The 54,132-nt window shown below is 66.4% G+C and carries 61 protein-coding genes and 3 tRNA genes (2 of these 64 cut by a window edge); 23 read left to right on the top strand and 41 right to left on the bottom strand.

All coding sequences use genetic code 11. From position 1 onward, the window contains the following. Positions 1-97: the 3' portion of a cobalamin-independent methionine synthase II family protein gene (locus ABRP34_RS17435; RefSeq protein WP_353711143.1), read on the top strand. Its footprint begins 1,115 nt before the window's first position; 97 of the gene's 1,212 nt are visible here — the last part of the coding sequence; its start codon lies beyond the left edge, outside the window; it ends in the stop codon at positions 95-97. Between the two features lie 221 nt (positions 98-318). Then, positions 319-951 (top strand): uracil-DNA glycosylase, encoded by a 633-nt coding sequence (locus tag ABRP34_RS17430; protein ID WP_353711142.1) that lies wholly within the window; start codon positions 319-321, stop codon positions 949-951. 144 nt (positions 952-1,095) lie between these two features. On the opposite strand, the gene ABRP34_RS17425 is transcribed toward ABRP34_RS17430, so the two are convergent. The 3 genes from ABRP34_RS17425 to ABRP34_RS17415 form a co-directional block, all read right to left on the bottom strand. Next, entirely contained in the window at positions 1,096-1,518 is a 423-nt protein-coding gene (locus ABRP34_RS17425) for a DUF3151 domain-containing protein (protein ID WP_003798389.1), read from the bottom strand. 2 nt (positions 1,519-1,520) lie between these two features. Next, a complete protein-coding gene (gene fbaA, locus ABRP34_RS17420; RefSeq protein WP_353711141.1) occupies positions 1,521-2,540 on the bottom strand; it encodes a class II fructose-bisphosphate aldolase in 1,020 nt (339 codons plus the stop codon). 147 nt (positions 2,541-2,687) lie between these two features. Next, a complete protein-coding gene (locus tag ABRP34_RS17415) occupies positions 2,688-2,963 on the bottom strand; it encodes a hypothetical protein (protein WP_353711140.1) in 276 nt (91 codons plus the stop codon). Positions 2,964-3,085: 122 nt separating this feature from the next. Between ABRP34_RS17415 and ABRP34_RS17410 the strand changes: the two genes are divergently transcribed. After that, on the top strand, positions 3,086-3,751 hold the full coding sequence (locus tag ABRP34_RS17410) for an Lrp/AsnC family transcriptional regulator (RefSeq protein WP_353711139.1): 666 nt from the start codon (positions 3,086-3,088) through the stop codon (positions 3,749-3,751). 132 nt (positions 3,752-3,883) lie between these two features. Next, on the top strand, positions 3,884-4,588 hold the full coding sequence (locus ABRP34_RS17405) for an IclR family transcriptional regulator (RefSeq protein WP_353711138.1): 705 nt from the start codon (positions 3,884-3,886) through the stop codon (positions 4,586-4,588). A 151-nt stretch (positions 4,589-4,739) separates the two neighbouring features. Here the strand turns inward: ABRP34_RS17405 and ABRP34_RS17400 are convergent, their stop codons facing one another. Next, complete coding sequence (locus tag ABRP34_RS17400) at positions 4,740-6,218, bottom strand: cytosine permease (RefSeq protein ID WP_353711137.1); 1,479 nt, start codon at positions 6,216-6,218, stop codon at positions 4,740-4,742. A gap of 141 nt (positions 6,219-6,359) precedes the next feature. Further along, complete coding sequence (locus tag ABRP34_RS17395; RefSeq protein WP_003802133.1) at positions 6,360-7,031, bottom strand: RNA methyltransferase; 672 nt, start codon at positions 7,029-7,031, stop codon at positions 6,360-6,362. A 52-nt stretch (positions 7,032-7,083) separates the two neighbouring features. On the opposite strand from ABRP34_RS17395, the gene ABRP34_RS17390 reads away from it, so the two are divergent. Continuing rightward, the gene (locus ABRP34_RS17390; RefSeq protein ID WP_003802131.1) at positions 7,084-7,920 is read left to right on the top strand and encodes an HAD-IIA family hydrolase; all 837 of its coding nucleotides are present in this window, start codon (positions 7,084-7,086) and stop codon (positions 7,918-7,920) included. Here the strand turns inward: ABRP34_RS17390 and ABRP34_RS17385 are convergent. The 5 genes from ABRP34_RS17385 to ABRP34_RS17365 form a co-directional block, all read right to left on the bottom strand. Next, positions 7,917-8,966, bottom strand: coding sequence for a thioesterase domain-containing protein (locus ABRP34_RS17385; protein WP_353711136.1), 1,050 nt, complete (start codon positions 8,964-8,966; stop codon positions 7,917-7,919). The two genes, ABRP34_RS17390 and ABRP34_RS17385, sit on opposite strands and share 4 nt — an antisense overlap. An 84-nt stretch (positions 8,967-9,050) precedes the next feature. Next, positions 9,051-9,611: a hypothetical protein gene (locus ABRP34_RS17380; protein WP_353711135.1), complete on the bottom strand. Its 561-nt coding sequence runs from the start codon at positions 9,609-9,611 to the stop codon at positions 9,051-9,053. Positions 9,612-9,703: 92 nt separating this feature from the next. Further along, positions 9,704-10,462: a GAF and ANTAR domain-containing protein gene (locus ABRP34_RS17375; protein WP_353711134.1), complete on the bottom strand. Its 759-nt coding sequence runs from the start codon at positions 10,460-10,462 to the stop codon at positions 9,704-9,706. Positions 10,463-10,547: 85 nt separating this feature from the next. Further along, on the bottom strand, positions 10,548-11,129 hold the full coding sequence (gene pyrE / locus ABRP34_RS17370; RefSeq protein ID WP_353711133.1) for an orotate phosphoribosyltransferase: 582 nt from the start codon (positions 11,127-11,129) through the stop codon (positions 10,548-10,550). Between the two features lie 10 nt (positions 11,130-11,139). After that, complete coding sequence (locus ABRP34_RS17365; RefSeq protein WP_353711132.1) at positions 11,140-12,402, bottom strand: FAD-dependent oxidoreductase; 1,263 nt, start codon at positions 12,400-12,402, stop codon at positions 11,140-11,142. 181 nt (positions 12,403-12,583) lie between these two features. Here ABRP34_RS17365 and nadE point away from each other — a divergent pair, with 181 nt between their 5' ends. Beyond that, positions 12,584-13,438 carry an ammonia-dependent NAD(+) synthetase gene (gene nadE, locus ABRP34_RS17360; protein ID WP_353711131.1) on the top strand — a complete coding sequence of 285 codons (855 nt, stop codon included), beginning with the start codon at positions 12,584-12,586 and terminating at the stop codon, positions 13,436-13,438. Between the two features lie 80 nt (positions 13,439-13,518). On the opposite strand, the gene ABRP34_RS17355 is transcribed toward nadE, so the two are convergent. Together ABRP34_RS17355 and ABRP34_RS17350 are read right to left on the bottom strand one after the other, a co-directional pair. Continuing rightward, entirely contained in the window at positions 13,519-14,433 is a 915-nt protein-coding gene (locus tag ABRP34_RS17355; RefSeq protein ID WP_353711130.1) for an NADP-dependent oxidoreductase, read from the bottom strand. Positions 14,434-14,593: 160 nt separating this feature from the next. Further along, complete coding sequence (locus tag ABRP34_RS17350) at positions 14,594-15,388, bottom strand: IclR family transcriptional regulator (protein WP_353711129.1); 795 nt, start codon at positions 15,386-15,388, stop codon at positions 14,594-14,596. Between the two features lie 177 nt (positions 15,389-15,565). Here ABRP34_RS17350 and ABRP34_RS17345 point away from each other — a divergent pair, with 177 nt between their 5' ends. Then, complete coding sequence (locus tag ABRP34_RS17345) at positions 15,566-16,282, top strand: CoA transferase subunit A (RefSeq protein WP_353711128.1); 717 nt, start codon at positions 15,566-15,568, stop codon at positions 16,280-16,282. A 13-nt stretch (positions 16,283-16,295) separates the two neighbouring features. Next, a complete protein-coding gene (locus tag ABRP34_RS17340) occupies positions 16,296-16,970 on the top strand; it encodes a CoA transferase subunit B (protein WP_353711127.1) in 675 nt (224 codons plus the stop codon). 47 nt (positions 16,971-17,017) lie between these two features. Here ABRP34_RS17340 and ABRP34_RS17335 read toward each other — a convergent pair whose 3' ends face one another. Further along, the gene (locus ABRP34_RS17335) at positions 17,018-17,731 is read right to left on the bottom strand and encodes an ankyrin repeat domain-containing protein (RefSeq protein WP_353713394.1); all 714 of its coding nucleotides are present in this window, start codon (positions 17,729-17,731) and stop codon (positions 17,018-17,020) included. Between the two features lie 67 nt (positions 17,732-17,798). After that, positions 17,799-18,389, bottom strand: coding sequence for a heme-binding protein (locus ABRP34_RS17330; RefSeq protein WP_003799080.1), 591 nt, complete (start codon positions 18,387-18,389; stop codon positions 17,799-17,801). Between the two features lie 198 nt (positions 18,390-18,587). Between ABRP34_RS17330 and ABRP34_RS17325 the strand changes: the two genes are divergently transcribed. The 6 genes from ABRP34_RS17325 (at position 18,588) to ABRP34_RS17300 (ending at position 23,013) form a co-directional block, all read left to right on the top strand. Beyond that, positions 18,588-19,787 carry a histidine kinase gene (locus ABRP34_RS17325; protein ID WP_353711126.1) on the top strand — a complete coding sequence of 400 codons (1,200 nt, stop codon included), beginning with the start codon at positions 18,588-18,590 and terminating at the stop codon, positions 19,785-19,787. Next, entirely contained in the window at positions 19,784-20,410 is a 627-nt protein-coding gene (locus ABRP34_RS17320; protein ID WP_003799082.1) for a response regulator transcription factor, read from the top strand. The genes ABRP34_RS17325 and ABRP34_RS17320 overlap by 4 nt, the downstream gene beginning before the upstream one ends. 84 nt (positions 20,411-20,494) lie before the next feature. Continuing rightward, complete coding sequence (locus ABRP34_RS17315; RefSeq protein ID WP_003799083.1) at positions 20,495-21,550, top strand: zinc-dependent alcohol dehydrogenase family protein; 1,056 nt, start codon at positions 20,495-20,497, stop codon at positions 21,548-21,550. A 33-nt stretch (positions 21,551-21,583) separates the two neighbouring features. Beyond that, positions 21,584-21,943, top strand: coding sequence for a hypothetical protein (locus ABRP34_RS17310; protein WP_353711125.1), 360 nt, complete (start codon positions 21,584-21,586; stop codon positions 21,941-21,943). Positions 21,944-22,127: 184 nt separating this feature from the next. After that, complete coding sequence (locus ABRP34_RS17305; protein WP_003799085.1) at positions 22,128-22,331, top strand: cold-shock protein; 204 nt, start codon at positions 22,128-22,130, stop codon at positions 22,329-22,331. A 94-nt stretch (positions 22,332-22,425) separates the two neighbouring features. After that, complete coding sequence (locus ABRP34_RS17300) at positions 22,426-23,013, top strand: DinB family protein (RefSeq protein WP_353711124.1); 588 nt, start codon at positions 22,426-22,428, stop codon at positions 23,011-23,013. Between the two features lie 38 nt (positions 23,014-23,051). On the opposite strand, the gene ABRP34_RS17295 is transcribed toward ABRP34_RS17300, so the two are convergent. Next, positions 23,052-24,185 (bottom strand): acyl-CoA dehydrogenase family protein, encoded by a 1,134-nt coding sequence (locus ABRP34_RS17295; RefSeq protein WP_353713393.1) that lies wholly within the window; start codon positions 24,183-24,185, stop codon positions 23,052-23,054. A gap of 193 nt (positions 24,186-24,378) precedes the next feature. On the opposite strand from ABRP34_RS17295, the gene ABRP34_RS17290 reads away from it, so the two are divergent. Beyond that, complete coding sequence (locus ABRP34_RS17290) at positions 24,379-26,142, top strand: AMP-binding protein (protein ID WP_353711123.1); 1,764 nt, start codon at positions 24,379-24,381, stop codon at positions 26,140-26,142. 3 nt (positions 26,143-26,145) lie between these two features. Then, the gene (locus tag ABRP34_RS17285; RefSeq protein ID WP_353711122.1) at positions 26,146-26,652 is read left to right on the top strand and encodes a MarR family transcriptional regulator; all 507 of its coding nucleotides are present in this window, start codon (positions 26,146-26,148) and stop codon (positions 26,650-26,652) included. Positions 26,653-26,684: 32 nt separating this feature from the next. Here the strand turns inward: ABRP34_RS17285 and ABRP34_RS17280 are convergent, their stop codons facing one another. Next, positions 26,685-27,371 carry a PAS and ANTAR domain-containing protein gene (locus ABRP34_RS17280; RefSeq protein ID WP_003799090.1) on the bottom strand — a complete coding sequence of 229 codons (687 nt, stop codon included), beginning with the start codon at positions 27,369-27,371 and terminating at the stop codon, positions 26,685-26,687. Between the two features lie 17 nt (positions 27,372-27,388). Next, on the bottom strand, positions 27,389-27,664 hold the full coding sequence (locus ABRP34_RS17275) for a DUF1508 domain-containing protein (protein WP_003799091.1): 276 nt from the start codon (positions 27,662-27,664) through the stop codon (positions 27,389-27,391). Between the two features lie 343 nt (positions 27,665-28,007). Here ABRP34_RS17275 and ABRP34_RS17270 point away from each other — a divergent pair, with 343 nt between their 5' ends. Continuing rightward, complete coding sequence (locus tag ABRP34_RS17270) at positions 28,008-28,406, top strand: metalloregulator ArsR/SmtB family transcription factor (protein ID WP_353711121.1); 399 nt, start codon at positions 28,008-28,010, stop codon at positions 28,404-28,406. 78 nt (positions 28,407-28,484) lie between these two features. Here the strand turns inward: ABRP34_RS17270 and ABRP34_RS17265 are convergent, their stop codons facing one another. The 6 genes from ABRP34_RS17265 to ABRP34_RS17240 all read right to left on the bottom strand — a co-directional run bounded on the left by ABRP34_RS17265 (position 28,485) and on the right by ABRP34_RS17240 (position 34,121). Continuing rightward, positions 28,485-28,748, bottom strand: a complete 264-nt coding sequence (locus ABRP34_RS17265; protein ID WP_003799094.1) for a hypothetical protein — start codon at positions 28,746-28,748, stop codon at positions 28,485-28,487. A 208-nt stretch (positions 28,749-28,956) separates the two neighbouring features. Then, the gene (locus ABRP34_RS17260) at positions 28,957-29,712 is read right to left on the bottom strand and encodes a CPBP family glutamic-type intramembrane protease (protein ID WP_353713392.1); all 756 of its coding nucleotides are present in this window, start codon (positions 29,710-29,712) and stop codon (positions 28,957-28,959) included. A 62-nt stretch (positions 29,713-29,774) separates the two neighbouring features. Beyond that, entirely contained in the window at positions 29,775-30,554 is a 780-nt protein-coding gene (locus ABRP34_RS17255; protein ID WP_003799098.1) for an enoyl-CoA hydratase, read from the bottom strand. Positions 30,555-30,593: 39 nt separating this feature from the next. Continuing rightward, positions 30,594-31,532, bottom strand: a complete 939-nt coding sequence (gene mmsB / locus ABRP34_RS17250; protein ID WP_353711120.1) for a 3-hydroxyisobutyrate dehydrogenase — start codon at positions 31,530-31,532, stop codon at positions 30,594-30,596. After that, a complete protein-coding gene (locus tag ABRP34_RS17245; RefSeq protein WP_353711119.1) occupies positions 31,525-32,622 on the bottom strand; it encodes an enoyl-CoA hydratase/isomerase family protein in 1,098 nt (365 codons plus the stop codon). Before ABRP34_RS17245 ends, mmsB begins: the two co-directional genes overlap by 8 nt. Continuing rightward, on the bottom strand, positions 32,622-34,121 hold the full coding sequence (locus ABRP34_RS17240) for a CoA-acylating methylmalonate-semialdehyde dehydrogenase (RefSeq protein ID WP_003799102.1): 1,500 nt from the start codon (positions 34,119-34,121) through the stop codon (positions 32,622-32,624). The genes ABRP34_RS17245 and ABRP34_RS17240 overlap by 1 nt, the downstream gene beginning before the upstream one ends. Before the next feature lie 247 nt (positions 34,122-34,368). On the opposite strand from ABRP34_RS17240, the gene ABRP34_RS17235 reads away from it, so the two are divergent. Both ABRP34_RS17235 and ABRP34_RS17230 read left to right on the top strand, forming a co-directional pair. Beyond that, the gene (locus ABRP34_RS17235) at positions 34,369-35,175 is read left to right on the top strand and encodes an exodeoxyribonuclease III (RefSeq protein ID WP_003799104.1); all 807 of its coding nucleotides are present in this window, start codon (positions 34,369-34,371) and stop codon (positions 35,173-35,175) included. Positions 35,176-35,208: 33 nt separating this feature from the next. Continuing rightward, positions 35,209-36,108: a hypothetical protein gene (locus ABRP34_RS17230; RefSeq protein WP_353711118.1), complete on the top strand. Its 900-nt coding sequence runs from the start codon at positions 35,209-35,211 to the stop codon at positions 36,106-36,108. 51 nt (positions 36,109-36,159) lie between these two features. On the opposite strand, the gene ABRP34_RS17225 is transcribed toward ABRP34_RS17230, so the two are convergent. From ABRP34_RS17225 to ABRP34_RS17205, 5 genes are all read right to left on the bottom strand, one after another. Next, the gene (locus ABRP34_RS17225) at positions 36,160-37,215 is read right to left on the bottom strand and encodes a LacI family DNA-binding transcriptional regulator (RefSeq protein ID WP_353711117.1); all 1,056 of its coding nucleotides are present in this window, start codon (positions 37,213-37,215) and stop codon (positions 36,160-36,162) included. Positions 37,216-37,295: 80 nt separating this feature from the next. Beyond that, positions 37,296-37,559, bottom strand: coding sequence for a hypothetical protein (locus tag ABRP34_RS17220; protein WP_003799109.1), 264 nt, complete (start codon positions 37,557-37,559; stop codon positions 37,296-37,298). Continuing rightward, positions 37,556-38,455, bottom strand: a complete 900-nt coding sequence (locus tag ABRP34_RS17215; protein WP_003799112.1) for a carbohydrate ABC transporter permease — start codon at positions 38,453-38,455, stop codon at positions 37,556-37,558. The genes ABRP34_RS17220 and ABRP34_RS17215 overlap by 4 nt, the downstream gene beginning before the upstream one ends. Further along, the gene (locus ABRP34_RS17210; protein ID WP_353711116.1) at positions 38,452-39,489 is read right to left on the bottom strand and encodes a sugar ABC transporter permease; all 1,038 of its coding nucleotides are present in this window, start codon (positions 39,487-39,489) and stop codon (positions 38,452-38,454) included. The genes ABRP34_RS17215 and ABRP34_RS17210 overlap by 4 nt, the downstream gene beginning before the upstream one ends. Positions 39,490-39,496: 7 nt before the next feature. Next, positions 39,497-40,783: an ABC transporter substrate-binding protein gene (locus tag ABRP34_RS17205; RefSeq protein WP_353711115.1), complete on the bottom strand. Its 1,287-nt coding sequence runs from the start codon at positions 40,781-40,783 to the stop codon at positions 39,497-39,499. Positions 40,784-40,909: 126 nt separating this feature from the next. Between ABRP34_RS17205 and ABRP34_RS17200 the strand changes: the two genes are divergently transcribed. Beyond that, positions 40,910-42,790: a glycoside hydrolase family 13 protein gene (locus tag ABRP34_RS17200; RefSeq protein WP_353711114.1), complete on the top strand. Its 1,881-nt coding sequence runs from the start codon at positions 40,910-40,912 to the stop codon at positions 42,788-42,790. Between the two features lie 58 nt (positions 42,791-42,848). Here ABRP34_RS17200 and ABRP34_RS17195 read toward each other — a convergent pair whose 3' ends face one another. The 10 genes from ABRP34_RS17195 to ABRP34_RS17150 form a co-directional block, all read right to left on the bottom strand. Next, positions 42,849-43,460, bottom strand: a complete 612-nt coding sequence (locus tag ABRP34_RS17195) for a hypothetical protein (protein WP_353711113.1) — start codon at positions 43,458-43,460, stop codon at positions 42,849-42,851. Further along, the gene (locus ABRP34_RS17190) at positions 43,457-44,020 is read right to left on the bottom strand and encodes a hypothetical protein (protein WP_353713391.1); all 564 of its coding nucleotides are present in this window, start codon (positions 44,018-44,020) and stop codon (positions 43,457-43,459) included. Before ABRP34_RS17190 ends, ABRP34_RS17195 begins: the two co-directional genes overlap by 4 nt. Before the next feature lie 83 nt (positions 44,021-44,103). Further along, positions 44,104-44,487, bottom strand: coding sequence for a hypothetical protein (locus tag ABRP34_RS17185; RefSeq protein WP_353711112.1), 384 nt, complete (start codon positions 44,485-44,487; stop codon positions 44,104-44,106). A 31-nt stretch (positions 44,488-44,518) separates the two neighbouring features. Next, a complete protein-coding gene (locus tag ABRP34_RS17180; RefSeq protein WP_003799126.1) occupies positions 44,519-44,710 on the bottom strand; it encodes a hypothetical protein in 192 nt (63 codons plus the stop codon). After that, positions 44,707-45,162 carry an Asp23/Gls24 family envelope stress response protein gene (locus tag ABRP34_RS17175; protein WP_043417905.1) on the bottom strand — a complete coding sequence of 152 codons (456 nt, stop codon included), beginning with the start codon at positions 45,160-45,162 and terminating at the stop codon, positions 44,707-44,709. The genes ABRP34_RS17180 and ABRP34_RS17175 overlap by 4 nt, the downstream gene beginning before the upstream one ends. A 99-nt stretch (positions 45,163-45,261) precedes the next feature. Beyond that, entirely contained in the window at positions 45,262-45,729 is a 468-nt protein-coding gene (locus ABRP34_RS17170) for a hypothetical protein (protein ID WP_353711111.1), read from the bottom strand. Between the two features lie 241 nt (positions 45,730-45,970). Beyond that, positions 45,971-47,566: a glycoside hydrolase family 68 protein gene (locus ABRP34_RS17165; RefSeq protein ID WP_353711110.1), complete on the bottom strand. Its 1,596-nt coding sequence runs from the start codon at positions 47,564-47,566 to the stop codon at positions 45,971-45,973. A gap of 731 nt (positions 47,567-48,297) precedes the next feature. Beyond that, positions 48,298-48,373, bottom strand: a tRNA-Phe gene (locus ABRP34_RS17160). Between the two features lie 48 nt (positions 48,374-48,421). Then, positions 48,422-48,495 (bottom strand) — tRNA-Asp (locus tag ABRP34_RS17155). Between the two features lie 93 nt (positions 48,496-48,588). Further along, positions 48,589-48,661, bottom strand: a tRNA-Glu gene (locus ABRP34_RS17150). A gap of 241 nt (positions 48,662-48,902) precedes the next feature. On the opposite strand from ABRP34_RS17150, the gene ABRP34_RS17145 reads away from it, so the two are divergent. The 3 genes from ABRP34_RS17145 (at position 48,903) to ABRP34_RS17135 (ending at position 52,024) form a co-directional block, all read left to right on the top strand. Next, positions 48,903-49,871, top strand: a complete 969-nt coding sequence (locus ABRP34_RS17145) for a DMT family transporter (protein WP_353711109.1) — start codon at positions 48,903-48,905, stop codon at positions 49,869-49,871. A 9-nt stretch (positions 49,872-49,880) separates the two neighbouring features. Continuing rightward, positions 49,881-50,309 carry a metallopeptidase family protein gene (locus ABRP34_RS17140; RefSeq protein ID WP_353711108.1) on the top strand — a complete coding sequence of 143 codons (429 nt, stop codon included), beginning with the start codon at positions 49,881-49,883 and terminating at the stop codon, positions 50,307-50,309. 197 nt (positions 50,310-50,506) lie between these two features. Further along, positions 50,507-52,024, top strand: a complete 1,518-nt coding sequence (locus ABRP34_RS17135) for a C40 family peptidase (protein WP_353711107.1) — start codon at positions 50,507-50,509, stop codon at positions 52,022-52,024. 45 nt (positions 52,025-52,069) lie between these two features. Here the strand turns inward: ABRP34_RS17135 and ABRP34_RS17130 are convergent, their stop codons facing one another. The 3 genes from ABRP34_RS17130 to ABRP34_RS17120 all read right to left on the bottom strand — a co-directional run. Continuing rightward, positions 52,070-52,936, bottom strand: coding sequence for an ABC transporter permease (locus ABRP34_RS17130; RefSeq protein WP_353711106.1), 867 nt, complete (start codon positions 52,934-52,936; stop codon positions 52,070-52,072). 40 nt (positions 52,937-52,976) lie between these two features. Then, positions 52,977-53,927 (bottom strand): ABC transporter ATP-binding protein, encoded by a 951-nt coding sequence (locus ABRP34_RS17125; RefSeq protein WP_353713390.1) that lies wholly within the window; start codon positions 53,925-53,927, stop codon positions 52,977-52,979. 137 nt (positions 53,928-54,064) lie between these two features. Next, on the bottom strand, positions 54,065-54,132 hold the final stretch of the coding sequence (locus ABRP34_RS17120; protein WP_353711105.1) for a hypothetical protein. The gene runs 1,114 nt beyond the window's last position; only the last 68 of its 1,182 coding nucleotides appear in the window; the start codon falls outside the window, past its right edge; its stop codon occupies positions 54,065-54,067.

Here is a 54,132-nt window from a genome sequence, read left to right as displayed (position 1 = left end):
CGGCCTCGGCGGCCGCGTCCACCCGCAGATCGCCGTCGCGAAACTCGAGGCCCTCGGGGAGGGCGCACGCCTCGCCACCAAACGGCTCTGGAAGTGATTTAGCCCTCACTTGCTTCCCTGCAGGCCCCCGCCTGCACGGCTCCGCCACAGAGGCGTGCAGGGCCAGGGCTTCACGGTTTCGGACGCCTTGCTAAACTGGGAAGGATCGGTCAAGCACCGGTCCACATCTCATTTCACACCACGCCGCACTCGGCATGCCTGCGGCGTGCCGGCCTGCGGCGCGGCGGCGCGACCCACATGCAGGAGACACAGCACCATATGACAGCCCTGGCTACCGAATCTTTCCACGAACAGCTTCTGAGGCGCCGGTACGAGCCCAACGTAGCCGCTGTCAATGAGCTCTGCGATACGTTGCAGAGCGCCAAGCCGGGCACCCAGGTGCCGTACGTCGACCCCGCGCACGACGTCGACGAATGCCGCATCATCAGCCTCTTCTCCAACATCGGCACGGCATCGCCCACCGGCTTCATCATGCCGGGCGACGACGATGCCGCCACCCGCATGCTGGGCCTCCAGTGGAAGCTGGGCCTGCGGCCGGAATACATCATGCCGTGGAACGTGCACCCGTGGCACACGCCGGGTGAGCCGAACGGCAAGTTCACCCCCGACCAGATCCAGGCCGGCCTCAAGCCGCTGCTGAAGGTCCTGGCCCTGGTGCCCCGCGCCTCGGTCATCGTGGCCCACGGCACCGAGGCCAACCGCCTCGCCGGCCTGCTGCTCAAGACCGAAGTTCCCCTGCTGTGGCGCCGCGGACTGAAGACCTACAAGGTCCGTTCGCTGAGCGGCCGCTCCTTCGCAGGATCCCCCGAGCGGCAGAAGCAGTACCTGGACGAGATGCAGGTCGCCTATGCCGACGCCATGGCCCGCACCGGCCTGCAAAAGTCCAGCTAACAGAGACGCACCGGGTTTCGACAAAGCTCAACCAACGACGGCGGGCGCTCACCTTTTGGTGAGCGCCCGCCGTCGTATACGGGCCGCCGCCGAGGGTTCCCTGACTGAGCGGAGCGAAGCGAGGGAGGCGGTGGGGATGTTGTCTTACTTGCCCTCGATGGCTGCCTTGGCCCCGGGGTCCGAGTCGTTGAGGAACTTCTCGATGCGCTCCGGCTCCTCCGCCTCGTTGATGGCGGCGGAGGCGCGGCCCAGCGAGTAAAGCGCCCGCAGGAAGCCGCGGTTGGGCTCGTGCTCCCACGGAATGGGCCCCACACCCCGCCAGCCGTTGCGACGGAGCGAGTCCAGTCCGCGGTGGTAGCCGACCCGTGCGTAGGCGTAGGAATCAATGGTGCGACCTTCCGCCCATGCCTCCTCGGCCAGGACGGCCCACAACAGCGACGACGTCGGGTGCTTCTCCACGAGGTCCAGCGCCTCAGCGCCGAGCGCGAGGTGCTGGTACACCTCGGTCTCGGCAGGCAGGAGCGTGGGCTCGGGGCCCATCAGGTTCTTGCGGAACTCGTCGGACACGGCTAGAAGGTCTTGCCGGCGGAGCCGAGCTGCTGGGTTGCTTCCACAACGCGTGCGGCGAGGCCGGCCTCGGCGGAGGCGCCCCAGACGCGGGGGTCGTAGGTCTTCTTGTTGCCCACCTCGCCGTCGACCTTCAGGACACCGTCGTAGTTCTTGAACATGTGGTCCGCCACCGGACGCGTGTACGCGTACTGGGTGTCCGTGTCGATGTTCATCTTGATCGTGCCGTACGAGACGGCGTCCGCGATCTCCTGGTCCGAGGAACCCGAACCGCCATGGAACACCAGGTCGAACGGGCTGTCCTTGCCGATCTTCGCCCCGACCTGGGCCTGGATGTCCTTCAGAATCTCCGGACGCAGCTTCACCCCGCCCGGCTTGTACACGCCATGCACATTGCCGAACGTCAGCGCCGTGATGTAGCGGCCGTTCTCCCCCGAACCCAGCGCCTCCACCGTGGCCAGCGCGTCTTCGACCGTGGTGTACAGCTTCTCGTTGATCTCGTTCTCGACGCCGTCCTCCTCGCCGCCGACCGTACCGATCTCGACCTCCAGGATCATCTTCGCGGCAGCGGTCCGGTCCAGCAGTTCACGGGCGATGCGCAGGTTTTCCTGCAGCGTCTCCGCCGAGCCGTCCCACATGTGCGAGTTGAAGATCGGGTTCCGGCCGGCCTTCACCTCGGCCTCGGACGCGGCCAGCAACGGCAGCACGAAACCATCCAGCTTGTCCTTGGGGCAGTGGTCCGTGTGCAACGCGATGTTCACGTTGTAGTTCTTGGCCACCTCACGGGCAAACGCCGCGAAGCCCAGCGACCCGGCAACCATATCCTTCGTCGAAGCACCGGACCAGTACGCCGCACCACCGGTGGAAACCTGCACAATGCCATCAGACTCCGCCTCCGCGAAACCACGCAACGCCGCGTTCAGCGTCTGCGAAGACGTCACGTTCACGGCCGGGAACGCGAAGCCGCCCTTCTTGGCACGGTCGATCATGTCGGCATAGATCTCTGGGGTTGCAATGGGCATGCTGACTCCTAAATCGAATTTCGTCTGCGGGTTGGGTTGACCCTGGAGTGAACCTCGTCGGCTAGGAACCATCCTAGCCATTTCTTTGCACCGGCCGTGGTTCGCGTCACCCGGCCGGGTAACACATTGCGCTTAGAGGTTTCCCCGCTACACCGCCGTCCGGCGGAGCAGCCGCCAAGTTTGCTCCGGGTCTATGGCAGCTGCACATGCGGCTGAGGCGAGTCCGAACGATCCGTCAAGCACCGCTTTGTCCGCACCCGCGGAGGCACCGAAGGCAGCGAACTCTGCGGTGTGGTGCGCGGCGCTTCTCACGTCGTAGCCGACCATGGGATGAATGCTCGGCACGAGCTGCGAGACATTTCCCATGTCAGTGGAGGCCACCGGCTCGGCGCTGAACGTGACGTCCCTGCCTCTGGCCGTCATCGCTGCCCGGTAGGCCTCTGACAGGAATGCGTCCTGACGGAGTTCTGCGTAGTCGTTGCCCGTGCGTGTGAGGCTCGCACGACCTCTTTGTGGACTGCTTTGCGTCCAGCCACGCCGAACTGATGGACATAGTCACCGGTTCCTTCCCCGGGCTGCCCGGCGTCACGCATCGCGAGGTTGTTTTCGTCACGAAGCTGTACCGCCAGGCGTCGGAATGGCGCAGCGGGACCCTGGAACCCGCACGCGCCCGGCAGGTGTCAGTGGAACCCCTGCCTGGGCAGCCTGCGTACGCTCCGGACCGGCTGGATGCGGCACCGCTGGAAGAGCTCGCCCGGGACGGGCGGGCCAGCTGGGCGGGGCTGGGTGCCTCGTGCGGCGTCTCGCCGCAAACCACACGCCGGCGGGTGGAGCGATTCCTTGCCACGGGTTACATAGCGCTGCGCTGCGATACGTCGACGGCGGCCCAGCAGGGACTGCGGGAAGTCATCTTGGTCCTGAACGTCCCCGCGCACTACGTTGACGACGTCGGCCACTACTTTGCGGCACTCAGCAACTGCCGCCTCAGCGCCCAGGTCCTGGGGGCGCAGAACCTTCTGGTCACCATGTGGGTCCGTGACTACCTGCAAGTCCAGGCGTACGAGCGCGAACTGGCCGATCGGGCTCCGGGAAGTACCGTCATCTCCCGGCAGGCCGTGGTCCGGACATTCAAGCGGATGGGCCATGTCCTGGACGAATCAGGATGCAGCCGCAGCGTGGTGCCGCTGCCGCTGTGGACGGAAGGTCTGTAGCTTGGTGTCCGGTATGCCGGACACCAGCGGGCGTATTCTGGGAGAGTGAGTAGCTCACCGCTGCGCCCCAAAGCCCCTGCCGCCGTTCAGGTTCTTGCCGTTCTTAGGTACGTCGCGGAACAGGCCGGCCCAGTGGCCGCCTCGGTCATCGCCCGTGACGTGGGAGTGCCGCGGTCAACGACGTATCAGTTGATCGCGGCCTTGGTTGATGACGGGTTTCTGGTCCATCTTCCGGAGGAACAAAAATATGCGCTGGGTGTCACGGCACACGAACTCGGCACCGGCTATTCACGGCAAGCCCCTCTTCAGCGCATCGCCCGTCACCCGCTCGCGCAGTTGGTGGGGCGCACCCGCCGTACTGCCCACCTTGCGGTGATGCATGGCCGTGACGTCGTTTACGTCATCGAGGAACGCGCTCCGCGCCAGCGGCCTCTGGTGACTGATACCGGTGTCCGGCTTCCGGCACATCTGACGGCCAGCGGCAGGGCGATGATGGCGCAGATGGATCCTGCCCAGGTCGCCGCATTGTTTCCGGGTCCGGAGGCCTTCACCGTTCGCAATGACAACGGGCCGCAGTCCTTGCCGGCCCTGCAGGATTTGCTGTCGCGGGCGCGGTCCCTGGGCTATGCGTGGGAACAGGATGAAATCACTGTTGGTTACTCTTCCGTGGCTGTTGCCGTCCTGGACCGGGAGCGCTATCCCGTGGCTAGCGTGACATTGACTGTCTCCAACCGGGCGTTTCCCCCGGTGGTGCGCGCCGTGCCAAGGATGCCGAGACGCCGGAGGAACGGGCAATGCGGATTGAAGACGTGGCCCGCGAGTGGATCCCGGAGGTGAACCGTTGTGCCCGCGAGATATCGCGCAGGCTGGGTATCCGTGGCCGGCTTCCCTTAACCCGATGAGTGTCCCGGCCACGCGTGGCCGGGACACTCATCAGGCATCAATACTGTTTGTCGAGTGCAGGTGCATCAGGGCCGGCCAGGGCTGCCTAGCCGGCAGGGTTGGCTGGTGCGGAATCCGTAACTGGTTCCACTGCTTCTTGGCCCGTTTCAGCCGGATAAATCATGTGGGACGGTGCGTTGGAGGTCCTCTTGGCCAGCGGGAAGTACACCAGGGCTGTAACGACCAGCCCCACGAGCCAGGAGATGTCAGCACCGCCCAGCAGCTTCGTCATGGGCCCGGTGTAGAGGGCCTGGGCCAGGAACGGAATCTGTACGATGATGCCCACAGCGTAGGTGATCAGGGCGGACTTGTTCCAGCGCCCGTAGCGCCCGTTCAGGTCGTACAGGGCCGGGATATCCACCTTTTCTTTGGAGATCAGGTAGTAGTCGACCAGGTTGATTGAGCTCCAGGGGATGAAAACCATGAGCAGCAACAGCACGAAGTTCTTGAAATTGGCGATGAAGTCCGGCGACGCCAGGACGGCGATAAGCACGGACAGCCCGATGAAGCCGACAACGTACGCGAACCGCGTCCACGTGGCTACACCCGTTTTGCGGGTGAACGCGGTCACCGAGGTCAGCATGGTCATGTAACCGCCGTAGGCGTTCAGGGTGTTGACCGTAAGCTTTCCGATCACGATGACCAGGTAGATGACCACAGCGATGAGGCCTCCGCCGCTCATGTGTCCAAGGAAGGCCACCTGGCCGTCCAGAAACCTCTCCCCCTTGGGCAAAGCAAGGGCGGCGAAGAGAGCTCCGAGGGTCATGGACCATTGGGAACCGAGCACGGTGCCGAAGTAGGACGCTTGGAACGTCTTGCGGGCCGGAGTGTTGGAGGGGAGGTAGCGGGAGTAGTCGGCCACATAGGGCCCGTAGGTCAGCTGCCAGCCGGCGCTGAGGGAGATGGCGAGCAAGAAAGTGGGAAATTCGAAGTTCCCCGCCCCCAGGAGGGCGCCTACATCCTGGCTGATGAGCAGCCTGATGCCGAGGTAGGTGAAGCCGAGCACTCCGACGATCGTGGCGATGCGGCCCATCATGTGAATGTACTTGTAGCCCAGCGTCGCGACGAGGATGGTCAGCGCCCCGAAGAGGACCATCCCCACGGCCGGCGTGCCGGTGTGCAGGATCTGGTCCACGGCCTGGCCAGCCAGGACGGTGCCCGTGGCGGCGAACCCAAGGTACATGATGACCACCAGCACCAGCGGGATGACGGCACCCAGAATGCCGAACTGGGCCCGGCTGGAAATCATCTGCGGAAGCCCAAGTTTGGGCCCTTGGGCCGCGTGCAGCGCCATGACAGCCCCGCCCAGAAGGTTGCCGATGAGCAGGCCAATGATCGCCCACAAGGCATCCGCTCCGAACAGGACGGCGAGGGCACCATCGACGATGGCGGTGATCTGCATGTTCGCCCCGAACCACAGGGTGAACTGTTGCGCCGGGGAACCGTGACGTTCGTCTTCCGGGACGAAGTCGATGGAGCGGCGCTCAACGCGCGGCCCTGATCCCGTTTTTGTTGTGGCCTGCATGCTGTTCCTCACTTTGACGACCGGATCGAGGTCCCCCAACCTTTCAATCAATCTGAGCACGCGCTGTGAGCGGCATCACCCGAAAGCCGCGACGTTGCGTCCGGGGTTTCGGACAATGCGGCAAAACTGTGATTCAGGGGGTCAGACGTGCTGGCCGAACACGTGCCGGCGCACCCAGGCGTGCATGGCGATCGCCGCGGCCGAGCCCGCGTTGATGGAGCGGGTGGACCCGAACTGCTCGATGGACAGTGTTGCTTCCGCCGCCTCGTGGACCTCCGGGGTCAGCCCCGGGCCTTCCTGGCCGAAGACCAGCACGCACTTCTGCGGCAGTTCGTAGGTCTCCAGCGGCACGGAGTCGGGGAAGATGTCGATCCCGATGATGGCCAGCCCCTCCGCCTGAGCCCAGGCCACGAAGTCCTCCACGGTGGGGTGGTGGCGGACGTGCTGGTAGCGGTCGGTGACCATCGCTCCACGACGGTTCCACCGCCGTCGTCCGATGATGTGGACCTCCTTGGCGAGGAACGCGTTGGCGGTGCGCACCACGGTGCCGATGTTGAGGTCGTGCTGCCAGTTCTCAATGGCGATGTGGAAATCGTGACGCTTGGCGTCCAGGTCCGCGACGATCGCCTCGTGCTTCCAGTACCGGTACTTGTCCACAACGTTGCGCCGGTCGCCGTCGGCCAGGAGGTCAGGATCCCAGTGGTCGCCGGCCGGCCATTCACCTTCCCAGGGCCCGACGCCGACCTCCGGCTTTGGCTCCGGCGTTTCGTTTTGGTCTGGTTGGGGTTCGGGTGTCCCGGGCGTTTGCGTCACCCCTCAACACTAGACTGGGCTCCGAACGCAAACATCTCGGTGAAGGAATGACATGGCAGAAGCGGACAAGGTAAAGACATCGGCGGCCGTCTACCGCAGTGGCCAGGAAATTGAGTGCTGGCTCACCGACATGGACGGGGTCCTGGTGCATGAGAACCAGCCCGTACCCGGCGCCGCGGAACTGATCCAGCGCTGGGTGGACACCTCAAAGCGGTTCCTGGTCCTGACCAACAACTCGATCTTCACGCCTCGTGACCTCGCCGCCCGGCTGCGGGCCTCCGGCCTGGAAATCCCGGAGGAGAACATCTGGACGTCGGCCCTGGCCACCGCCCAGTTCCTGAAGGACCAGGTATCTGCCGGCGGACCGGACAGTGGCAACCGCGCGTACACCATCGGTGAGGCAGGGCTGACGACGGCACTCCACGAGGCCGGCTTCATCCTCACCGACCAGAACCCCGACTTCGTGGTGCTCGGCGAAACCCGCACGTACTCCTTCGAAGCGATCACCATGGCGATCCGGCTGATCCTTGCCGGGGCGCGTTTCATCGCCACGAACCCGGACGCCACCGGCCCGTCCAAGGAGGGCCCGATGCCCGCCACCGGCGCCATCGCCGCCCTGATCACCAAGGCCACGGGACGGGAACCGTACATTGTGGGCAAGCCGAACCCCATGATGTTCCGCTCGGCCATGAACCAGATTGATGCGCACTCGGAGACCACCGCGATGATCGGCGACCGCATGGACACCGACATCATCGCGGGCATGGAAGCCGGGCTGCACACCGTACTGGTGCTCAGCGGCATCACGCAGCGCGACGACATTGCTTCTTACCCGTTCCGCCCCAACCAGGTACTGAACTCCGTGGCGGACCTCAAGAACCAGATCTAGAACGGTGTCATCTTCCCGCCGCCTCCGGGCAGCGGGAAGATCTCGTTCTCCAGGTCCTCGAGGATGGGCCGGTACACGAACGGGTTCCAGCCCGGGCTGGCGTGGGCCGGCAGCGCCCCCGTGGTCTGCCGGTCGGCAGAGACCATGTTGGCGGCGAACGTACGCGCCCACGATTCGCGGGCCGTCTGGTAGTTGACGGTCTGGTCCCGCGGATTTCCGATGTACGCCATCCGGGTGTCCCCGATCTGGCCCGCGAAGCGCGTGGCATCGAAGTGGTAAATGTAGGCGGATTCCGTCTGGACCAGTACGCTCGAGGGGGCGATCGGGGACAGCTGTTCCAGTGTCTGGTCGAGAATCTGCCGCCACGTGCGCTCGTCCTTGTGTACCACCCGCTCCCCCAGCTCGTAGCCCCCGCGCAGCACGGACGGGATCCGGAAGCCGCTTTCGTAGAGGAACACCACGCCGTCGAACCAACTCTGGTCCAGGACGTCGAACTTGCTGTAGGGGCTGCAGTCGAGAACGATCAGCTCAACCTTGACGCCGTGCAGCTCCAGCAGCCGGGCGGCCACCTGCGTCGCCACCATGCCGCCGAAGCTGTGGCCGTAGAAGTAGAGGGTGGTGATGTTGTGCGCCCGGACGTGCTCGATCACCGCGATCACCAGCTGGTCGATGTCCAGTCCCAGGTTCGAATACCCTGCCGCCGCGAGCTGGCCGCGCAGCCGGAGGCTGCCGCGGAGTGAGTTCAGGATCCATTGGGCCTCTTCCCAGCTCGTCTTGTATCCGGGGAACAGGATCCAGCTGGCGTTTGGGAAGTAGCTCTGCGCGAAGTCGTCCTCAACCGCGAGGATCTTGTGAACCTGCCGCTCCTCCTGCACGCGCTTCGTGAACAGCATGTCCGCGGCAAGGACGGTGGACGCGCCTGCTCCGGAGAGGAAGGTCCGGCGGGAGAACCGTTTCAGGTCTGCGGCGCGCCGAAGCAACCGGGCAGCGTCTGCGCCCGGCGCCTTCTGCCGGCCCGTCTGGCCGGCGGCCCCTTCATATGGCACTGGACTACCCTAGGCACACTTCTAACCGCAGGCACAGTTCCGGCTCCAACGGCCGGTTCGAATCCTGTGAGGTGCATCCCCTGGTCAGCTGGGTGTGGCGTGCTGCACCGCGGACTCGGTCGATTCCCGGCGGGCTATTTCCTCACCGATCGCCTCGTATCGGGCCAGCAGTTCATGTCCGGAACGCCCGGCGGGATCGTCCAGCAGTGCGAAGACCGAGTCGCTCGCCGCCAGCAGTTCGTGCGAGGAATAAGTGGATAAGGGGCGGAATCCCGCGTCGACCTGCGCCTCGGTCAGCCCTGCCGGGTCGGTCAGCGCGGTGAAGTCCGCGCGGGCTTCGGCCACGGTGTCGCGGCTGGAGAAAACCTCCAGCAGGACTCCTGGCGCCGGCCGGGAGGAGACCTGCCATGCGCCGGCGTCGAGGGTGTTGAGGTCGAAGCGAAGGCCCGCGAGCGCCGATGACTCTACGAAAGCGGCCTGGGAAAGATCCACAGTGATGGGCGACGAGATGCCCATCCTGCGGACGCGTCGGATTTCGAGTATCAGTTCGGGCCGGGACGCCTGGGTAAGGCTCCCCCGGACATCGATCCGCGCCGTGCCGTTGGCATCGTTAATCTTAATGAGGGAATTAAGCTGGTTGTCCATAGGTACTCCAAAAAGGGGTGTCTATGGCCGACGGCTCAACCTCAGACAGCCTATCCCCCGCAGGCCGGCCGCACAAGCAGCGGGCCGCGGCGCTATCCTGCCTGAACCTTCCCGGGCTCCTCGAAGTGTGTGCGCGCCTCCGCGCCGCCCACCGAGTTCACCAGCGACGCCGCGATGTCGCGAAGTTTGACGTTGCTGTGACTTGAGGCATCGGTCAGGATCCGGACGGCAGTCGCCTGGCTGCACCGGTTCTGCGCCATGACGATGCCGACGGCGATGTCGATGACGGTCCGGGATTCCAACGTCGCGCGGAGATTCGTCGCACTGTCCGTGTGCAGCGAAAACCTGACCGCCAGGCGCAGGGCCTGGGAGATCTCCCGGGTATACCCGCGGGCGCGGGCCGCGGAAACCTCAGTAAACTTGTGCGGCACGTCAGAGTACAGATTGAGCGCGGCCTTCGCTTCCCCCTGCAGGCTAAAGGGCAGCGACAGCACCGAACGAAGCCCGTGGGAAGCCACGGCATTGGCGTAGTCAGGCCCCCAACGGTCCTCTTCGAAGAGATCCGGAACGTGCACTTCCCGTTCTTCCTCCGCCGCGGTCAGGCACGGCCCCTGGGACAGTGAATACTGGATTTCGTCCACTTCCCGGGCGAAGTCGCTGCTCCAGCCGATCGTCGCCGCCTTGCGGTCCCTCAGCAGTGTGATACCGCAGAGGGCGTCGTCCCCGTCGCCCGCCACCTGGTGCGCCGAGTACCGCGCCAACTCATTGAGGAAGTCCTCAAAGTCGGCGCTCTCCAGAATGAGGTTCTGGACTTGCTCAACACTGCTCAGGGCCTGCTTCGACGGGTGCATGACGGGGTGCTCCAAAAGGAAAGGACTGATCCGGGGTACGGAAATACTAGGCCACCCGGACGGTACCGTCCACAAGGGCGGTGGCTCAGCTCAGGCCGAGCTCGTCCTTGCTGAAGGCGTACAGGTACGGCACCCCGGCTTCGGCTTCGATCTTTTCCTTGGCGCCCGTGTCGCGGTCGACGATGACGGCGACAGCCACGACATGGCCGCCGGCGTTACGCACACCCTCGACGGCGGTCAGGGCCGAACCGCCGGTGGTGGAAGTGTCCTCAAGGACCAGGACCTTGCGGCCCTCGACGGAGGGCCCTTCCACCTGGCGGCCCATGCCGTAGGACTTCTGCGCCTTGCGGACAACGAAAGCGTCGATGGCCCGGCCGGCATCTGTGGCGGCGTGCATGACGGCGGTGCCCACCGGGTCGGCCCCCATCGTGAGGCCGCCGGCACACTCAAAGTCGATGCCGGCGTCGTCAATCAGGGACAGCATGACCTGGCCGACGAGCTTGGAGGCCTCGTGGTGAAGGGTAATGCGGCGCAGGTCGATGTAGTAGTCGGCCTCGGCTCCGCTGGACAGAATGACCTTGCCGCGGACAACCGCGAGCTCCTTGATCAGTTCCAGAAGTCGGGCACGGGCAGCGGTGTTGGAAAGCGAGTCCGGGGTGGCAGTCATGGGCTCCAGTTTAGTCGGTGCCGGGTACCTTGCCGGGCCCCGCGTCCATCCGCCGGGCGAAGGCGGGTGCGTGCTCAGGCAGGGGTCCGTGCGCGATCATCCGCGGCAGCAATCCCATCAGGACGGGAACATGCCGGGCCAGGTACATCACCGCAGCCGGCGGACCCGACCTCTTGCCGGTAAACAGCGGGATGAAGACGCCCCGGTGCATGAGGCGCTGGACGGATTGGATGATGACCGTGGGCAGTTGCCGCCTCCGCTGCACCGCCGCAAGATCCTGCACCGTGACTTTCCCGCGCAGCAACGCGGGCGCGAGCCGGGCCGCCGCAGCCACGGCATCCTGGATGGCCAGGTTGATTCCCACGCCGCCGGCCGGGGACATCGCATGCGCGGCGTCGCCGATGCACAGCAGCCCGTCGATGTACCAGCGCTGCAGGCGGTCCAGCCGGACATCCAGCCAGTGGAGGTCGTCCAGGGACCCGATGGCATCGACGCGGTCGGCGAGGTCCGGGCGCAGCGCGGCGATCCGTTCCCGGAACCGTTCCACGCCCTCGCTCTTGATGCGGTCACCGGCGCCTTTCGGGGCGAAGTAGCCCATCTGGTAGTACGTGTCCCTGAACAGGGCGATCACGGCGTCGCGGTCCCCGAAGGCGGGAACGATTCCTGCGACTTCGCCTTGCTCCGACTCCGCCCGCGGCAGCTTGAACCACCATGTGTCGAACGGCACCGGGTATTCCTTCGATTTCAGTCCCGCCGCCTGACGCAGTACTGAATGCCGGCCGTCCGTGGCCACCACGAGGTCTGCGCGGAGCGCGCCTTCGGTGCCGTCCTTGGTGACGTACCGGATACCGGTGACCCGTCCGCCGTCGGACATGAGGGACCTCACCTTGTGCTCCATCAGGAGCGTGAACGTTGGCTCCTGTTCGGCGGCGCGGGCGAGGAAGTTCAGGAAGTCCCACTGGGGCATCATGGCGATGTAGTTGTACGGCGGCCGCAGCGCGGCGAAATTTCCCAGCGTGACCAGGCCGCCGCCTGGCGTCGGGAAGGCCACGTTGCGCAGCCGGCTTTGCGGCAGCCCGCGGAACTCGGTGCCGAGGCCGAGTTCGTCGATGAGCCGGATGGTGGACGCGTGGACGGTGTCGCCGCGGAAGTCCCGGAGGAAGTCGCCGTGTTTTTCGAGGACGGTGACCTCAACGCCGGCCCGCGCCAGCAAGAGGCCCAGCATCATGCCGGCCGGCCCGCCGCCCACCACCACGCACCCTGTACTCTCCATGAGCCATACGGTACGCCTCCCGGCCCGCGGCAGCACAGAGCGCGAACGGACACTTCAGCCCCGGCACGAAAGCGCGAACGGACACTTAAGCCCCGGCACGTGGGGCTCAAGTGTTCGCTCGCGCCGGGACTCGGGCGGAAACAGTTGAGCCTTGCGGATTCCGCTGACTAGGCTGTTTCCCATGCGCACACTCCAGGCCAAGATCATCGAAGAAATGGGCGTCCAGCCCCGGATCGATCCCGCAGAGGAGGTGCGCAAACGCGTCACTTTCCTCAAGGAGTACCTCAAGGCCACCGGCACCAGGGGCTTCGTCCTGGGCATCTCCGGCGGCCTCGACTCGTCGCTCGCCGGGCGGCTCGCACAGCTCGCCGTCGAAGAGCTGCAGGCAGAGGGTACGGACGCGCAGTTCGTGGCGGTCCGCCTTCCCTACGGCGTCCAGCACGACGAGGAGGACGCGCAGGCGGCCCTGGATTTCATCAAAGCCTCCAAGGAATGGACCTTCAACATTTCCGCCGCCGTCGACGGCTTCGAGGATGAGTTCGAAAAGACTGTCGGCAACGGGATCTCCGACTTCCACAAGGGCAACACCAAGGCCCGCACGCGCATGATCGCCCAGTACGCCCTGGCCGGGGAGCACAACTACCTCGTCATCGGCACCGACCACGGTGCTGAATCCGTCACCGGGTTCTTCACCAAGTACGGCGACGGCGGCGCCGACATCCTGCCGTTGTTCGGCCTGAACAAGCGGCAGAACCGTGCCCTGCTGGAGCACCTCGGCGCCCCGGAACGGGTGTGGAAGAAGGTGCCCACGGCCGACCTCCTGGACGACAGGCCCGGCCGCACCGACGAGGACGAACTGGGCCTGAGCTACGACCAGATCGACGACTACCTCGAGGGCCGCGACGTCGGCGATACCGCAGCAGAGCTGATCGAACAGAAGTACCTGCGGACCCGGCACAAGCGCACCGTTCCGGTCAGCATCTTCGACACGTGGTGGAAGCACGAGGGCCCGGAAGAAGGCCGCGCAGGACTCTAAGGCGTTGGCTGGAGCGGCCGTTTAGCTAGGCGGCCCTAGGGCGGCAGGTCCTAGGGCAGCAGGTCCTAGGGCGGCAGGTCCTAGGGCAGCAGCAGGATCTTCCCGCGGCCGTGGCCGCCACGGCTGATTTCCAGGGCGTCGGCGGCCTCGATCAGCGGCATCCGGTGCGCGATCGTGAAGGTGATCTGTCCTTCGGCGGCGAGCGTCCCCACTTCCGCCACCCGGCCTTCCAGCTGCTGGACGGCGGCCAGCCCGGCCGCGGATGACTGCTCGCCCGGAACGGTGGTCACCGCCCGGCCGACGCCCTGGAGCAGCTCGGCTGTTGCCGCCAGCGAGTCCCCGCTCCCCACAGTGTCCAGGACCGCGGTGACTGTACCGGCGTCCTCGGCCAGCGCCCGGACCCGGTCCGCAAGCCCGGGACCGTACGTCACGGGCTCGGCGCCCAGCTCGCTGAGGTACTCCTGGTTGTCTTCCGACGCGGTGCCGATCACCCTCGCACCGAACACCTGCGCGATCTGGACCGCGGCGGAGCCAACCCCGCCTGCGGCGCCATGGATCAGCACCGTGTCCCCCGCTCCCACGGCGAGCTGCTTCAGGGCCGAATACGCCGTGCCTCCTGCCACGGGGATGCACGCCGCCTGCTCGAAGTCCACGCCCGCCGGCAAGGGAGTCAGCTGGTCCGCCGGCACCACGGCTTCCGTCCGGTAGCCGCCCAGCAGTCCGTTCCAGATGACCTCGTCCCCCACGGCAAACCCCTCGAATGCGTGCCCGACGGCGGTCACCACGCCGGCCGCCTCGCTGCCCGGCACCGCCGGAAAGTCCAGCGGAACCCACTTCTGCAGATAGCCGGCCACGAGCTTCCAGTCAGCAGGGTTGACGCTTACCGCCCGGAATTCCACCCGCACCAGTCCGTCACCCGGTTCGGCCAGCTTCTCCGTGCCCACCTTCAGGACCTGCGGATCGCCGTATTCCTCAAAGTAGACCCGTGTGCTCATGGCTCTGGCTCCTTCGGTGCTGTCCAGGCTTCCACAAGGGGAAGAACCCTTCTGCAAGGGTAGGCACGCCCGGCAGGCACCACAACAGTTAGTACCGGTTCCCGGGCCGACGGGTGCAGACACCAGGACTGGCCGCTCCGCCCAGGGAGATGTGCTGCCGCTAGTTCTGCCGCCTGCGCTGACTACCCGATCCGAGCCTGACGGTGAGCCGGTGGGCCTCCTCCAGCAGGAGCCGACCCAGCAGTTCGCGCCGATCCCCACGGAAGCGCGGTTCGATCCCGGTCAGGGACAGCGCCCACGACGGACGGCCGGCCTGGTCGAAGACCGCCGCGCCCATCCCCCAACTGCCTTCCAGCACCAGGCCCGGGTTCACCGAGTAGCCGCGCCGGCGGGTCTGCCGCAGGTTGTCCCGGACCACGTCTTCGGGGTGTCCGTTGGAGTATTTGCCGGCGTGGCCAGCCCAGTCCCCCAGGATCTGTTCCTGCTCCGCCTCGGGCAGGAACGCCATGATCGCTGTTCCTGCCGATGCCACGCCCAGCGGAAAACGGACACCTTCGTGAAGCACGAAGGAGCGGACGGGGAAGCTGCCCTCCTCCCGCAGCAGGCATACGGTCTCGGCCCCCCTCCGGATCGAGAAGAAGGCGCTCTCACCGGTCTCCTCGGCAAGCCGTCGCAGGCTGGGCCGCGCCAGGTCCTCCAACGGAAAGCGCGCGGCGGCCACTGATCCCATCAGCAGGGCCTCGGGGCCGAGCACCCAGTTCCCGCTCTGGGGATCATGATCGAGGAGACCCTCGGCCGCAAGTGACGTGAGCAGACGGTGCACGGTTGGACGTGTCAGCCCCGAGTCACGCACCAGCTCCACGAGCGGGCTTCCTTCCGGCTTGCGCCCCACAATTCGCAGCAGCCCCGCAATGCGGCTGACGACCTGAGCGCCCTGGACCGGTACCTGATTCACGGCATCCTCCCTGGAAGTCCATAATATGGATACTTCCCAGCCTAGCGTCCACAGTGTAAAAGCGCGATCGGCGTGACGCGGAAGAACCTTGACACCGCCACAAGGGCACACATACGCTCCAGAGTCAGAACGAGCGTCCATAAAGTGGACTGCGACACAGCTCAACGAGGAGATGCGATGTCCAGACTGAAATCCAGCGCCGCAGAGGCCCTGCACGATGTGCTTGCCGACGGGATCACCCTTGCGGTGGGCGGCTTCGGGCTCAGCGGGATTCCGGCCGACCTGATCGAGGCCGTGCGCGATTCCGGCGTCAAGGATCTGACCGTGGTGTCCAACAACATGGGTGTGGACGGCAAGGGCCTTGGCATCCTGATCGAAGCGGGCCAGGTCCGCAAGGTCATCGCGTCCTACGTCGGCGAGAACAAGCTGTTCGCCGAGCAGTACCTCGCCGGGGTGCTGGAGGTGGAGTTCACCCCGCAGGGCACCCTGGCCGAGCGGCTGCGCGCCGGCGGCGCCGGCATCCCGGCGTTCTACACCAAAACCGGGGTGGGAACCCTGGTGGCCGAAGGCAAACCGCACGAGGTGTTCGACGGCGAAACGTACATCCGGGAGCGCGCCATCCTCGCCGACGTCGCGCTGGTCCACGCCCACACCGCCGACACGGACGGCAACCTCCTCTACCGCTATACCGCCCGGAACTTCAACCCGGTCGTGGCCACCGCAGGCGCCGTCACCGTCGCCGAGGCAGAGGTCATCGTCGAACCGGGCGCCCTGGACCCGAACCACATCGTCACACCCGGCGTCTACGTCCAGCAACTGGTCCAGGCCAGCACCAGGATCAAGGACATCGAACAGCGCACCGTCCGCCCCCGCACTGAACTCGTCAACAATTAAGAAGGAGACTCCCGTGGCCTGGACCCGGAATGACATGGCTGCAATCGCGGCCGAGGAACTGAACGACGGCGACTACGTCAACCTCGGCATCGGCATCCCCACGCTGGTGGCCAACAACCTGCCCGACGGCGTGCGCGTGATCCTGCAAAGCGAGAACGGGCTGCTCGGCATGGGCCCGTTCCCCTACGAAGGCGAGGAGGACGCCGACCTGATCAACGCCGGCAAGCAGACCGTCACCGTCCTGCCCGGAGGCAGCATCTTCGACTCCGCCACCTCGTTCGGCATGATCCGCGGCGGCCACGTGAAAGTCGCGATCCTGGGCGCCATGCAGGTCTCCGGCAACGGCAACCTCGCCAACTGGACCATCCCCGGCAAAATGGTCAAGGGCATGGGCGGCGCCATGGACCTCGTCGCGGGCACCCCGCGCGTCGTGGTCCTCACCGAACACAACGCCAAGGACGGGTCCGCCAAGATCGTCAAAGAGTGCACCCTTCCGCTCACCGGCCTGAGCGTCGTAGACCGGATCATCAGCGACCTGGCAGTCTTCGACCTTGAAAAGACGGACGACGGCGGGCGGCGGCTCACGCTCACCCGCCTCGCCCCCGGCGTCACCGTGGAGGAAATCCGGGAGAAGACGGAGGCGGCGTTTACGGTTGCGGCGGGGCTCGCCGAACCGGCCGGACTTTGACGCTGCGGCCCTGACCCCCAACCCTGCTCAACCTCACCCCTTCAACCTCAGCCCCGCTCGCGGATCAGCCGGGCGATCTCGGCAAAGCCCAGCCGCTCGGCGTTCTCCAAAGCCGTCCTGCCCTCCGGATCGCGGATATTCGGGTCGGCGCCGGCATCGAGCAACTGGCGGACCACGTCCTGCTGCCTCGGGCCTCCGTTGTTGAGGAGGATGGCTTCCTGCATCGCGGTCCAGCCGAGCTTGTTCACGTGATTGACGGGGACGCCGGCGGCGATGAGGATCCGTACAGTCTCCACATGCCCATGCTCACTCGCCGGGATCAGGGCGGTGCCGCCGAAACGGTTGGTGCTCCTGACGTCCGCACCGTTGGCCAGGGTCAGCCGCAGAACCTCGTTGAAGCCCTCGGCACCGGCGTACAGGAAGGCCGAGTCCTGGATGGAATCCTTGGCGTTCACGTTCCCGCCTTCCCGGATCAGCCGCGCCACGAGCGCAGCATTGTTGGCCTTCGCGGCCAGGACCAGCCGCTGGTCCAGCTTCCGCTGGTCACCCGGGGGCTGGGAGGGACGCGGGGCGGGGGGTGTCGACGACGGCGGCCGCACGGTCCCGCTCACTCCGGAACCTCCCGCCGCCGTCGGGCTGGCCGAACTGCCCTGGCTTGAACCGGCCGGCGCCGAACTGACTGCCCCGGGGCTGCCCGCCGAAGGGGAGCCGGCCGGGGAGCCCGAAGCGCACCCCGCCAGCAGGGAAACGAGTACAGCCACGCCCGCGAGCGGCAGAGCGGTGGCCGGCCGGCCGCCGTCGTACGCGTCCCGGGTCACGGCCCGCAACCTACTTGACGGCAATTGCGGCGGCGCCGGCCTCGGCGCAGGCTTCATCGAGCTTGCCGTCAGGGGCGCCACCGACGCCGATGCCCGCCACGGAGACGCCGTTCACCTTCAGCGGGACGCCGCCCGGGAGGAAGAGGGTGCCGGGAAGGTCGGCGATGCTCGGCCCGTTGCCGCTGATGCGCTTGGCGAGTTCGCTCGTGGGGCTGCCGAACGCTGCTGCGGTGTAGGCCTTCTGCTTGGCGGACTCGATGGTGTGCTCGGCGGCGTTGTCGCCACGCAGGAGTGCCTGCACGGTGCCGAACCGGTCAACGAGGGCCACAGTCACGAACGGCAGTTTGTCGGCCTGGCATTTGGCGAGCGCGGCGCCCACCGCCTTCGCCGAGGCGCCAACGGTGATCCGGTTCTGGGCGACGACGTTGTCCGCACCCGGCTGGACATCCGCGGCGGGCACTGCTGCCTGCGCGGCCGCAGGCTGGATCGAAGCGGCCGCGGGGGAAGACCCTGATCCGGCATTGGCGACGGCGGTGGCACCGGCGGTGATGACGAGCGCTCCGGCTGCCGCGGCGGCAAAAATCTTCTGGGACTTCTTCACGGTGGTTCTCCTTCGGTGAGACGTAGCCAAACGGCTGCATTTCCATGGTGGACCTGCCGCGGAGCGGATGCATCAGGCCATCAGGTGCGGCCGTCTGGTCCTTTCGGCTGGCGGTATCAGCCAAAAGGCTGAGAGACCAGCAACGGCGCGGGCAATAGCATGGTCCGTAGTACGTCACCCACCGGAACCGGACCCGCCATGCCCTCCCCAGCCGTCTCTGCCGCACCGGAACTTCCTCCCGCCCGGACCGGCCCTGCTCCGGGCAGCCGGCTGGGACGGATCGACGCCGCGGTCCACCTGGGCTTCGCCGTGCTCATGGTTGCCTCGGTGGTGCGCTACGTGATGCGGCACAGCGCCCAGGACAACCAGCTGGTCCTCGCCCTGGCAGCCGCCGCGTGCGCCCTGTACGCGGTCATCGCGGTGCTCGCCCAGCGCCGGCGACCCTGGGCCGTTTGGATGTTCGTACTCGTGGCCGTCTGGGCTGTGCTGGTGGTCTCCGCGCCCAGCTTCGCCTGGTGTTCGTTTGCGCTGTTCTTCCTGTGCCGCATCGCCTTCACCGGGACGGTCGCCTACGCGGCGGCAGGGGCGACGGCGGCGGCCACCGCGGCGGGGCTGTTCCGGCTCAGCGACGGCAGCGATCTGGCCATGCTCCTGGGCCCGCTCGCCGTCGGCGTCCTGCTGACGCTGATCTACGACCGCATTGAGCACGACGCCGCCGAGCAGCGGCGCCTGCACCACGAAGTATCCCTCGCCCAGGGGCAGCTGGCGGCCAGCGAGCGCCGCGCGGGCACCATCGCGGAGCGAGAGCGGGTCTCCCGGGAAATCCACGACACCGTGACCCAGGGCCTCGCCAGCAGTCTGCTCCTGCTCGAAGCGGCAAACCGGGCCTGGCCGGAGCCGGCGTCCCGGCAGGATCTCCGGCAGGCCAGTGAGCTGCTCCGCCGAAACCTGTCCGACACCCGCAGCCTGGTCCACGAACTGGCCTCGCCCGGCCTCGACGCCTCACCGCTGCCGGATGCCCTGCTGCAGGCCGCCTCCCAGTACTTGCCGGACGCCAGGCTGCTGGTCACCGGCGAACCGCGGGCAGTCCCGGCCGAAGTCCGGCACACACTCCTGCGGGTGGTGCAAAGCGCCGCCGCGAACATCAAGCTGCACGCCTCCGCGGACACCACAACCATCACCCTTGGCTTCCTGCCGGATGCGGTCACGCTGGACATTTACGACGACGGTACGGGCTTCGACCCGGCGGCGGTAGCACCGCCGTCGGACGCCGGAGGATACGGACTGCGGGCCATGCGGCAGCGCGTGGAGCAACTGGGCGGCGTCTTCTCGGTGGAAAGCGCCCCGGGCGAGGGAACTGTTGTGGCAGCGCAGCTGCCGGCAAAGGGGGAAAAATGAGCGTCATCACCGTGCTCCTCGTGGACGACCACCTCGTGGTCCGCAGCGGACTGAAGGCACTGCTGGGCACACAGCCGGACATCGAGGTGGTGGCGGAGGCGTCCTCCGGCGAGGAAGCCCTGGCCGCCGTGGAAGGGCACTCCCCCGACGTCGTGGTGATGGACCTCGCCATGGGCCCGGGCATGGACGGGATCGAGGCCATCAGGAAGATCCGCGAACGCAACCGCCGGCAGGCCGTGCTGGTCTTCACCACCTACGATTCCGACGCCGACATTGTCCGTGCCGTGGACGCCGGCGCCATGGGATACCTCCTCAAGGACGCCGCGCCGGAGGAGATCTTTGCCGCCGTCCGGGGCGCCGTCCAGGGCAAAAGCGTGATGAGCCCACCGGTGGCCTCCCGCCTGTTCCAGCAGCTGCGCAACCCTGACGACGTCCTGACCCCGCGGGAGGCCGAGCTGCTGAGCCTCCTCACCGAAGGGCTCAGCAACAAGGAACTGGGCCAGCGGCTGTTCATCTCCGAGGCCACCGTCAAGACCCATCTCGCCCACATCTACGCCAAGCTGGGCGTCGAGACCAGGGCCGCGGCCATCGCCACCGCCATCCGCCGCGAGGGGATGCGCTAGCGGCTGCCGGCCGGCGCCCGTGCGCGTCCCTGCAGCAGGGCTAGACTCGGTCACGTCCAGCCCCGCCCTTCGAGAGGAGCAGCCATGCGCGCCACCATCATCCACGGACCCGGAGACATCAGGGTGGAGGACCGCGACTATCCGGCCGTCCAGCTCCCCACGGACGCCGTGGTCCGCGTGACTGCCGCATGCGTCTGTGGCTCGGACCTGTGGCCCTACCGCGGCGTGAAGCCGGTCCGCCACGCCTCCGCCATCGGCCATGAATTCGTCGGCGTCGTGGAAAGCACCGGTGCCGATGTGTCCTCACTCCGGGCGGGCGACTTCGTGATCGCCCCCTTCGTGGTCAGCTGCGGGCAGTGCCCGCAGTGCCTGAACGGCGTCACCGTGGCCTGTGACCGCCTCGCCGGTTGGGGCGGGACGGACGACGCCGGGCTCGCTGTCGACGGCGGCCAGGGCCAGGCCGTGCGCGTCCCGCTCGCCGCCTCCACGCTCGTGAAGGTACCGGGTGTCACCGAGCCGGATGCAAAGCTGCGCAACAGCCTGCTGACCCTCTCGGACGTCATGGCCACCGGGCACCACGCCGCCGTCAGCGCCCAGGTGGGCCCCGGCCGGACCGTAGTGGTGGTGGGCGACGGCGCCGTGGGACTGTGCGGCGTCCTTGCGGCAAAGAGGCTCGGCGCCGAACGGATCATCGCAATGTCCCGCCACGCCGACCGTCAGGCCGTCGCCCGCGAGTTCGGCGCCACGGACGTTGTGGAGGAACGCGGGGACGACGGCGTCGCCAAGGTCCGTGAATTGCTCGGCGGAGTGCTGGCCGACTCTGTGCTCGAGTGCGTGGGAACCAAGGAGTCCATGGAGCAGGCGCTGCATTCCGCCCGGCCCGGCGGCGCCCTGGGCTTCGTTGGGGTCCCCACCGGCGGTGCGGAGATCCCGCTGCGCTACCTGTTCGACAAGAACATCGCCGTGTCCGGCGGAATGGCGCCGGCTCGCACCTACATTCCCGAGCTGCTCAAGGACGTGCTGTCCGGCGCCATCAATCCCGGGCGGGTGTTCGACGTCGAGATGCCCCTGGAGGAGGCAGCCGAAGCCTATAAGGCGATGGACGAGCGCCGGGCCATCAAGGTGCTCCTGACGCCGTAGAAACGGTTGCGCCGGCCCGGCACGGGGTCTACCGTGATCCGCATCAGTCACCACCGCCGTCGAGGAGCCGTCATGGCCGGGTTTGTGCAGATCATCGAATTCCAGACCTCACGCATCGAGGAGGTCGAAGCGCTGGGCCGCCCGTCAAGAACCGAGGGAACCACCGCACCGACGTTTCGCCGCATCATCGCCACTGCGGACCGGGACCGTCCCGGGACGTACTTCACCATCGTGGAGTTCGACTCCTACGAGTCGGCGATGGAAAACTCCAACCGCCCTGAGACGTCCGACTTCGCCGCGAAAGTGGCGGCCCTGTGCGACGGTCCCCCGGTATTCCGTAATCTCGATGTGCTGTGGGAGGACACCGGACAGGGGCCGGACAGCACGGCCTAGCCCAGGAAACGGCGTTTTTAATTAGCGATCGTGGACAGAATCTCCCGTTACTGGTGGGACTCCTGATGACGGTAGCTATTGCACGCCCGGCGGAACGCCCATAGGTTGGAGACAGCGGACAACAGTTTCCGCCTCTGCCTGCTGTCGGAGCAGGACCAGAATAAGCGTTACAAAGGAAGTAGCAATGGCAACAGGCACAGTTAAATGGTTCAACGCCGAAAAGGGCTTCGGCTTCATCGCTCCGGATGATGGATCGGCAGATGTATTCGCCCACTACTCGGCAATTGCCTCGAGCGGCTACCGCTCCCTGGATGAAAACCAGAAGGTCGAATTCGAAGTGACCCAGGGCCCCAAGGGTCCGCAGGCAGAGAACATTCGCCCGCTGTAACGGCTTTCCAAAGACTCCCCTGTCCGTGCCTGGCACGCACAGGGGAGTTTTTGGTTCCCACAGTTTTGGTACTCCCGCCCGGTAGAGTGCCGCCATGGATGAAAAAGCGACCCTGCACCATTACCTGCGGACACGGCGCGCCCAGCTACTAGCCAAGATCGACGGCCTCGGTGAATATGACGTCCGCCGGCCGATGACGCCCACCGGCACCAATCTCCTGGGCCTGGTCAAACACGTGGCCAGTGTGGAACTGGGCTATTTCAGCGAGGTATTCGGACGGCCCAGCGACCGGGAGCTGCCTTGGTTCGCCGACGGTGCCGAGCCGGACGCGGACATGTGGGCCACCCCGGAGCGGACCCGCGCCGAGATCGTGGAGCTGCACCACTTCTCAGCGGCGCACACCGACGCCACCATCGAAGCGCTGTCCTTGGACGCTCCCGGGATTGTGCCCTGGTGGCGGGAAGAACGCCGGCACGTGACCTTGCACCAGATGCTGGTACACATGTGCGCGGAGACGGCGCAGCACCTGGGGCATGCCGACATCATCCGGGAACTCATTGACGGTTCCGCCGGGCAGGGTCCCAACGACCCCAACCTTCCGCAGCGGGCGGCCGAGGAGCAGGCCGCCTACGTGGAGCACCTCGAGGCCGCAGCGCGGAAAGCCGCCACCCTGGCCGAGTAAGGCGCGGGCAGGGTGACGCACTGACCGGCCAGGACGTCCTACACGAAGGCCGATTTTCCTGTGACCGCCCGGGCCACAATCAGGGAATTGATCTCGTAGCTGCCCTCGTACGTGTACAGGATCTCCGCGTCGCCGAAGAGCTTTCCCATCTCGAAGTCGCTGCTGATGCCGTTGCCGCCCAGCAGCGACCGGCCCATGGCCACGGAGGCGCGGGCCAGCCGGGTGGTGGTGGCCTTGGCCATCGCCGCCTGCGCCATTTCCAGCCTGCCGTCCTCCTGGATCCGGGCCAGCTGCGCCATCAGGGCCAGCGACGCCGAAGCGTTGCCCAGAATCTCTGCGAGCTGCTGCTGGATAAGCTGGAAGCGCGCCAGCTCCTTGCCGAACTGGCGGCGCTGCAGCGAATAGGAGCGGGCAACGTCAAAGGCCGCCAGCTGAATTCCGGCGGCCTGCCAGCCCACCCACGCCCGCGAATCCCTCAGCAGTTCGTTGGCCTTGGTGAAATCCGTGGCGCCAGGGAGCATGTTGGTTTCCGGAATGCGGACGCCGTCCAGCCGGATGTCGGCGTTCTGCATGATCCGCAGCCCGATCTTGTTGCTGATCTTGGTCGCCGTGTAGCCGGGACGGTCCGTCTCGACAATGAAGCCCTTGATCTGGTGGTCCGCCGTGTCCCTGGCCCACACGAGCGCGAAGTCGGCGATTGTTCCCGCGCCTATCCACCGTTTGGCGCCGTCGATGACCCATTCGCCGTCTTCAAGCCGGGCCGTGGTGGCCAGCCCGCCGGCGATGTCCGAGCCGTGCTCCGGTTCGGTCAGTGCGAACGCCCCCAGCTGCGTGAAAGCAGTCAGTCCCGGCAGCCATCGCTGCTTCTGCTCATCCGACCCCAGGGCGTCGATCATGCCGACGATCAGCTCGTTGTGGATGCCCACCAGGGCCGACAGGGAGACGTCGGCGCGGGCCACCTCAACGTACATCAGGCCCTTGAAGAGCGTGGATGTCCCGTCCGTCTGCAGCCCGCCAAGTCCGTGCTTTCCCAGCTCCGCGAGAAGCCCGAACGGGAACTCCTCCCGGTTCCAGTATTCGATGGACTGGGCCCGGACCCTGGACTGCAGGAAGTCCCTGATCTCGAGGTAGCGTGTCCGTTCGGCCGGCGGAAGCAGGTCCGCAACATACATAAGGTCCGCGTCGGCAAACGGCGGTCCAATCACCCCCGGTTCCTCCGCTGTCACCTCTGTGGTCTGTCCGCTGTCACGTCCTTGTGGCTGCACGGGCATAGATCCCTTCGCTCTTCCAAACCCTTGGATGTCCTAGTATATTGCACAGTGATGTGGATCACTAGGACGTGAATCCCCAGGCGAAAGGTGCCCCATGACAGTCACCGACGACTTCCGGGCCGCACGAGACCGGCTGCTCGCTGCGCGCCAGGACTACCGGCAGGCGAGAACCAGCTTCGAATGGCCGCGGCCCTCGGAGTTCAATTTCGCGCTCGACTGGTTTGACGCCATCGCGGCCGATCCTGGTCGCGGCGGGAACCCGGCACTGGTGATCGTGGAGCAGGACGGCTCGGCCACCCGCCGCAGCTTCGCTGAACTGTCGGCCCGGTCCAACCAGGTGGCCAACTGGCTCCGCAGCCAGGGCGTGAAGCGCGGCGACCGCATGATCATCATGCTGGGCAACCAGGTGGAACTGTGGGAGCTCGTGCTGGCCGGCGTCAAGCTAGGCATCGTGCTGATCCCCACCACCACCCTCATGGGTCCCGCGGACCTGAAGGACCGGGTGGAGCGCGGGGAAGCGGGCTGGGCCGCCGTCGGCAGTTCCAACCTGGGCAAGTTTGCCGAGGTGCCCGGCCGCTACCGGCTCATCGGCATCCCCGATGCCGCGGGCGCCGGCATCAACGGCACCGGCATCAACGGCACGGGCGAGGCGCTGCAGTACGCGGATTCGGCAGGGTCACCCGCCGACTTCACGCCCGACGCGCCCACCCTCGCAGATGAGACCCTGCTCCTCTACTTCACTTCGGGCACCACGTCCAAGGCCAAGCTCGTGGAACACACGCACACCTCGTATCCGGTGGGCCACCTGTCCACGATGTACTGGATCGGCCTGGAGCCGGGCGACGTGCACCTCAACGTGGCCTCCCCGGGCTGGGCCAAACATGCCTGGTCCAACCTGTTCGCCCCGTGGATTGCCGAGGCCTGCGTGTTCGTCTACAACTACGAGCGCTTCGATGCCAAGGCTCTCATGGAGCAGATGGACCGGGAGAAGGTCACCAGCTTCTGCGCCCCGCCCACTGTTTGGCGGATGCTCATCCAGGCCGACCTCACGCTCCTCAAGAATCCGCCCACCAAGGTTGTCTCGGCGGGCGAGCCCCTTAACGCGGAGGTCATCGGCCAGGTCCAGCGCGCCTGGGGCCAGACCATCCGCGACGGTTTCGGCCAGACCGAGACCACGGTGCAGGTGGCCAACACCCCCGGCCAGCCGGTCAAGATCGGCGCCATGGGCCTGCCCCTGCCGGGATACGACGTGGTCCTCGTCGATCCGGCTACCGGAGAAGAGGCCGACGACGGCGAGCTGTGCCTGCGCCTGGATCCCCGCCCCGCAGGGCTGATGAAGTCGTACTACGGTGACCCGGAGAAGACGGCCGAGGCATTCCGCGGCGGCTACTACCACACCGGCGACATGGCCAGCCGGGACGAGCACGGCGTCATCACCTACGTGGGCCGGGACGACGACGTCTTCAAGTCCTCCGACTACCGGCTGTCCCCGTTCGAGCTGGAGAGCGTGCTCATCGAGCACCCGGCGGTGGCGGAGGCCGCCGTCGTTCCTTCGCCTGATCCGCTGAAGCTGTCCGTACCCAAGGCATTCGTGGTACTGGCAGCCGGCCACGAGCCGGGGCCCGAGCTCGCCGAGGAGATCCTGCGCTACTGCCGCGACCACCTGGCGCCGTTCAAGCGCATCCGCCGGCTGGAGTTCGCCGAGCTGCCGAAGACCATCTCGGGCAAGATCCGCCGGGTCGAGCTGCGGCACAGCGAGGAGATCCGCCACGCGGACGGCACCCAGGCGGCCGTTCCGCCCGGCCTGGGCACGGAATACTCCGAAACGGATTTCCCGGGCCTGAAAAGCCAGGGCTGAACCGTGAGCCCCCCGCTGCCCCGCGACCCGATTGCCGATGCACAGCGCAACTGGGAGAGCCACGGCTGGGGCGACGTCGCCGCCCCGATGGCCGCCATCACGGCAATCATGCGCACCCAGCAGATCCTGATGGCCCGGATCGAGGGGGCCCTGAAGCCCTTCGGACTGACGTTCGCCCGCTACGAGCTGCTCGCGCTGCTCAGCTTCACCAGGAGCGGCGCCCTGCCCATGAACAAGGCGAGCGCCCTGCTCCAGGTCCATCCCACCTCGGTGACCAACGCCGTCGACCGCCTTCAAACGGCGGGACTGGTGGCCCGTTCGCCGCATCCCACGGACGGGCGCACCACCCTGATCGAGCTCACGGCCGAGGGGCGCACGCTGGCAAAGCGGGCGACGGCGGTGCTCAACGGCGAAGTTTTCGGTCAGTCCGGTTTCGGTGAAGAGGATGTGAACCAGCTGATCCGGATCCTGGGCGACTTCCGCCGCGGCGCCGGGGACTTCACGGACTGACCGGTTTGGCGGACTGACTGGCGGCCCTGCGGCTAGCAGCTTGGCACGCCGTCCTTCTCGGCAGGGCTGTCCGCATGGCTTTCGGACGGCCGCCGCAGCTCCTGGACGAACGCGTCAAGCAATGCCGCCGGCTGCGGGCTGTTGGCAAGCCGCACGAGGTCGGCAGCCGTGCTGGCGACCTTGATGTTCGTGTCCTGGCTGTATTTGGCCATCAGGTCGAAGGCGGCCTCGGAACCAATCCGCAGGATCCCCATCAGGATGCCCTTCGCCTGTTCGATGGTGCTTCGGGTGCCAAGGGCGCCTGCAACTGCTTCGCGTGCTGCCTTTTCGGTTTCCCAGTGCAGCGTGCTGGTCAGGTCAACGATGAATCCCTCAACCGCTCTGAGACTGCCGTCCTCCATGAGCGCCTCGCCCGCGGTGAGGACACGATGTTCGCGCATGCGCGCGTCGATGATGCGGTGGTAGCTGCAGAAGAATCCGCCCGCTTCGCAGGCAGCCATGAAGATGTCATGGCAACGCTCCCTGTCGTCCGGATGCTTGTGGGCATACAGCAGCTCCACACTGGGGACGATGTCGCCGCGGCGGTAACCGTGGAGGGTGTACAGCTCATCTGACCACTCGAGCCGTCCGGAGACGGCATCGTAGTAGAACGTGCCGGCGACACAATCTGTTGGCCCGAGTGCGCTCGAGTACGCCCGCACGGTTTTCGGAAGGCTCATCGCGGCTCCCGGCCGTCCTATCCGGCCATCCCCTGGCATTTGACGGGTATGCGCTGGGGAAGAGGGCGAACGGCAGTCCGGGGGCGGGAACCGAGGAAGCGGTCCACCGGGGCCGAGGCGAGCTCCCGCACGTGCCCCATTCCGGCGTACTCGCGAACGGCAGCAATGCCTTCAACCGCTGCAGCCTTACTGGGAAAAGGGCGGGACACGGCCATCACGGTGCCGTCCGGGGCGGTGAGCTGGAATCTGAATGAAGCCTCTGCGTCAATGAAGAGTTCGAACATGCCAGCCATTTAGCCCTCCTGGATCCGGGAACACGGCGTCCGGGACGCCGTCGTCGCCGGAAGCAGCTGAGATTTTCTTCCTTGCCGCTCCCGCGGATGAGCCGGGGCGGCAATTGAGGAATTTATGAAATTGTGAACCAGTTGCGGCGTCTTGGCAAGGCCTGTCCATGGCCACTCCCGGGCCGCCGGGCCGCCGCAGGACGGACGCGCCAACAAAAAGTTCACCCCGCTCGCTGGAGACAGACCGTTCTGTCTCTATACTTAGGTCTATACGCCTTGGGGGCACCAGTTCGGCGGGCCGAGCAATACCTGGCTGGCAACATCTGGCAAGGAACAGTGGAAGGAATCCATCATGGGTGACATGCCCCACGGCGTGATTCACACCGAGGTAAAGGCTGACCTGTTCAAGTCCATGGGGCACCCTGCACGCATCCTGGTCCTGGAGATGCTGGTCAGTGGTCCGGTGACCGTGAGCAACCTGCGGGACTGCACCGGCCTTGAAGCCTCGAACCTCTCCCAGCACCTCGGCATCCTGCGGCGCCAGCGGCTGATCGTTCCGTCCCGGAAGGACGGCCGCCTGTTCTACGAACTGACGTCTCCTGAGGTACGCGACGTCCTCGAGGCGGCCCATGGCTTGCTGGGCACCATCCTCAACGGCGGCGGCATGCGGCAGCAAAACGGCGGATCTGATAGCTCCCCCGGCACGGCACCAGCATCCGCCCTCACGCCGGCAGCACAGGCGGCAGGCTAGCCCGGACACTTCTACGCCGGGTTCGCTTTTGCGCCGGGCACGCTTCTATGCCGGGCCGGCTTTAGCCGGCGTTGACTTTTACGCGGGGTCGGCGACGGCGGCCGGTGCGGAATGCCCGAAAAGCCAGGCTGCGACGTCGCTCCTCAGCACAACATGCGGGCTGCCGGTTCCGCTGACACTTCCGGCCGGAACATAGTAGCCGCGGCCGCCGCCGGGACCGCCGGCGGCCCGGTCCAGCGCTTCCACGATCCTGCGGCTCAAGTGCCCCTGCGGGCCTGTGGCGTGGATTTCCTCAAGCTCAGCCGCGGTGAGCCGTCCCAGTACAGCAGCGATATCGGCCACGATCGTTCCCCTTTTCGGACGTTTGCCTGAATAAAGACTTTTGCCTGAAGTGCAAGGCTAAGGCATCGCGATTAACTGCGAGTGAAATCCCGGCGGCCAATAGCGACGGACTATGTGGAGTTTTTGTAGATGTCGCGAGCAAAAAGGGCCTTGCGAGGCCGATGTCTGTACAAAACTCCACGGGCCGCACCGGGAGGCAGTACAGAAATCAGTACAGGAAGATGTCGATCCACGCCCGGTTGTGCGCGTGGAGCAGCACCAGGAACAGCACGAAGTCGAAGAGCAGGTGCACGCTCACGATGTACGACAGCGACTTGGTCCAGGTAAAGATGCGCGCCTGGAGAAGGGCGAACGGGTAGATGAAGAACGGTGCCCAGGCCCGGAACCCCAGTTCCCACAAGAACGAGGTAAACAGGACGGCCTGCAGCAGGTTGGCCTGCCAGTCAGGCAGGTGGCGGCGAAGCAGCGCGAAGCAGGTGCAGATGAAGAACAGCTCATCCCAGATGCCCAGGGCGTTGGTGCCGACGAAAAGCCGCGCGATACCCTCGGGGTCATGCACTGCGGGCCAGTTCATGTAGACCCCGGTCCGGATCATGTACACGGGCAGCAGGGCGTAGCCAATGACCACGACGGCGGGCAGGTACCACTTCTCCGCACGCGTCCATTTCTGCCCGGTCCGGACCGGAAACACCACCGCGTGCTCCTTGGTAAGGAAGCGCGACACGGCGTAGGGGATCCCGACGGCCGCGATCATGGCCGAGCCCATGACGAGCATGTGGGAGGTGCTGACGTCGGTGGTGATCGGCACGGCACTGATGATGGCCACCCCGGCTGCTATCAGCGCGAGGTCACGGAACAGCAGCCGGTCCACCAGCGCCGCGACCACGAGCGCCGCGGCAAGCAGGGCATATCCCGGCAGGCTCTGGTCCAGCGCGAACAGGACAAAGCCGGCCAGCGAGACCATGGCTGCCGGGACAACGCGCAGGGAAGTCCCCTTCACGGTGCGCTCCCCGGTCAGCCTGGCACTCACCGGTGCCTGAACTCCGGCTGGCGCTTCTCCGCGAAAGCAGCCATGCCTTCCTTCTGGTCCTCAGAGGCGAAGAGCGAATGGAACAGCCGCCGCTCAAACAGCACGCCCTGTGCCAGCCCCGTCTCGAAGGCGGCGTTGACGGCTTCCTTGGCCAGCATGGCAGCCGGTTTCGACTTGGACGCGATGACCTCCGCGGCCTTCAGTGCCTCTTCCACGGTGTCCGCCGCCGGCACCACGCGGGCCACCAGGCCTGAGCGCTCCGCCTCCGCCGCGTCGATGAACCGGCCGGTGAGGATCATGTCCATCGCTTTGGCCTTGCCCACGGCGCGGGTGAGGCGCTGCGATCCGCCCATGCCCGGCACAACGCCAAGGTTGATCTCGGGCTGGCCGAACTTGGCGTTGTCCCCGGCGATGATGAAGTCGCACATCATGGCCAGCTCACAGCCGCCGCCCAGCGCGAATCCGGACACGGCCGCGATCAGCGGAATGCGCAGCCGGGTGAGGTCCTCCCACCCGCGGAACCAGTCGGCGTCGTACATCTCCAGGTAGCCCTTGTCCGCCATCTCCTTGATGTCGGCGCCCGCGGCGAAGGCCTTTCCCGAGCCGGTGATCACCACGGCGCCCACGCCGGGATCCGTGTCCATGGCCGAAACCGCAGCCACGAGTTCTTCCAGGGTGGTCCTGTCCAGGGCATTCAGCGCCTCGGGCCTGTTCAGGGTAACGAGGCCAACGCGCCCGCGGCGTTCCACCAGAATGTTCCCGTACTCGTGCGTCATCCATGCCCCTCATGTGGTTGCTATGTCCTGAAACTAAGCCTACTGTCCTGACTTGTCCCGGATGTCGGTGATGATGCCGGAGAAATCCCGGCCTGCCCCGCCTTCCGCGGCAAAGGCGTCGTAAATCTCGGAGGCCAGCGGTCCCATTCGGGCGGCGACGCCGGTGGACTGAAGGGCGTTCAGCGCCAGCCGAAGGTCCTTGGCCATCAGGGCCCCTGCGAACCCAGGCTGATAGTCGCGGTTGGCCGGGCTGGTGGGCACCGGTCCCGGGACGGGGCAGTTGGTGGTGAGGGCCCAGCACTGCCCTGACGCCGCGGACGCGACGTCGAACAGGGCCTGGTGCGTCAGCCCCAGCTTCTCCCCGAGCACGAACGCCTCGCTGACGGCGATCATCGAGACACCGAGGATGAGGTTGTTGCAGACCTTCGCGGCCTGGCCGGCGCCGTGCTCTCCGCACAGCACCGCGCGTTTGCCCATGACGTCGAACAGGGGCCGCACTGTCTCGAAGTCCTCCGGCAGCCCGCCGACCATGAACGTCAGGGTGCCGGCCTCCGCCCCCACCACGCCGCCGGAAACCGGGGCGTCCACGGAGCGGTGCCCTGCGTCGAGGGCCAGCCTGGCGGCTTCCCGCGCCTCGTCCACGTTGATCGTGGAGCAGTCCAGGAACATGGTGTTCGGCGCCGCGGCCTCCAGCAGCCCGGGCTGTCCGTCCCCGCCCCGGTAGGCGTCCAGAACATGTTGCCCGCTCGGGAACATCGTGAGCACGACATCTGCTCCGGGGATGGTTTCCGCGGCACTCGCGGCGACGGGGATGCCATGCCGGCGCGCTGCTTCCAGCGCCGCGGGCACCACGTCGAAACCGACGACGTCGTAGCCTGCCTTGACCAGGTTCACCGCCATGGGACCGCCCATGTGACCCAGTCCCAGGAAGGCAACACGCGGTTTCGCTTCTTCAGCGCGGGTTACTTCTTCAGGCATGGTCCGACTCCTTTTCCCACAACACCAGTTCCCGGTCCCCCAACGGCGCAAAGTACCGCCCGACGTCGTCGGCGTGTACCTCCCGCAGCGTCGCCGGACGCCATTGCGGGTTGCGGTCCTTGTCCACCACCTGCGCCCGGATCCCCTCCCGGAAGTCTGCTCCGGCGAGGCACCGCAGTCCCACGCGGTACTCCTCGGCGAGCGCCTGGTCGAGCGTCAGCCCCCGCGCCCGGCGGAGCGCGGCCAGGGTCACCTTGACGGAGGTGGGCGACTTCGCCTCGATGGTGTCGGCGGCCGCCGTGGCCTCCCCGCCGGCGGCACGCAGCCGCCGGACAATCTCCTCGGCGTCGTCCGCTGAGTAGCAGGCGTCGATCCAGTCCCGCTGCGCCTCCAGCGCCGAGGCTGGCGGCTTTTCGGCAAAGCGTACGACGGCGGCTTCCGCACTTTCGTTTTCCAGCGCCGCCGCGAGGTCCGCGAGGCTGCCGGACGGGACAAAGTAATCGGCAAGCCCCAGGAAAAGCGCATCCGCCCCGCTGAGGTGGGCGCCGGTGAGGGCGGCATGGGTACCCGCCTCCCCCGGTGAGCGTGAGAGCAGGAGGGTGCCGCCGACGTCGGGCACGAATCCGATGGTGGTCTCCGGCATCCCGGTCCGGGTCCGTTCGGTGACGATGCGCAGCGAGCCATGGGCGGAGATGCCCACGCCGCCGCCGAGCACCAGGCCGTCCATGAACGCCACATACGGCTTGGGGAACCGCTCAATGAGCGAGTTCAGCCGGTATTCGTCAGCCCAGAAACCGGCCGTTTCGTCGCCGCCGGCGAGGATGTCCCGGTAGATGGCCACGATGTCCCCGCCCGCGCATAGGCCGCGGTCGCCGGCACCCCGGACCAGCACGGTGGCCACGGTGTCGTCGTCGGCCCAGGCGGTGAGCTGCTCCAACATGGCGGAGACCATGCCGGCCGTGAGCGCGTTGACCGCCTTGGGCCGGTTGAGCGTGACCACCCCCAGGTTGCCCCGTTGTTCGAACAGCACCTCTTGTTCAGAAAGCAAGCCCGGGTTTTCCGGCGGTCCGTTCGGGGCAGGTTCAGTCATCAGCTTCCTTCCGGCATGATGAAGCTGGCGCCCTGCCGGATGCCGGAGGGCCAGCGTGAGGTCACGGTCTTGGTCTTGGTGTAGAAGCGGAAGGCGTCGGCGCCGTGCTGGTTGAGGTCTCCGAATCCGGACGCCTTCCAGCCGCCGAAGGTGTAGTAGGCAATGGGCACCGGAATGGGGACGTTGATGCCCACCATGCCCACCTGCACCCGGCTGGCGAAGTCCCGTGCCGCGTCACCGTCGCGCGTGAAGATGGCCACGCCGTTGCCGAACTCGTTCTCGCTGCAGAGCCGGAGGGCTTCGTCGTAGTCGGATGCGCGCAGGACGCTGAGCACGGGGCCGAAGATCTCCTCGCGGTAGATCTTCATGTCCTTCGTAACGTTGTCGAACAGCGTGGGGCCAACCCAGAACCCGCCGTCGTAGCCGTCCACGGCGAGGCCGCGGCCGTCCACCAGGAGTGAGGCACCTTCCTCCTCGCCGGATTTGATGTAGCCCTCGATCCGTTCCTTGGCGGCTGGCGTGACCACCGGTCCGAAGTCGGAGTCCTTGGCCAGGCTGTGGCCCACCTTCAAGGACTTGATCCGTTCCTGCAGCCGTGCCACAAGGCTGTTCGCGGTCTCCTCCCCCACGGGAACGGCCACGGACACTGCCATGCAGCGTTCACCGGCCGACCCGTAGCCGGCCCCGATCAGGGCATCGGCGGCCATGTCAAGGTCTGCGTCCGGCATGATCACCATGTGGTTCTTGGCGCCGCCGAAGCACTGCGCCCGCTTGCCGTGCGCCGCGGCCGTGGCGTAGATGTACTGGGCGATCGGGGTGGAACCCACGAAGCCGATCGCCTGCACGCGCGGGTCCTCGAGCAGCGCGTCCACGGCTTCCTTGTCGCCGTTGACCACGTTGAACACGCCGTCCGGCACCCCCGCCTCGGAGTAGAGCTCGGCCAGCCGCAGTGGTACCGAAGGATCGCGTTCGGACGGCTTGAGGATGAACGCGTTGCCTGCCGCGAGTGCGGGGCCGGATTTCCACAGCGGGATCATGGCGGGGAAGTTGAAGGGCGTTATGCCTGCAACCACGCCCAGGGGCTGGCGCATGGAGTGCACGTCGATGCCCGCGCCGGCGTCGTCGGAGAACTCGCCTTTAAGCAGGTGCGGGGCGCCCGCGGCGAACTCCACCACCTCGATGCCGCGCTGGATGTCGCCGCGGGCATCCGCGAGGGTCTTCCCGTGTTCCGAGGAGAGCAGGGAGGCGAGCTCGTCCATGTTCTGGTTCACGAGGTCCACGAATTTGAGCAGGATGCGGCCACGCCGCTGCGCGTTCATGGCACCCCACTCCAGTTGGGCCTTTTCGGCGTTCGCGACGGCATTTCGGACTTCCTCCGCGCCCGCCAGCGGCACCTTGGCCTGGACCTCTCCGGTGCAGGGATCAAAAACGTCGCCGTACCGGCCGGACGTGCCGTCTACCCGCCGGCCGCCAATATAGTGGGAAAGTTCGCGAACCATGGATGCTCCTTTGCATGACCCCGGTCATCTCTGGTGCTGAATCTACTCGGACTTCCTACTAAATTCCAGAGGTCCTAAGGCGGGGTTGGCGGCGGTGGTGAGCTGCCGCCGTCGTGGGGCACTTTGCGGCGCCAAAGGTGCCCGCGGGCGCCTAGTCCCGGCGTGTCCGCGTCAAAGTGCCCCGTTTTGGACAGCGGAATGCCCCTGTTTCGGCAGCAGCGGTGTCCAAGTTGGGTAAGTTAGGACTGTGAAGATAGCTACCTGGAATGTGAACTCGCTGCGTGCCCGTGCCGACCGTGTGGAGGCGTGGCTGCAGCGCTCCGACTGCGACGTCCTGGCCATCCAGGAAACCAAGTGCAAGGACGACAACTTTCCGTGGGAGCTCTTCGAACGCATGGGCTACGAGGTGGCGCACTACGGCGTCAACCAGTGGAACGGTGTGGCCATCGCCTCCCGCGTGGGCCTGGACGACGTTGAACGCGGCTTCACGGACCAGCCGCACTTCGGCAAGGCGGGCAAGGATCCCGTCCAGGAAGCCCGCGCCATGGCCGCTACCTGCGGCGGAGTCCGGGTCTGGAGTCTCTACGTCCCCAACGGCCGCTCCCTCGATGACGAGCACATGCCCTACAAACTCAAGTGGCTTGATTCCCTGAAGAACCACGCGGCAGGCTGGATCTCGGAGGACCCGTCCGCTCAGGTCGCGCTGATGGGCGACTGGAACATCGCCCCCACGGACGACGACGTCTGGGACATTGATCTGTTCCTCACCCAGGGCTACACCCACGTCAGCGAACCGGAGCGCGCCGCGTTCCGCGCCTTCGAGTCCGTGGGCTACTCCGACGTCGTGCGCCCCCACACCCCGGGCCCGGGGGTCTACACGTACTGGGACTACACCCAGCTGCGCTTCCCGAAGAAGGAGGGCATGCGGATCGACTTCGTGCTCGCTTCTCCTGCCCTCGCCTCCCGGGTCTCCGGCGCATCGATCGACCGCGAGGAACGCAAAGGCAAGGGCGCGTCCGACCACGCGCCGGTAATTGTGGAACTGGCTGACTGATGGGGGTTGATGGCTGATGACAGGCAGGCATTCATGACGGGCAACCTCTACCGGGGCCAGGCGGGGCTCCCGTTTTCCTCCACGCTGCGCGTTTATGAGCCGCTGGATGCCTTTCCGGAGGAGCAGCGACCCGCTATCAAGTCAGCCGGCGAGCGGGCGGTGTCCCGCGCCGCGGTCGAAAACGCGGAGCTGCTGGCTTCGCTGGGGCGGATCACCCGGCCCGGCGGCGATCCGTTCCCCACCGGCCGGACCGACCTGGTTCGCGTCACGCGCGCCCCGGGTGTTCCCGTGGAGGATGCCGGCAAGGAAGGCTCCGAGGATGAAACGGCCGACGGCGTCGGGCTGCTTTACTGCCCCAGCCAGCTGGTGCTTCGTGCCGGGTTGGCGGCCAACGCCCTGATCGAAGGCATCCACGGGCCCCTGGCCGAGCTGCTGATCCCCGAGGAACAGCGGGACAGGCACCAGGAACGCATCGACCTGGTCAATGCCCGCGAAGGCATCACCCGCGTGCACACCCGGGCATCCACCTGGGGCATCCCCTTCAGCTGGTTCTCGCTGTTCCTCGAGTCCGATCCGCAGGACGTTGTGGAGGCGGGCGGCAGGATCCTCACGGTGCGGGTTTGGACGCCGATCTCCGACGCCCTCGACCGGGTGCGCTACGCCGTCGCAAACCTTGCCCTCGCCGCGCCGGACCTGGACATGCTGGACGACCTCACACAGCTCACCGAATGGCTGGAGCTCTTCCACGCGGACTCCATGGTGGAACTGGACTACGGCGCGGTGGCGGACAAGGTCTATCCGGACGACTCCCCGATGGACGTGCGGCTGGGCATCGAGTGCCTCGCTGAGGGTGACATGACCGGTGCCGCCGCTGCCTACCGGCGGCTTGCCTCGCGCTGGATCCCGATCCGCCAGCTGGCCCGGGCATCATGACGCGGGACTGATCCCCGGCCGGGCACCGGGTTTCAGATGTCAGGTGCGCTGCTAAGCGGACCGGGGCGGCGCCGTCGTGCGTCTGACTATCAGGCGGTGGGGTGCCACGGAGGACCGCACCGAGCCGGTGATCCCCAATAGTTCGTCGAGCAGCATCTTGGTGCCAAGCTCGGCCTGCTCGTCCGGCCGCTGCCCCACCGTGGTAAGGCCGATGGCGTCGGAAAAATCGTGGTCGTCGATGCCGATCACGGACAGCTCCTCGGGTACCCGGACACCGACCCGGTTCGCTTCGAAGATGACTCCCATGGCCATTTCATCTGAAGCGCAGAAGATGGCGGTGGGTTTGGCGCCGGGCTGGGCCCACAGCCGCCGGAATGCCTCCTGGCCGCTGCGGACGGTGAAGTCGCCCCATTCGTCCCACTCCGGGCGGACTTCAAGGCCCGCGGCGGACATGACGTCCTGGAAGGCCAGGATGCGGACCCGGGGAACATCGAAATTGAGGTCCGTTTCGTCGTCGCCGTGCAGCAGCGCGATGTCCCGGTGGCCGAGTTCGATCAGGTGTTTAACGGCGGTAGAGGCTGCCGCGTAGTCGTCTATGCCGATGTACGCACATTCCTCCACGTGGCCGCCCACCACCACCAGCGGAATATCGATCTTCTGCAGGTGCTCCAGCTCGTCCCGGGTCAGCGCCATACACAGGACCAGGAGGGCATCGATCTGCTTGTAGACCATGGTCTTGCTGAAGAGCCGCTCGCGGTGGCTGCCGTGGCCCCCAAGGTTGAAGAGGGACAGGTTGTACTGCCGGGCGTGCAGTTCGCGGTCCGCGCCCTCAATGGCCTTCGAGAAGAACCAACGGCTCACAAACGGAGCTAGCACCCCGATGGTCTTGGTGCGCCCCGTGGCAAGGCCTGATGCCGAGGACGAGGCAACGTAGCCCAGTGCCGTGGCCACCTCAAGGATTTTTTCCCGGGTGGCCGGGGAGACGCGGGGCAGGCCGCGCACAGCGCGGGACACGGTGGCGGTGGAAACACCTGCGGCCGCGGCCACGTCTTCGATACTGACTCCCGAGTGGCCACCGCGCTGTGCCCTTTCACTAGTGCGCGCCACGATGTCCTCTCTAAACCCTCATGCAGATTTCCGCCACACCGTTCTCCCGGCGGCAAGTATCCATTTTAGTCCCGCCAGCCTCACTTGCGGCGCGTGGCCGTCCGCGCGGGGAGCCGCTTGCGGAGCCTGACCATGCCATACAGCGCCAGCAGCGTGGCCAGCAGCCCCAGCGCCCAGAAGACGGCGGGCTGCGCCGTCAGTTCCATCCAGACGGTGGCGACGAGCAGCACCACGGCCCAGAATCCAAGGAATCCGATGATGATGTCGAAGTCCTCGCCGGAGCGGACGCGCTTGGGCGCGATCGGTTCCGGTTTCCTGCCCTGTGGTGCTGCTCCGTGCGTCACTTGACAGCGCCCGCCGTCAGACCAGCCACAATCTTGCGCTGGAACACCAGCACCAGGATGACCAGCGGGATGGTGACGATGGTGCCTGCCGCCATGATGGCCGTGTAGGGAATCTGGTTCGGCTGCGCCCCGGCGAAGTTGGCGATGGCCACCGTCACCGGCTGTGTTGCGTCGCTGGACAGCTGGCTGGCGATCAGGAATTCATTCCAGGAGGAGATGAACGCCAGGATCGCGGTAGTAAAGATGGCCGGTGCGGCCAGGGGCATGATGACCTTGCGGAAAGCCTGTCCCTGCGTGCAGCCGTCCACCCGGGCCGACTCCTCCAGTTCCCACGGCATCTCGCGGAAGAAGGAGGTCATGGTGTACACGGTCAGCGGAAGGACGAACGAAATGTTCGGGATGATCAGCGCCTGGTATGACCCCATCCAGCCGATGTTGGTGAACAGCTGGAACAGCGGGGTGATCAGGGCAACGCCCGGGAACATGGATGCGCCCAGGATGAAGCCGAGCACCATGTACTTGAACCGGAAGTTCAGCCGCGCGAGCGCGTACGCCGCGAAAACACCGATGATCAGCGACACCAGCGTGACCACGCCGCCGATGAAAACGCTGTTGAGCAGCGCCTGGCCGAACCGGTTGCCGAACGAGGTGTCGAACGCGGTGTTGAAGTTGTCCAGCGTGACATGGGTGGGCAGGATCGAGGTGTCGTAGGTGAAGCCCACCTCGCGGAACGCCGTCACCACCATCCAGTACGCGGGTGCCAGGCACCAGATCAGGATGACGGCGGCGCTGATGTAGGTCCTGCCCTGCGCCCACTTCTCCTTGTTCTGGGCTTTGCGGCGGCCTCGGTCCTGCTCCGCGCGCAGGCTTGTGGCGGACGATGTCGCGGCGGTCATTTCTTCCCCTTACCGGTGGCGCCGCTCTGTTCAACAACATTTGCGCCGAGGAACCGGACAAAGATGAACGCGACAAGAAAGATGATGATGAAGGTGATGGTCGACAACGCCGCGGCGGCATTGAACCCTTGTCTGATTTGGTTGATCACCAGGATGGACAGCGTGGTGGTGTTGTTCGCGCCGCCCGTAAGGATGTACGGGAGGTCGAACATGCGCAGCGCGTCCAGGGTGCGGAACAGGATGGCCACCATCAGGGCCGGCTTCACCAACGGCAGCGTAATCAGCCGGAAGCGCTGCCAGGCGGTGGCGCCGTCAACCTTGGCTGCCTCGTAAACCTCGGCCGGGATCATCTGCAGTCCGGCCAGGATCAGCAGGGCCATGAATGGCGTCGTCTTCCAGACATCCGCGATGACTACTGCCCACTTCGCCGGCCATTCGCTGCCGGTCCACAGGATCGAAGTGTTGAAGAGCTTGTTGGCAATTCCTTCGAACGCGAAGATGAAGAACCAGAGCTTTGCGGTCACGGCGGTGGGAATGGCCCACGGCACCAGCACGGCCGCACGAACAAGGCTGCGGCCCTTGAAGGCGCGGGCCATGATCATGGCCATCCAAAAGCCCAGGACCGTTTCGAACGCAACGGTGACCACAGTGAAGAAGAACGTTGTTGCCGTGGCCGACCAGAACTGGGCACCGAGGGTGCCCGGCGGGCAGGCGACAGTTCCGCCAGCCGGAGCCGAGCACTGCTGCGCAATCCAGTTCACGTAGTTCTGGACGCCGGCCGGCCCTCCGGCCGTAAAGAGGCCCGTCGCGGGGTCCAGGCCGGCATCCTTCTGGAAGGACATCACGATTGCACTGATGATCGGGTAAACGATCACCACAGCAAGCGCGATGATAGTCGGGGCAAGGAGCCACGAGGCCCACTTTCCCTGACTAAGAATTTTGTTGTCCTCACCAACGCCCTTGGGGCCGTGATGCATCGGGGCACCGCCCGACGCCGGTGCCTTGACCGGCGTCGGGCCTACTTCGGTTGCCATGGCAGACCTACGATCCTGCACCGGCGGACTCGATGGACTTCTGCATGTCAGACAGTGCAGTGTCCACGGGCTTTTCGCCCTTGATGGCTGAATACGCGTTTTCCTGGATCGCCTTGGTGACTGCCGGGTAGAACGGGGTGACCGGACGCGGAACGGCGTTCTCGATGGAGGTCTTCAGGACTGGCAGGTACGGGAGCTTCTTCACCAGGGCAGCATCGGTGTAGAGGCTGCCCAGCACCGGAGCCAGTGAACCCTGGGTCGCGTAGAACTTCTCGGTTTCTTCCGAAGTCATGAACTTCAGGAAGTCCAGGGCAGTGGCCTTGTTCTTGGAGTACACGCTGACGGCCAGGTTGTGGCCACCCAGTGACGAGGCACCGGGGCCGTCCTTGCCCGGGATCGGGGCGATGCCGAGCTTGTCCTTCACCGCCGAGGAACCTTCCGTGGTCGCCAGGTTATAGACGTAGGGCCAGTTGCGCAGGAACAGCAGCTTGCCGCTCTGGAACGCCTGGCGGCTCAGCTCCTCCTGGAAGGTGATGCCTTCCTTCGGGATGTTGCCGTCGGCGTAGGCCTTGGCGAGGTTCTCAAGACCGGCCTTGGCCTCTGCGGTGTTCAGGCTGGGCTTACCGTCCTTATCCAGAACCGATCCGCCAGCGGAGTTGATGGCTTCCGAGGCGTTGACGGTCAGGCCCTCGTACTTGCTGAGCTGGCCGCCGTAGCAGCCGATGTTGTTCTGCTTGGCGATGGAGCACATGCTCATCATCTCGTCCCACGTCTTTGGCGGCGTGGGAACAAGGTCCTTGCGGTAGTACAGCAAAGCGCCGTCGGACGTCTGCGGCGCGGCGTACAGCGTGCCCTTGTACGTGCCGCTGTCAACGGTTGGCTTCAGCATGGCGCTGGTGTCAAAGGCCATCTTGTCCTTGAGCGGCTGCAGCCAGCCCTTGGCAGCGAACTCGGCTGTCCAAACCACGTCAACGTCCACGACGTCGTACCCGGCATCCTTGGCCTGGAAGTGCTGCACGAGGTCATCATGCTGCTGGTCGGCCTGGTCCGTCTGCTCCTTGAACGTGACCTTCTCATTCGGGTGCGCGGCATTCCACTTGGCAATCAGCGGCCGGACCACGTTGCTGTTGTCCTTGCCCTGGACGTATGTGATGGGCCCGCGCCCGTCAAGGCCAGCTTCGGCGTCGCCGCCGCCGGCTGTTGTGCCGCCTCCCCCGCCGCCGCCACAGGCAGACAGGGTCAGAGCGAGCACGCCGGCAGTGGCAACCGGGAGTAAGAACTTAGGGGTTTTCATTGGCTGGAGACTCCTCGCTGAGTGACATGAAAATCATTCGTGCGGTTGATGTGGTGACTGTCACACTAGTAACGTTGCCCGAAGATATGCAAGCGTTTACACCTAATTGTTACCGGAGAGGCAACTATGAGTCACCGCCCGATCAGCACGCCGGCGTCCGAAACAGCGGCGTGGTGGGCCCACGCGGCCGTGTACCAGATTTATCCGCGTTCCTTCTCGGATGGGAACGGTGACGGCATGGGTGACCTGCCCGGCGTCACGGCACGCCTGCCCTACCTGCAGCAGCTCGGTGTCGACGCCGTCTGGCTCTCGCCGTTCTACCGTTCGCCGCAGGCCGACGGCGGCTACGACGTCGCCGATTACCGGCAGGTGGATCCGGCATTCGGTACGCTGGCCGACTTCGACTCCATGCTGGACGAGGCGCACAGCCGGGGTCTGAAAGTGATCGTCGACCTGGTGCCCAACCACACATCCGACGAACATGTGTGGTTTCAGCAGGCCCTTACGGCGGAACCCGGCTCGGCCGCCAGGGAGCGCTACATCTTCCGTCCGGGGAAGGACGAGGTTCCCGGCTCCGGCGACGGCAACGTCGCGCCGAACAACTGGAAATCCATCTTCGGAGGACCAGCCTGGACACGGACCACGAATGCGGACGGCTCCCCCGGCGACTGGTACCTGCACCTGTTCGACACGAAGCAGCCGGACCTCAACTGGGAAAACCCCGAAGTCTGGGAGGAGATGCGTTCCGTGCTCCGCTTCTGGCTGGACCGGGGCGTGGACGGATTCCGTGTGGATGTGGCCCACGGGATGGTGAAGGAGGCCGGCCTTCCGGACTGGGAAGGCGTGGCCGCCATGGTGGAAGGCTCCGCCGAAGCCGCCCACGTGACGGATCCCCCGGGCGCCCACGGAGAGGCCGTTGAGCCGCATACAGCCCACGCTTCTCCGGCCGGTGCCGCCGACTTGGGGGCCGGCGATTCAGGGTCCAGTGCCGGCTCGGGTGCCGCCGTGGGCGCGGACCACGAGCCCGTGTCGCCGCTGTATCCGCCGTCCCCGTTCTTCGACCAGGACGGGGTCCATGACATTTACCGCGACTGGAACCGGGTCCTGGCCGGATACGACGGCGACCGCATGCTGGTGGCCGAGGCGTGGGTTGAACCCGCGGAACGGCTCGCCCGGTACATCCGCCCGGACGAGATGCAGCAGGCGTTCAACTTCGACTTCCTCCTGGCCGGCTGGGACGCCCAGCGGATGGCCGTGGCCATCGAGGACTCCCTACAGGCGGCCGCATCCGTCGGGGCGCCGTCCACGTGGGTGCTGAGCAACCACGACACCGTGCGCCACCCGAGCCGCTTCGGCCTGAAGGACCCCACCACCTTCCCGAAGGGCATCGCCGCGGAGGACGAGCAGCCTGACGCCGCCCTGGGCCTGGCCCGTGCCCGGGCCGCCACGCTGGTGTTCCTGGCCCTCCCGGGCTCCGCCTACATTTACCAGGGCGAGGAGCTGGGCCTCCCCGAGCACACCACGCTGCCCGCCGAAGCCCGGCAGGACCCCACGTTCTTCCGGACCAACGGGGTCGAGCGCGGGCGCGACGGCTGCCGGGTGCCGCTGCCCTGGAAATCCGAAGCGCCCGGGTATGGCTTTGCAGAGGCATCCGCTGCGCAGGACCCGGCCGCGCCCTGGCTGCCCCAGCCCGAATCCTTCGAAGACCTGGCCGCCGACCGGCAGGACGGCGTCAAGGGCTCCACACTGGAGCTGTACCGCTCCGCGCTCACCGCACGCCGGAGCCACGGGCTGGGATCCGGAACATTCTGCTGGGCGGACAACCACGACCCCGAACTGGGCGTCCTGGCCTTCCACAACCGTGATGTCCTGGTGGTCGCCAACACGGGGGCGGAGCCGACGCCGGTCCCCGACGGCTACCGGGTGGCCCTGTCCAGCGCCGAGGGATCAGGCGCTGATGAAGCCGTGGTTGGGCCCAACAGCGCGGCCTACCTGGTGGCCGGATAAGCAGCCAGGCGGCTTCTGACCAACCGGTTTCCGGCCGTCAGAGCTCCAAATAACGGCGTTAGCGGACCCGCTCAGCACGGCTGAAGCGGGTCCGCGCGCCGGCCGCGATGTGCACCAGGACAGGCGTGCGCTGGCCCACCACCGCGCTCAGGGCATCAACCAGGTCCGCCGCTTCGGCCGCGACGGCCTGCGGTGCCACACCCGGCCGTGGGTGCAGCCGGAGCTTCAGCGCGGGCTGGCCCTTGACGTCGTAGATCGAGACGCTGGCTCCGGCGAGGTCGGGGCGGTCGGCCAGTGCGTTCTTCAGTGCCTGCTCGGCCACTCCCCCGCCGATCCGGATGTCGCCGGGAACGCCGCCTGGATCTTCTGCTGCCAGCAGGAGGTCGGTGCGGCCCTTGCCCTGCTGGGCGATCCACGCAACCATAAGGCCGATCAGCAGCACCACAGCGAGGGCCAGGACGATCCACAGCCAGCTCCCCTGCCGGCCGGGGAACTGCGTGCCCTCAAAGGCAGCCGCGGCGCTGTCCGACACGCTTTTGGACCAGGAATGCCACCACGCCGCGACGGCAGGGACAGCGGCCAGCAGTATCAGCAGCACGCCGATGACCAGCAGCTTGAAGCCAAGAATGCCGAGAATGATTCGGTTGAGAAGCCGGGGTGTGCCGTTCATGCGCCGACCACCCCTGAGGTGGACAGATTGATGGTCACCTGCGGCATGGGAGACGGTCCCATCGCCTGCAGTTCGTCCTCCACGGCTTTGCGGATGGCGTTTTCGCTGACCGGCACACCGGATGTGGGACGGACATTGACCACCACCTGCCGCTGGGAAACCACCACCATGACCTGTTCCTGCGTGACATTGGCCGCCAGCCGCGTCCTTCGGGCGAGTGCCGCGGCTATGACTTCATCGTCAACAACCACGGCGATCCGCCGGTCAGCAAGCAGGTGCCTGGCCCGGCGCCCGGGCAGGACCGCGTTTAGGAAAAAGAAGAGACCTACCGCGGCGGTCACGGCTCCGGCAGCACCCAGCAGCAGCGGCGGTACGCCCGACGGGAGTGCCACGATCCGTTCGGCCGCCGTCTGCGGATCGATAAGCCAGGGCGGCTGGCCAATGGCGCGCACCGCGGATTCCAGGAGTGCGTAAAGGCAGAGCACGATGACCAGGGCGCCGGCGATGACCGCGGCCACCGCACGGGAGGAGTGGGTCTCGCGGTGCAGGACGCGGCGCATGTCGATGGCGGCGGCGTGCGCCGCCCCGGGCCCGCCCTGCGCCGGGTCCCCGCTGGCCTCATGCTGCTGTTCGACGACGGAACTCACTGCACCCTGCCCCTTTCCGTGACGTGGGCGCCGCTGATGCGGATGTCCACCCTGCTCAAACTCGCACCGCTGAGTTCGGTGACCTTGGTCAGAATGTCGGTCTTGGCGTGCACGGTCCTGTCCCAGATGGAGCCGCCCACAGACTGGACGCGTCCCGGGTCGCGGAGTACGGCAGTCAGACTGGGGACCTGGATGGGGGCCACGAGTGACAAAGCCAGCAGGCCGCCGTCGTCCGTCCAGTCGGCGCGCACGTCATGGGCATGAATGCCCAGGGCCTCGGCAGCGGCAGCCTGGGCCAGGCTCGTGAGCGCCTGGGTGCTGATCCTGTTGTGGCCGCTGTACTGCCGGCTGGGCGTCGCGGCTTCGGCTGCCTGGCTCATGTCGGTGCCCCGTTCATGTGGGCTGTACCGTTCATGAGGACGAGCGCCGGCCGCTGATGGCATCAATGACGCTGCGCAGGTCCAGTTTCCCTTCTGCGGCGCGGCCCAGGAGAGCGCCGATTCCCATGAACAGCAGGGATATCAGGAAGCCCCAGAGGCCGAACTGTAGTGACATGAACGCAACGAAGGCGCCGACGGCGATCCCAACGACAGTGGGGCTCACAGGACCGCCTCCCGCTCAGCGACGGCGGGCGCGCCTGTCGGCTTCACCGGCGGTGCAATGTAGACGTCGTTGATTTCGACGTTCACCTCTATGACTTGCAGGCCCACCAGCTTCTCGACGGCGGCATAAACGCTGGCCCGCACCTGGTTGGCCAGGGCGTGCAGCGGAGCGCCGTAGACCGCCACCAGGGTTATATCGACTGCCACCTGTGTTTCGCCGACCTCGGCGTGCACGCCCGCGGCATGATCGGAGCTGCCCACCGCGTCCCTGATGGCTCCGAGCGCCCGGGAGGACCCGGTCCCCAGGGAGTACACACCGGGCACGGCCCGGGCCGCGATCCCGGCGACCTTGGCCACGGCGGTCTCGGAGATCACGGTCCGCCCTCCGGCTGCGGCCGGCACCAGGGCAGGGTCCGCTCGAACGGCGGCGGTTTGTGGATTCTGGTATTCCATCAGCACTCCCCTTCTGTTGAACTCAACCCTATCCCTTAGGTCGGACAACGTCAGGGGGCCACCAGCACGTTCGCCGCGGAGCCCTGCGCCCCCGGAGGGCTAGTGGCAGTTCGCGGACAGCCAGCTTGTCACCGGGGCCATGGCCGCTTCGAACTTGCCGTTGGAGTACACGCTCTGGTCGGAGAGCCCGGCCAGAGCCACCTCGTTCAGCCGCGCGAAGTCCGCCTTCAGCGCCTCCGGCACCCGCTGGGCCGTCTCGGCAAGCTCCGCCTTTTTCTGCTCCAGTTCCGCCGTCTTGCCCTGCGCGGCGGAGAGGGGCAGCAGGGACGCCCCCGTGGCCTGCGTGGAGACGGCGTCACAGGCCTCAGCCGCCGAAGAATAGCCGCCAAAGGGACCGGACGCCACGCTGGCGGATGCGGTGGGAGCGGTGCTGCTGGCCGCCGTCGTGGACGGTCCAGACGCCGACGGCGCACTGCCAGAGGCAGGCGCGGAGCAGGCGCTAAGTGCCACGACGGCGAAGAGGGCGGCGGCGTACAACGGGCGGGCAAGATGTGTCACAGTTTCCATTCCTGGAGTGGTTTTGCCGCCTTGGGCGGCCTGGCTGGGCAGCCGCAGAACGCCTGCCCGTCCCCCGGCGTGCGAGTCTAGCCCGGCTGCCGTGCCTCTTTCCAAGTTGACAGGCCGGGTGCACTTTGCAGTCCTGTCCTTGGGGTGCCCTGTATATACAGGGCATATACACGGCAGCAGACGCGGCAGGAGGCGCCCGGACCTGGTCCGGGCGCCTCCTGTTTATTGCAACAGTGACGGCTTACTTGTAGAGGCCGTTGCCGCCAACGTGGACGTTGGTGGGCAGGTAACCGAACGGGCCGAGGCCGTTCTGGCCGAAGCTGCGGTCAACCTTGGACACGCCGTCCCGGAAGTTGATCTTCACGGTGGGCGACAGGGATCCGCCGCGGACGCCGTTCACGTTGTCGATGAAGGACTGAACCAGGCCGCCCGGCTGCACGTAGTGCGAGTAGGCCTGGAACTGACGGCCGTTCTGGTTCGGCGTCGGGGCTTCCGGGGATTCGGAGGGCAGGTTCAGGTCCGTCGGGGAGCCGAGGGCCAGGCCGCTGTTGTTCATCGGCTGGTAGTCGGAGCGGACGCCGTCGCCTACAAAGCCGTAGACGCCGTCGGGGCCGCGCATGCCTGCAGCGTAGGTGAACTGGTGGCTGATGGTGAACAGGTAGTACTTGTTCTTGCCGTTTTCATTCTGGATGAAGATCTGCGGACGCTCGGTCTGGTCGTTGACGCAGTTGGCGGAGAGGATCGGCGGCAGGAAGTGCCACTTGGTCAGGTCCTTGTTATCCGCCACGGCCAGGCCAACATTGGCGGTCTGGTAGTAGGCACCCTTGCTGTTGACCTCGTCGAGGTTCTCGGCGTTGGGGTCACCCTTGGCGTAGCCCAGGTCCTCGCTCTTGCAGCGGTAGTCGCCGCGCTTGCCGCCGGTGTTGCCTTCGAACACCATGTAAGTCTTGCCGGGGTGCGCCGGGTCAGCGAAGGTGTACGGGTCGCGGAACGCGAAGCCCGGGTTCTGTGCCTTGTTCTGGTACAGCTTTCCGTCCGGCTCGAGCAGCTTGGTGTGCTGGAAGCCGTCGAAGGTCACGCCGTTCTTGTCGGCGTGGATGTTGCCGAGCGCCTTGGCGATGACGGCGTCCGGGGCGATGCCCCCGCCGCCGGCGTTGCGCTCCTTGACGTCGTAGAACGTGGTGGCCGTGTAGAACACGTTCACCTGGTTGCCCTTCATTAGGCGGGTGGAGCCGGACCACTCGGTGTTGCCAATGGAGGTGTTGTCCAGGAACAGGTGTCCGCCGTAGTTCCACTTGTCCTTCGCCGGGTCGGCGTTGGTCTTGCGGAAGAAGTAGCCGATGCGGGCGTTCCAGTGGCGCTGGTCGAAGCCGTAGCCTGCGTGCCGGTCAGCAACCAGCGAGAAGATCACGTCGTAACCCTTGTAGCTGATCTGGTTCGCCTTCTCGTCGGTCAGCGACCAGGTGTCCCAAACCCACACGTCATCGTTCATGGCGGGGAAGTCCTCAGGGATCTCCGGCATGGTGACATCGGGGCTCATGGAGTTCTGGCCCGGCTGAACCTTGGAGTCGCTCTGAGCCATGATCTGCTTGGCATCCGCACGGGTCCACTTTGAGGTGAAGTCCGACGCCGGGTCATGTGCCGTCTGGGTGTGGGGCGTCGGCAGGGGGAAGCCCGGAGTCGGTGCCGGCATCTGGGTGCTCGACGGCGGATCCGATGGCTCATTCGCCTGCGCCGACGGCACGGCGAGGAACGCCGTGGCGGCGACAGTTGCCGCCAGAGCTGCGGCGGCGGGGCGCCACCGCAGCATCCGGGGGGTGTTGGGGTGCTTGTGCATTTTTTGCTCTTCTCGCGGAGTTACGTTCGTGGAAGACGGGCAGCTGCCCTTGTCCCCCGAACTCCGGAGACCCCGCTGACACAGCATGCGTCATCGAGGACGCCGTTGTGTCGAGGGAGAAAACGGGGTTTGGGTAGGACCCCGCGCTGGGCGATCGGAAACGTCAGACATTTCGCGGCCCACAATCAACGCTAGACAACGATGTCAGCCGAGTTCAACACGGTTTTGGCCGCGTACCCTCGGTGGGTCCGCCAGGGGTGCAAGCGCTTACATCACGTTTGCGCGCGCGTGCCGCACTTCTGGGCTGGAATCAAACGTGCCTTAATAAACGCGTCATCAATGGCTTTGGTCACACCCGTGACCAAGACTTCAGCCGACCAAAACGGGGCACTTTGACACGGGACACGCCGGACGCCGTCGTGAATTACGACGCCGGCGCCCCCAAAGTGCCCCACGACGGCTCACCGCCAGCAACCCGGCCGCCCAGGCGGGCGGGTCCCGCGGCGCCCCAAACATGGCGATCTCAGGGTGGCGACCTAAGGCTGCCGACCGAAACGGGGCACCTTGACGCCGGACACGCCGGACGCCGTCGTGAATTACGACGCCGGCGCCCCCAAAGTGCCCCACGACGGCTCACCCAGTCGGCCGCCCAACCAGGGTTGAGAAAATTAGGGGCAATGCCGGGGAACGAAAAAACCCCGCTGTTCCTGATGGAACAGCGGGGTTTTAGCTGGTGGCTCCGACCGGCGTCGATCCGGTGACCTTTCGATTTTCAGTCGAACGCTCTACCAACTGAGCTACAGAGCCTAGGTGACATGTCACCATGAGAGCCGGAATTGCTTCCGGCAATCAAAGCGACCCTGACGGGACTTGAACCCGCGACCTCCGCCGTGACAGGGCGGCGCGCTAACCAACTGCGCTACAGGGCCTTGCTATTTCTTGCTTCCACAGTATTGCTACCGCGTTTTTTCAAGGACTCCAGCCTACCAGACTTTTTTGCCTGCTTTGACCACTTCCTTGCGTACCCCCAACGGGATTCGAACCCGTGCCGCCGCCGTGAAAGGGCGGTGTCCTAGGCCGCTAGACGATGGGGGCCTGGACTCAATTTGGTTGAACAAGGGCAAAAATAAAGGGCCGAAGCCTTTCGTTCTTGTCCTTTCGTGTTCCTCCGAACTGGACCTGTAAAACTATAGAGCCTCTCGCCGGAATATCCAAAATCGGCCCGAAGACCACCCAAACCGCAGGGAAATCGGGACCCACCACTATGGCAGTTTCTTGGCTAGACATGGCCGATTTCCGCCAGCCACCGCGCGGGGAACGGAGCTAGATTGGCACCATGGCATCCACCGCCGGCACGAGCCCGCTCCAGCCCCACTCCCCCGAAGGTCCCTCCGCTGGAGGACCGGCACCAAAAGGCACCTCTTCCAAGAAACCTGCCTCTTCAGTCAACGCGCTGGGCGTCGCTGCCGTCGTGGTGACCGTGGCGCTCTGGGCCTCCGCCTTCGTGGGCATCCGCGCCGTCGGCCCAAGCTTCTCCCCCGGCGCCCTGACGCTGGGGCGGCTGGCGATCGCCGCCGTCGTACTCGGGGCAGTGGTGCTGCCGAAGCTGCGGGCGCTGCCGCGGGGCCGCGAGTGGTGGCCGATCCTCGCCTACGGCGTCATGTGGTTCGCCGGGTACAACGTGGCGCTCAACGCCGCGGAGCATTCACTCGACGCCGGCACCAGCGCGCTGCTCATCAACGTGAACCCGATCCTGGTAGCCGTAATGGCTGGCGTCATCCTCAAGGAGGGATTTCCGCGCTGGCTGATCATTGGCAGCCTTGTGGCGTTCGGCGGCGTCGCGGTCATCGCATTGGGGTCGGGGACGCGTTCGACGGCGGACGTGGCCGGAGTGCTGCTTTGCCTCCTCGCTGCTGCACTCGCCGCAGTCAGCGTCATCATCCAGAAGCCCGTGCTGCGGAAATTTCCGGCCGGGCAGGCCACGTGGTTCGGAATCATGGTGGGCCTGCTCTGCTGCCTGCCCTTCGGCGGCCAGCTTGTGACGGAGCTGCAGGCGGCGCCGCTGCCGGCAACCCTTGGCCTGGTCTACTTGGGCATCTTCCCCACCGCCATCGCCTTCACTACCTGGGCCTACGCTCTGTCCCTGATCGACGCCGGGAAGCTGGCGGCCACCACCTATCTGGTTCCCGGCACCACAGTGCTGATCTCCTGGCTGGTGCTCAGCGAGATCCCGACCGTCTGGGGACTCGTGGGCGGCGCCATCTGCCTCCTCGGCGTCGGGCTGACCCGGCGGAGATCCCGCTAAAGTTTGGATATGCCCGCAAACCTGCCGCCCGGCCTCCCGATCGTGCCGGACGGAACCGGCGACCCGTCGGGGTTCGAAATGTCCGAAGCCGACTTCGAGGCTGCGGTCAGCGACGCCCTCGATCAGCTTCCGGCCGAGGTGGCGCGGGCCATGGACAACGTGGCGGTGTTTATCGACGACGATTACGTCCCGCAGCCCGGCGAGGACCCGGACACTGTGCTCCTGGGGCTGTACGAAGGCGTACCCCTGACCGAGCGTGACTCCTGGTGGGACGCCGGATCCCTGCCGGACCGCATCACCATTTACCGCCAGCCCATCCTGGACATCTGCTCCTCACGCGAGGACGTGGTGGAGGAAGTCGCGGTAACAGTCATCCACGAGATTGCCCATCACTTCGGAATCGACGACCAGCGGCTTCACGAACTCGGGTGGGACTAGCGCTTGCAGCAGCGATTCCGCGACACGCCCGCCCCATCTGCAACCAAATGACACTCGTGTTGTTTATGTTATTGATGTGACTAGTGTTGCCAAAGTGGCAAATGGACACCTAACCTCAGAGGGCTGGGCATCTTTCGAGGGGCACTTCCGTGCCGCCTCCCGACTCGTTCGCCCCGCCCTGACTTGCGAGGTTGTGAATGAGTTTGATCGGCCCCGGCCGCACGGCGGCTGTCCTGTGCACCGCAGTCGTTCTCTTCGGAACCCTTGCAGCACCTGCCCGGGCTGACCTGGCATTTGCGGTTGCGCCGGCCGCGGGCCTTGGGGCAGCGGCCCTGACGGTTCCGACGGCGGAAATCCCCTCCCCCGAGGACATCGCTGCCGCCAAGTCCAGTGAAAGTTCGACGGCGGCGAAGGTCACCGACGTTGAAGGCCTCCTCGCCGACGCCGCGGCGGCGCAGGAGGTCACGTTCGCACGGACGCTCGAAGCCAACAACGCCTACAGCAATGCACTGGTGGAACTGGACGCGAGGTCTGCAGCGGCTGCGGTGGCCACGGCCAGGGCTGCTGCCGCAGACAAGGAACAGCTCAAGAGCCGTAAGGCCGTGGGGCAGCTGGCCGGGGACCTGTACCGGAACGGCGGCCTTAATCCGGAGCTGAGCGGCCTGGTCACGGGCTCGGGCGACGTCCTCGCCAAGGCCGCCACGCTGCAGGCCCTCACCGCAGGCCGGAGCAGGGCCTTCACCGCCGCCGAAACCACCGCCGCAGCGGCCGAATCACTCACCGCTGCTGCCGCCGACGCCCGCCGCGCGGCAGACGACGCCGCGAAAACCGCCGAGACGCTCAAGGCCGAGGCAGACCACGCCAACGCAGCGCAGTTGAAGGCAGTGGCGGATGCCAAGGCGCAGCGGACCGTCCTGGTGGGGCAGCTCGCCTCGCTGCGGAACACCACGGCAGCGCTCGAATCCGCACGCGTGGACGGGCTGGAGCGCCAGCGCCAGCAGGCCCGCCTCGCCGCCGTGACTGCGGCAGCCGAACGGGCCGCCGCAGCCCAGGCGGCCGCAGACAAGGCAGTGGCTGCGAATGCTGCGGCGGCCGGCAACGGGAGTGCAGTCCCGGCGGAACAGTCCGCCTCCGCGCCGGTCCGGACGCCGGCCCAAGCCGCTCCATCCCAAGCCGCTCCATCCCAGAACACTCCTTCACAGGCCGCCCCGGCGGCTCCTGCAGCCCCCTCACCTGCGGCGCCGGCCCGCCCCGCCCCCGTCCGCCCTGCTCCCGCGCCCGTACAGCCGGCACCAGCCCCTGCTCCTGCTCCTGCTCCCGTTCAGCCGGCCCCTTCTCCGGGCGGTTCCAACCAGGCGGCCATTTCGGTGGCGATGGGCAAGGTTGGATCGCCGTACTTCTACCAGTACGGCGGTACGGGTGTGTACGGTTTCGACTGTTCCGGCCTGGTTCAGAACGCATTCGCAGCCATCGGAAAGCAGCTTCCGCGCACGGCTGCGGAGCAGTTCGCCCAGGCGCCCGTCCACGTGCCCCTGTCCCAGGCGCAGCCCGGCGATCTCCTCGTCTGGGGATCGGCCCCGGGTTTCTACCATGTGGCGATATACCTGGGCGGCGGCAAGGTGGTCCAGGCCCTGAACCCGTCTGCGGGCATCACCGTGACGGACCTGAGCATGATGGCCGGCATGCAGCTCCACCCCGTCGCCGCGCGCTACTAGCGGAACGCGCGCTTTTTCAAGACCCCTTTGGCGGAAGCCCCACCCCTAGGACAGCACGTCCTTGCTCACGAACCTGCCGAACGCGAGCGCTCCGAACACTGCGATGTAGCCCGCCTGCAACAGCGCGTTGTCACCGAACGAGTCCCAGCCGATGGGCTGGCGAAGCAGGTCTGCGAAGCCGAACCAGTAGTGCGTGAACAGCCACGGGTGCAGCCACTCCAACTGGGGCAGCTGGTCGAGCACCTGGGATACGACGGACAGGACAATGGTGGCGGCCATGGCGCCCACGGGCACGTCGGTCAGCGTCGACAAAAACAGCCCGATGGCCGACAACCCCAGCAGGGACACGGCCTGATACGCCGCGATCAGCAGCATCCTGACCAGCGCCTCGTCCGGTTCCACCAGGTCGCCCGAAAGCAGCGCCACCGGTCCCACCGGGAAGAGCGCCCACCCGATGCCCGCGCCGGCGAGCGCCACGGCCAGCGGCGCGGAAACACAAAAAACAGCCGCCCCGGCATACTTCACCAGCAGCAGGCGCACCCTCCCGGCAGGTGCCACGAGCAGGTACCGCAACGTGCCCAGTCCGGCTTCCCCGGCAATCGTGTCCCCCGCGACCACGCCAATGGTCAGCGGAAGGAACAGCGGAACGGAAACCAGCATCGCCGTGACGGCAACGAACAGCCCGTTCTGGCTGATCCGGTCCAGGAAAGCGGGCCCCCGCCCCGGCGGAACAGCTGAGGAAACGCGGACGACGACGGCGATCACCACCGGGATGGCAGCCAGCGCCAGGAGCATCGCCTGGGTCCGGCGACGGCGGAACAGCTGCTTCAGCTCCGAGCCGAGCAGCGAAACGCTGGACGGCCAGCGCGTGGTGCCCGCCACCGGACTGTTTTGTACGGTCAGCCGCTGCATTTCCGCTTGCTGCGCTCGAGGTTCCTGCACTGCCGGCCCATCACTGTGCGACATCGAAGCCCTCCCCCGTCAAAGCCACGAAACGGTCCTCCAGGCTGCCTCGCTCCACCGTGAACCCGCGGACACGCACCCCGTCCGCCACGAGGGCAGCCACGATCGCTTCCGGTGCCACGCTGCCATTTGCGGATGGTTCACCGGCCGGCGCCGGGTGATCGGCAGGGGACCCGGCGCCCACGGGCAGGCTCGACGTGATGACGGCATCGGCGCCGTCGGGGTGTCCCACAACCGGGGACAAGCCAAACCGCGCCAAAACGCCCGCGGCCGTCCCGCCGTCGGGCGTCAGCAGGCGCAGCTGCGCGGTGCCCGCCTGGCGGAGTTCGGCCAAGGGTCCCTGGGCCACCAGCCGGCCAGCGCTCATGATCGCCGCATGCGTGCAGATCTGCTCCACTTCGGCGAGCAGGTGGCTGGACACGAACACGGTGGCGCCGTCGGCAGCGAGGGACCGCACCAGGTGCCGGACCTCCCGCGTGCCCTGCGGATCCAGCCCGTTGGTGGGTTCGTCCAGGACCAGCAATTCGCGCCGTGCCAGCAGCGCGTTGGCGATTCCCAGCCGTTGCTTCATTCCGAGCGAGTAGGCCCGCACCTTCTTGCGGGCAGCATGGGAAAGCCCCACGCGTTCCAGCGCTTCAGCCACCCGCGCGCGGCGGGTGGACGGCACGGCATGGCGGTCCGCTGCATCAAAGCGGTGCAGATTTGCCGCGCCCGAGAGGAACGGATAGAAAGCCGGACCCTCCACCAGCGCGCCCACCCTGGGCAGGACCTCATCCAGCTGCCGCGGCATGTCCAGCCCCAGGACCCTGACCTCCCCCGCGGTCGGGGCGGCGAGGCCGAGCATCATGCGGATGGTGGTGGTCTTGCCGGAACCGTTGGGGCCGAGGAAGCCGAAGACAGAGCCCCTGGGGACGGCCAGGTCGATGCTGTTGACCGCCATCTGGTGGCCAAACCGCTTGCTCAGCCCCTTGGTTTCTATGGCCGGGCTGCCTGTTGCCCTGAAAGCGGGCGCGCTGGTTTCGGGTACGGCGGGTGCCGCTGCGTCAGTTGCGGAACCCGGGCCGCGGCCAGCGGCTGTCACCTCGCGGCAGCGGCGGCCTGGAGCCGCTCCAGGGGCACGGAACCAACAAACGTCCGGCCGTCGT

Source organism: Arthrobacter sp. K5 (assembly GCF_040448525.1).
Taxonomy (GTDB): Bacteria; Actinomycetota; Actinomycetes; order Actinomycetales; family Micrococcaceae; genus Arthrobacter; species Arthrobacter globiformis.
The sequence above is the reverse complement of the archived record's forward strand: the minus strand, read 5'-3'. Positions and strand labels throughout refer to the sequence as shown.

Excerpts from the sequence above, each read along its gene's own strand:
- ABRP34_RS17430 (WP_353711142.1), top strand. The coding sequence starts at position 319 with ATGACAGCCCTGGCTACCGAATCTTTCCACGAACAGCTTCTGAGGCGC.
- fbaA (WP_353711141.1), bottom strand. The coding sequence starts at position 2,540 with ATGCCCATTGCAACCCCAGAGATCTATGCCGACATGATCGACCGTGCC.
- ABRP34_RS17415 (WP_353711140.1), bottom strand. The coding sequence starts at position 2,963 with ATGACGGCCAGAGGCAGGGACGTCACGTTCAGCGCCGAGCCGGTGGCC.
- ABRP34_RS17410 (WP_353711139.1), top strand. The coding sequence starts at position 3,086 with ATGGACATAGTCACCGGTTCCTTCCCCGGGCTGCCCGGCGTCACGCAT.
- ABRP34_RS17400 (WP_353711137.1), bottom strand. The coding sequence starts at position 6,218 with ATGCAGGCCACAACAAAAACGGGATCAGGGCCGCGCGTTGAGCGCCGC.
- ABRP34_RS17390 (WP_003802131.1), top strand. The coding sequence starts at position 7,084 with ATGGCAGAAGCGGACAAGGTAAAGACATCGGCGGCCGTCTACCGCAGT.
- ABRP34_RS17380 (WP_353711135.1), bottom strand. The coding sequence starts at position 9,611 with ATGGACAACCAGCTTAATTCCCTCATTAAGATTAACGATGCCAACGGC.
- ABRP34_RS17375 (WP_353711134.1), bottom strand. The coding sequence starts at position 10,462 with ATGCACCCGTCGAAGCAGGCCCTGAGCAGTGTTGAGCAAGTCCAGAAC.
- pyrE (WP_353711133.1), bottom strand. The coding sequence starts at position 11,129 with ATGACTGCCACCCCGGACTCGCTTTCCAACACCGCTGCCCGTGCCCGA.
- ABRP34_RS17365 (WP_353711132.1), bottom strand. The coding sequence starts at position 12,402 with ATGGAGAGTACAGGGTGCGTGGTGGTGGGCGGCGGGCCGGCCGGCATG.
- nadE (WP_353711131.1), top strand. The coding sequence starts at position 12,584 with ATGCGCACACTCCAGGCCAAGATCATCGAAGAAATGGGCGTCCAGCCC.
- ABRP34_RS17355 (WP_353711130.1), bottom strand. The coding sequence starts at position 14,433 with ATGAGCACACGGGTCTACTTTGAGGAATACGGCGATCCGCAGGTCCTG.
- ABRP34_RS17345 (WP_353711128.1), top strand. The coding sequence starts at position 15,566 with ATGTCCAGACTGAAATCCAGCGCCGCAGAGGCCCTGCACGATGTGCTT.
- ABRP34_RS17325 (WP_353711126.1), top strand. The coding sequence starts at position 18,588 with ATGCCCTCCCCAGCCGTCTCTGCCGCACCGGAACTTCCTCCCGCCCGG.
- ABRP34_RS17320 (WP_003799082.1), top strand. The coding sequence starts at position 19,784 with ATGAGCGTCATCACCGTGCTCCTCGTGGACGACCACCTCGTGGTCCGC.
- ABRP34_RS17315 (WP_003799083.1), top strand. The coding sequence starts at position 20,495 with ATGCGCGCCACCATCATCCACGGACCCGGAGACATCAGGGTGGAGGAC.
- ABRP34_RS17305 (WP_003799085.1), top strand. The coding sequence starts at position 22,128 with ATGGCAACAGGCACAGTTAAATGGTTCAACGCCGAAAAGGGCTTCGGC.
- ABRP34_RS17300 (WP_353711124.1), top strand. The coding sequence starts at position 22,426 with ATGGATGAAAAAGCGACCCTGCACCATTACCTGCGGACACGGCGCGCC.
- ABRP34_RS17295 (WP_353713393.1), bottom strand. The coding sequence starts at position 24,185 with ATGTATGTTGCGGACCTGCTTCCGCCGGCCGAACGGACACGCTACCTC.
- ABRP34_RS17290 (WP_353711123.1), top strand. The coding sequence starts at position 24,379 with ATGACAGTCACCGACGACTTCCGGGCCGCACGAGACCGGCTGCTCGCT.
- ABRP34_RS17280 (WP_003799090.1), bottom strand. The coding sequence starts at position 27,371 with ATGAGCCTTCCGAAAACCGTGCGGGCGTACTCGAGCGCACTCGGGCCA.
- ABRP34_RS17275 (WP_003799091.1), bottom strand. The coding sequence starts at position 27,664 with ATGGCTGGCATGTTCGAACTCTTCATTGACGCAGAGGCTTCATTCAGA.
- ABRP34_RS17270 (WP_353711121.1), top strand. The coding sequence starts at position 28,008 with ATGGGTGACATGCCCCACGGCGTGATTCACACCGAGGTAAAGGCTGAC.
- ABRP34_RS17260 (WP_353713392.1), bottom strand. The coding sequence starts at position 29,712 with ATGGTCTCGCTGGCCGGCTTTGTCCTGTTCGCGCTGGACCAGAGCCTG.
- ABRP34_RS17255 (WP_003799098.1), bottom strand. The coding sequence starts at position 30,554 with ATGACGCACGAGTACGGGAACATTCTGGTGGAACGCCGCGGGCGCGTT.
- mmsB (WP_353711120.1), bottom strand. The coding sequence starts at position 31,532 with ATGCCTGAAGAAGTAACCCGCGCTGAAGAAGCGAAACCGCGTGTTGCC.
- ABRP34_RS17245 (WP_353711119.1), bottom strand. The coding sequence starts at position 32,622 with ATGACTGAACCTGCCCCGAACGGACCGCCGGAAAACCCGGGCTTGCTT.
- ABRP34_RS17240 (WP_003799102.1), bottom strand. The coding sequence starts at position 34,121 with ATGGTTCGCGAACTTTCCCACTATATTGGCGGCCGGCGGGTAGACGGC.
- ABRP34_RS17230 (WP_353711118.1), top strand. The coding sequence starts at position 35,209 with ATGACGGGCAACCTCTACCGGGGCCAGGCGGGGCTCCCGTTTTCCTCC.
- ABRP34_RS17215 (WP_003799112.1), bottom strand. The coding sequence starts at position 38,455 with ATGACCGCCGCGACATCGTCCGCCACAAGCCTGCGCGCGGAGCAGGAC.
- ABRP34_RS17210 (WP_353711116.1), bottom strand. The coding sequence starts at position 39,489 with ATGGCAACCGAAGTAGGCCCGACGCCGGTCAAGGCACCGGCGTCGGGC.
- ABRP34_RS17205 (WP_353711115.1), bottom strand. The coding sequence starts at position 40,783 with ATGAAAACCCCTAAGTTCTTACTCCCGGTTGCCACTGCCGGCGTGCTC.
- ABRP34_RS17200 (WP_353711114.1), top strand. The coding sequence starts at position 40,910 with ATGAGTCACCGCCCGATCAGCACGCCGGCGTCCGAAACAGCGGCGTGG.
- ABRP34_RS17195 (WP_353711113.1), bottom strand. The coding sequence starts at position 43,460 with ATGAACGGCACACCCCGGCTTCTCAACCGAATCATTCTCGGCATTCTT.
- ABRP34_RS17190 (WP_353713391.1), bottom strand. The coding sequence starts at position 44,020 with ATGCGCCGCGTCCTGCACCGCGAGACCCACTCCTCCCGTGCGGTGGCC.
- ABRP34_RS17185 (WP_353711112.1), bottom strand. The coding sequence starts at position 44,487 with ATGAGCCAGGCAGCCGAAGCCGCGACGCCCAGCCGGCAGTACAGCGGC.
- ABRP34_RS17175 (WP_043417905.1), bottom strand. The coding sequence starts at position 45,162 with ATGGAATACCAGAATCCACAAACCGCCGCCGTTCGAGCGGACCCTGCC.
- ABRP34_RS17170 (WP_353711111.1), bottom strand. The coding sequence starts at position 45,729 with ATGGAAACTGTGACACATCTTGCCCGCCCGTTGTACGCCGCCGCCCTC.
- ABRP34_RS17165 (WP_353711110.1), bottom strand. The coding sequence starts at position 47,566 with ATGCACAAGCACCCCAACACCCCCCGGATGCTGCGGTGGCGCCCCGCC.
- ABRP34_RS17145 (WP_353711109.1), top strand. The coding sequence starts at position 48,903 with ATGGCATCCACCGCCGGCACGAGCCCGCTCCAGCCCCACTCCCCCGAA.
- ABRP34_RS17140 (WP_353711108.1), top strand. The coding sequence starts at position 49,881 with ATGCCCGCAAACCTGCCGCCCGGCCTCCCGATCGTGCCGGACGGAACC.
- ABRP34_RS17135 (WP_353711107.1), top strand. The coding sequence starts at position 50,507 with ATGAGTTTGATCGGCCCCGGCCGCACGGCGGCTGTCCTGTGCACCGCA.
- ABRP34_RS17130 (WP_353711106.1), bottom strand. The coding sequence starts at position 52,936 with ATGCAGCGGCTGACCGTACAAAACAGTCCGGTGGCGGGCACCACGCGC.
- ABRP34_RS17125 (WP_353713390.1), bottom strand. The coding sequence starts at position 53,927 with ATGGCGGTCAACAGCATCGACCTGGCCGTCCCCAGGGGCTCTGTCTTC.